Genomic DNA, 56,680 nt, shown 5'->3' with positions numbered 1-56,680 from the left:
CCACGGCGACCCACCGCCACAAAGCCGGCATCCGTTTCGCTCGCGCCGTCAACGATCAGTTCCCGCTTTTACCGAAGTTTTGGAATGGATTGACTTGCGCCGGCGTCATCAGCTTTTGCACCTGGCTCTGGCGCAACAGCCGTGTTTTCATTTCCTCGTTGAGCGCGGCGACGGCACCATTCTGCACGCCGATGAGCTCGTTGACCGCACGCGCGTTCTCGAGCTGCATGCGCGTGTTTTGATCGACCGAGCCTTTTACGTCCTCGGACTGTCCGATCTGACCGCTGGCCGACTGCAACGACTGTTCGCGTTGCGCGACCCCTTGGGACGCCTGGGAGGTCAGAGCGCTCAACAGCGACGCGACGTTGACGCTGCCGCTATAGGCTGTGTTGACGGCACTGCTGCCATTGCCGGTTATTTGCTGGAGCTGTTTGACCAGTTGCAGGCCGTTGATGACCGCTGCGGCGATTTTCTGGATTTGCGGCGACAGCCCGCCGAAAGAGAGGGCGCCGCCATTGAGGATCGCTCCGAAGCTCGGCGCTTGCGCAATCGACATATTGCCGCCCAGGCCCATTTGGCCGATCCCAAGAGAGCCGTTGCGACTTCCCGTCAGCGCTTGCAGGATCTGGTTGCTCCTCTCGAGGATGTCCTTGTTGGAGCCCATGATCGAATTGGTGTTGTCCGCATTCTTGCGGGCAATATCCAAATTCGCATTGTCGATGACGGCGATTTGCGCGTGAGCGGCGCTCGACAAGAGTGCCATCCCCGCTGCGATAGCGATTTTTCTCACTCTGAGATCCTCCTATTCCTGAATTGCTTCAACCGCCCGAGCCGCGCCGCTTGGATCGGCGTTGATTTGCACTGACGGTGCGTTCCCGGAACCGCTGTGCGCGTTCTGGCTTGCACAAGGTAGCCATTGGTTTCGATCGATCCGCAGGCGTTGAAGCTCGGCCGGGTCGCATGAAAATGGATTTGGCCCGCCATCCGGTGGTGGCGCAATGATCCGCGCGGTCTGCGAGGCTCCGACGTTGCTCAAGGAAAGATACTGACCGAGGAGGGCGGTGAAGTCCGAGGCCTGATTGATATATTGGCCGGTCACGTCGGCATTGAGACTTCGAGCGGACGAGTTGAGCTCCCAAGCGTCCTTGTATTCGCCAACTTGTCCGACGCCACCAACAAGCGCGTCGATCTGCGAGGAATTGGCCGTCATCTGTGCGGAGCTGGTGTCGAGGTCGGCCGCGGCCTTCGAGACCGAATCGAGGGCCCCGCTCTGCGCAGCCCCGCCCGGTCCGCTCGACGTCACGATGCTGATCGCTGGTGGGGCCGCCGCCGGCGCCTGTCCGCTGGATACGTAATTATTGAAGTAGCCGTGCCATCGGCCGACGCCTGAGGCCCACTGCGCCTGTTCGGCGGCATTAGAGCCGTTATAAAAGCTCGCCAGGCAGGTGTAGTTGGTAGCACCACATTGTGCGACGCCTTTGCCGAGATACTTGACACCACCCTCCACGTTTTGCTCGTTGATATCCCGATCGAAGCCGAGCTCCCTGCCCGTTCCCTTTGTCAGTTGCATCACGCCCTTGACGCCGGTGTGAGAGCCGGCACACGTATCGAAGCGGGATTCCTGGTAGGCGACCGACAATGCCAGGCCCTCCGGAACGCCATATTTTTGCGCATAGTAACGGATGAGCTTGGCGTTTTCCGCGTCGTGGTTCAGCGCCTCACCGGGAGAGCGACTAAACATTTCCGACCTGTACTTATTCGTATAGGTGCAAACGACGCTCTTTTTCTTCCCCGTCTCGTCGGATTTGGTTTCTTGCGATTTCTCGCTGTGCTGCTCGTCTTGCGCGCGATGATCCAGATTGGAATTGTCTATGACGGCGATCTGGGCCAGCGCCGGGGCAACCGCCATCTGCCCCGGCATGATCGCGGCCGCGGCGATCACGCTGCTAAGCAGCTTCTTCATGCTCGCTCTCCCATCCACACAAGTATGGCAGCCACGCTTCCGGCTCTTGCCCGTAAGTCTCCCGCAGCCGTTCGCACTCCTTGATGTTCGTCTCCGTGGTCGAGAGGACCTTGATGAGGTCGGGCATGCCCGACAGGTCTAGCTTCGCCACGATGGAATCGCTGTCGTGCTTGAGCAGGAACGTGCGTGTTTCCTTGGCTGTGCGGCGCACGAACTCGAACTCCTTCGCCGTCAGCGAGAAGCGCGCCATATACGAGTCTTTGCTCGCCTTCGGATTGGGGAAAAAGATGTTGGTTTTCGTCTGCTCGATCAGTGAGGACGAGATCGACGAGTTCACGACATCCTCGGCCGTCTGGGTGCCGAAGCCGACGACGCCGTTGCGCCGGCGGATCGTTTTCAGCGTCTCGTTGATGAAGGCGGCGAACACGTCGTCATCGAGCAGCTTCCAGCCTTCATCGAGGAACATGAGAAGCGGTGTGCCGTCGATGATCTCTTCGAGCCTGTGGAAGATGTAGAGCAGAGCGGCCGAGCGCAATTTTTTGTCGGCCAGGATCTTGGTCATGTCGAACCCGACCACCGGCTTCGAGAAATCGACGAGATCGACCGGGTTATTGAAGAGCCAGCCCCTGTCGCCAGGGTTCAGCCAGGGTTCAATTCGCGCCGCGAGATCGTTCATCCCGGGCACCAGCGAGCCGCGTAGCACTTCTGGCAGCAACTCGAACGTGCGTTGTTGGCGCGGGATCTTGTAGACCTTGTCGATGGCCGTGTTGATCACGCGCATTTCAGCCACGTCGAGCGACCCGTCGTCAGGGGTCAGGATGTAGCGCAGCAGCCCTTCCAGAAACGTGCGGTTTTCCGCCGTGTCATCGAGCTGGAGCGGTGCAAAGCCGGTGGCCTGCATCGGCTCCATGACTTCGTAGCGGCCGCCGAGCGCGCGAATGAAGAGCTCGGCGCCCCGCATATAGTCGAAATACACGCAGCGAGGTCGCGGCGAAATCCGCATCGCCTGGGCCATCAGGAATGATAGCACGACCGTCTTACCCGAACCGGTCGGACCAAAAACGGTGAAGTGACCCACGTCGTGAACATGAAAGTTGAAATAATAGGCTGTCTGGCTGGTCGTCTCGAGAAGCGCGATCGGTCGCTTCCAGTGCAGTCCTTCACGCTGGCCTGAGGGAAAATTGTGGCCTGAAAACAGCCCGGCAAAATTCAGCGACGAGATCAGGCCGCGGCGCGCAATGTAGCTGAAATTGCCGGGCAGTTGTGCCCAAAACGCAAGCTCCGTGTTGAGGGTTTCCCGCACCGGCACGATCGACATGCGCGAAAGTTCGGCAGTTATGTCGGACAAGGCGCGGTTGAGCCCTTGGACGTCGGCAGCGAGTGCCATCACCGTCATGTGGTGCTGTCCGAAAACCACCTCACCGCCGGCAAGCTTGTCCGCGCCGGCGTGCACTGAATCCTCGACGGATGTTCCGGCCTCATCCGAACCGCCGACCTGGTTTGAGATCGTGTTGATGCGTCGCATGGCCGTCACGCGATCCTCAATCGCGAACGACTGCGTCAGGATGAATTCATGCGGTAGCCGCAACAGACCATCAAGAGACCCGGGTGCCGTGAAGGGCGGGTATTCCTTGATGGACACCATGGCGCCAATCTTGCTGGCTTTCGCCCCCCTGATCTCCAGAGCGGATTTGCCGATGAAGATTTGCCGCGTCGCACACGCAGTAGCCAAACTCATGCGCGGGAGCGGCATTTCCACATCCGCGCCACCGGCAAGGATCTTGGCGATGAATTCGGCAGGTTCGGAAAACACGCTGTCGCGCCGTGTCACCACCCCCAGGAGCCGCGCGCCATAGGCCGAAAAGTCCTTCACGACGCCATTGAGGACATCGTGCAATTCGGCCATGGCCTCTTCACGTGTTTCTTCGCCGGCCGTGCTGATGCGGAACGCATTGAGTGCCTTGTCGACCCAGCCGACTCGCCCGATCATCGGGCGGCGGATGAGCGTCAAGAAAGCCTCGTTGACGAACAGGTTCTTTGAGCCCAACTCGTCCATATAGCGGGCATCGAGCTCAGCCACGAAAGGGTTGTCGAAATCCCCTTCGATCTCTGGCGTTACGTGACGCCGGATGATGGTCGAATAGGCGGCAAAACGGGACGTGGAGAGATTGCGGAATGTGGTGTTGCGGTTGAACATGCGGCTGTTGAGTTCTGCCTGATCCATGGTCTGGAAGGGCAGGCCGCTAAGCTGAACGACCCCGAGCAGAAAGCCGCTTTTCGTGACGACCAGGTTGTCGTCGACATGCCGCAGATAAGGGACATGCGCCTCGACAGGCTTTTCCCGTTTGCGCGCTTTGGCGAATTTCAGGTCGGCATTTACAGTCACGGCGAATAGCTCCTCGCGCCCCAAAAGCCTGAATTCGCGACCGCGCCCCGCTTCGACAGTCGCCGTTCGACTATGTGGAAGATGTACGGGTCGCGCTGGCACAGATAGGCGCTGATCAAATGCGTCGCACTGAACAGGCAAAGGCCGAGCGTGAAACTGCTGGTCGCGATGAATCCGAGGACCGCAGCCATGCCATTAAGCGCGAACACCTCGTAACGAACGCCCCATTTCATCGGCGGGCGCGTCAGGGGCAGGCTTACCGGCTCGACATAGACCTCTTCGTCGTCCATTGGATCACGCGCCTCCAGCGGTGGACCTGATGGAATCGACCAGAGCTGCAGCGCCAAAGACCAGAGCGATGCCGATGATGATGGAAAGCGCCATCATCCACACCAGTCTGCCGGTCATGGCAAGGAAGCCCAGAAAGCAAACTGCTATGATCCCGAAAGATCGAGCAATGCTGCCCTGCAGGACACCGACGAACCATTCCAGCACGCCCTCGACCGGGGCAGCCGACTGCGCGTATGCGCTCGCCGGCGCGAGCGACACGCCGATCGCCGCAGCGGCTATAAACTGCAGGGCGAATTTGCCCGCTTTTTTATGATCCATCGTCGTCTCACTCCTTTTCAGTTGCCAAAATCCATGACGTGACCATCTTGCCAGGCGGCGCCACCGACCGCGCCGGTCGCGGCTGCGTTATGATCGTGAACAGGGTTGGGGATGGGAGCCTTGATGAGCTTGCCGAGCTTCCAGCGATTGAGCACTTTGACCACGTATTTCGTGGTCTCGTCGTTCACGGGAATGCCGTTGGCTTTGTAGACGTTCTGCTCACCTGCGTTGTAGGCCGCCAACATCAAAAGCGGATCATGAAACTCGTCATAAAGCGCTTTCAGATAGCGCACGCCCGCGCGGATATTGGCTTTCGCATCACATCTGTCAGCCACACCAAGACGAGACGCTGTGGCCGGCATGAGCTGCATGATGCCGAGAGCTCCCGCGCGAGACGGCCCTTGATTGCCGCCCATATCGCTTTCTGCCCAGGCAACCGCCTCAGTTAGATCGGGATCGAAGCCTTCTTCTTCGGCGATCTTTCGCACCAACGACGCCGCCCGCCGGCGGTCCGTCGGCGCACACGAGCCGCCGTCCACCGAACCGTTATGATCGTCCGAAACGGTCGAAAGCGCCGCGCGTGCCGGCAGCGCAAATGCCGCCGCGACACGCTTCGAGATAGTAGCATCCGCATGTGCCCCGAATGACGCCATGACGCCACACAGCAACACCGCAAGGGCGATCCGGTTTTTACATTGCATTGCCGATTTTGACATTTTACTATGGGTACATGGTCCCAAAGTAAAGTGTCAATACGAGAAGCATGGTCGAGGCAGTTTTCCGATGAAGCAGTTTCCCTTCCTCGCGGCTTTGTTGCTGCAAAGCGCCTCTGTGGGCGCAGCCGATCTGGGCACGAACGAGCCGCATCCGTTCGAGCAGCCCTCCAGTGCGTACCTGCAGAAGTTCGCAAAGCCCGGCGAAAAGACCTTCGTCTACGAGCGCTACGACGCCCGCGGGGGCCTTTTTCAGCGCGACGTGGCGCAGCTAGCAGAGCCAGTGCAAATCAAGTCCGCGACCGAACGCGTCATCAACGGCGTCACGTATAGGCTGCGTGGCCTCGTGGCCTGCCCGAAGCCCAAGATCACCTACAAGGCTGAGGAGTGGGATTGCACGAAGGCCGTGCAAGACTACGACGACGCTGTCTACAAATCCCGCGCATTTGTCGTGTTGTGCAAGACGCTGGTTCTGAAAAGCCAATCCGGCGTACCGGACGCGGTTTCGTGCTTTGCGCTCGTCGGGGCTGGCAATGCCAACGACCCTTATTCGGTCGCTTATGACGACGATTCCATGGTCTTCTTCGAGATGGCTGCGATCGGCCGCAACGAGGACGGCAAGTCCCTGCGACCGGATCTCGAACATGCCTCCAATCTCGGCAAACAGTTCCAGGCCGATGAAGCGAACTAGCCTCGCCGCGCTGTTCGCACTCGCGGGCGCTCACGCCGTGAGCGCCCAAAGCGCCGCGCCACCAAGCGCGACAGCCACTCCCTTCTTGGTGTCGAAAAGCGCCGAACTGTTGACCGGAGATACGTGGCGCGACGATGGCAAGCTCTACCGGCTTTATGGCGTCCAATCATGCTTGCGGGGCACGATCGCCCTGAATGCGAATGGCAAAGAGCTCGATTGCGGCAACGTCTCGCTCGCCCACCTGGCCGCCTTGTTTTCGACAGCGGCCGTGACCTGTCAGCCTATTGCTTTGGCGCTCGACAAAGCGACGTTTGTCGTGTGTGGAGCGAAACTCGACGGCAACACGATCGACGTGGGGACCGCCCTCATCGCGGCCGGCTACGCGTTCGCCGCCACCGACCCGAAAGGCAACGCCGTCAGCGCCAACTATCTGGTGGCTGAGCTCAACGCGAAGATGAAAGCTGATGGTCTTTGGGCGATGAAGTTTCAACATCCGGTTGAACTTTTGCTGAAGCGGCCGAGGGAGCGCAAGCAATGAACCACGAGGATGAATCGAGCCGCTACTACTATCCTGTCGAGGGCCGCACAGACGGCGCAATTGCCGGCGCCGTCGCATTCATCGCGATCATCGCGGTGCCGGTGTTGGCCTACGCCGCATGGCACGCGCTCACGTCGTGGATTTCCGCTCTCTTTTCTTAGATCGGCAAGTTGACGAAAGATCGCAGCAGCTCATGCAGGTCGTCCACGTCCACGTCGCACCAACCGTTGTTGATGAGCCGCTCGAAATATGCGGCTTTCATTTTTAGCTCGCAAACATCTGCCACCGGCGCCATCGCTGCCTGCCGTCGAATAACCGTCTCGTTCTTCATCACAGCGTCAAGCCGCGGACCGATCAGCTCCGCCTCCGCCTCTCCGGCGTGCATGAGATGGCTTCCGAGACACTCCAGCTCTGCCATGGCATGACAATGCGCCGCGATCAGACTCACTACGCTGTCCGCCTCTTGCGCCTCTCCGTTGCTGCACGCCGGTTCAACAGCCATGGTCCTGCTCCGAGTGATTCCCCCTCGCCCTTTGCATCGAGCTGAGAAATACGTTGATTAGGAACGATGGCACGATAGGATACGAAGACTAGCGAAACGAAGCGAAACCCGAGCCTGCAAGTAATTGTTTAAGAATGGAAAGTTATTTCTCCCACCACCGAGCGACGGGAGTGATTTCAAAGAATTGTTCAAACGATTAGCCGCGGCGGGTGCGGGTCGGCCATTGGGCAAAGATGGATTTCCTGCAGGCCCATGGACGCCCGAGCTTCTTGCAGAGGCGATTTCACAGATTGATTCCAACCGGATTGGGGTCGATTTGCGAACGGTGCAGCTTTGGTTTCAAGAGAACGATAAGGGAATTGGCGCTGGCAACATCCGTTGGCTGGCGAGGGTTTTTGGCTGCGATGATCCGGTGGCTACCAGCGAATGGCAGGTCGAGCTAAGTGCGGCGCAATCGCGGCTAGCGGCCAAGAGACGAGAATCGAAGAGAGCCGGAAGCGACGTTGCGCTGGCGGTTCCGGATATGGCGCGAGCCGCGACCTTCGATGACGAGTCAGACTCCCCGGCAGAACTGGCACGGGTTACTGACGCCAAGGGGCCGAGGCAGCGTTCTAGTTTGGCGAGGAGATCGGAGGCGCTTTTTAGTCGCGGATCTCCCTTGAATTTACCGGCGTCGGTGTTTGCGGGTGCCGCCGCTCTTGGGTTTTTGTCGTATATTACGGGGATTCACGACGCTACCTATCTCCGGGCGGATGGCCTCGTTAAGCAGGTTGGGTTTCTTTGGGCGCCGAATTGGACATTCCTCTTCATGGTGCTTTTGCCACTGTTTTTTGCGTTCGTGACAGAGCTACTTGTCTTTTGGAAAAATGAGGGGCGCTTAAAGCTTGTAATGGAGGGCGACCGGATCGGAAACGACGATGCTTGGGCGGACAACGTAGAAGCTTCCTCGTATTCATATTGGGCCGTTTTTTTGATTTGTGTGGTGTTCGCCGGTCTTTTTCAGTGGATCGGCGTCTGTTTGATCCCGTTGATGAAAGGCGGTGGCAATTACGCGACGGATTGGGGCAAGTTAGCGATTGTGCGCCCTGAGGTCATATCGGTGCCGGAAGAGGTCGTGTTCACGGGGCTCGCTTACCTCTATATGTGCCTGTGCTTTTATCTTTTCTTTGTGGGTCTCATTTTGCTTTACACGGTTGTCCATGATCTTTGGACAATTGGTGAGGCATCGAAGAGTCGGCTGGAGGTGGATTATCGACATGAGGCCAATGAAGTCGGCCTCAAGGTGATGCGTGGGATTTTTCGGTGTACTGTTTTGGGGGTTCTGATCGCTATATGCATGAAGGCCCAAAGCTCTTACCTGACATCGCGTGGAGAAAATATTGTGGCTTGGTTAGTCGGCGATATGTCTTCAGCCATATATGGGGGCAATGATGCGGGCGACGGGATCGCCTATAGAATGCCGACGCATTACAGCAGCTTTCTTATCGTTATTTCGACCTGTGTTGTTTTTGCGTATGGGTCCATGCGTTTAGGTGTCGGAACTCGGTTTCAGGCGGCTTTGTGGAAGATGTCGGCGGTCGTGGCGTTACTCGTTGCTAGCTACTTCCTGATCGATGCATTTGCTGGCTTTTCGATCCTTCTGGGCGTTGGAGTGCTGCTCGCGATATACGGTCTAGTTGATCCCGGATTTGGGGATGGCGAGCGAGTGAGTTAGGAAAAAATCAGGGTGTATCATAGCTGGCTTGATCGTTGGGATGAGCGGCGGGCGCGACGCGGTGAGGAAGGGAAGAAGGCAACGGATCTCATCCTTGACGCGGACCGCGCCTTTCCGGGGCCGAGGAAGATTGCAAGCATCGAGGAGTTTTGTGTCCTTGCGGACCAGGCCGTGGCTGATCCAGCCTTTTTCGATGAGCCGAGTGAGAGCGATCAGGGTTTTGAAAGGAGGGATGGGTGGCTAATATTTCCGTCGGACATTGCGACTGATATCGCAGCGAACAATCTTGTGTGGGCGAAAATCACGGAAAGCGGGTCATTCGATCAGGCCATGGTGATCTTTCACCATTGGAATGCAGGCGCGCGGAACCGTCAGATTGCCAACTTTTTCTCGCGGCGTGGTATCACGGTTGTCGAGATTGCTATGCCTTATCACTTCGAGCGCAGCCGTCCCGGTTCCGTCCACGCCGACTATATGCTCAGCCCCAATCTCGGGCGAACGGTCCAGTCTATAAGGCAGGGAGTATTGGATGGGCGAAAGCTCATACGTTGGTTGAAGAGCGAAGGCTATAGAGACATTTCGGTTTTTGGTATGAGCTTAGGTTCCTGGGTCGCGGGGCTAATTGCTGCGCACGACCCGGCTGTATCAAAAGCCTCGCTGTTTCTGACGGCGGGGAGTCTAGCGGATATGGTTTGGACGGGTCGCGCGACACGATTGATACGTGATAGCCTTGAGCCCGAGATTGAGTTGACCGATCTCAGAAGGGCATGGGGTCCACTTAACTTGGAGAATTACGTACATAGTCTGGCGCGGCCTGATCTCGACCTTCACATTGTGTTGGCTAAGAGAGACAAAGTGGTATTGCCAGAGCTATCAGAGAGGTTCATGCAGAGGCTGAAGGGCGCCGGAGCTAGGCCAAATATTTTGGAATTAAAATGTGGTCACTATTCCCTCGCCATGCCACCTTACATTTTGTTGGCCGGTTTGAGCCTGAAGCGCTTTCTGTCGCGTGCTGACAAATCGGCCCTGCGACCCTGACCAGTGTGAACGACTATCTGTATGAGTTGGCGCGCCCACCTGCCTCGGTCCAGTGGCGACAGTATCGATTTTTCTCGATCGATCACTCTCAGTGTTTAACAACTCCTTCGCGTTCGAGGAACGCGTCGGATTTCAGCCGTTCAGCTCACCGTGCAAAGTGGACTCGCCAGCGCGATCGTGCACTGGAATTCGGTCTTGTCTATCTCAACGTAAGCGGTGTTTCCGAACCATCTTTCGGGAGTGGTCGCGATCTGTGAGGTTGCCGATCCTGTATTGGGATCGGAGATCGGGTTGTGTCTGGACTTGACCTTACACTTGACCCGGAGCGGCAGCTTCGGCGTTTCGAGGTGATCAACGGTGCCGGCGGTCGGCGTCATTGGTCGGTGGATGACAAGGCGCGGATCATCGCGGAGACGCTGGAGCCGAACGCAATCATTTCCGAGGTCGCCCGCCGGTATGGCCTCAGGCCGCAGCAGGTCTTCGCCTGGCGCCGCGAAGCGCGCAAACAGGCCGCTTCGGTGCAGCAAGATTCTCCTGCCTTTGTGCCGGCGGTTGTGGCGGCGGCGGAACCTGTAGCCAGCCGTTCACCGAAGCAGCGGAAACGGCAAGCCACCCGAGGTGCCGGCATGATCGAGCTTGAGATCGACGGCATCTCGATGCGCGTCGGCCGGGGCGCCGATACCAAGACGGTGGCGGCAGTGATCCGCGCGCTGAAGGCGACGTCGTGATCGGGCCGACGGGTGCGGTCAAGGTCATGGTGGCGACGAAGCCGGTGGACTTCCGCAAGGGTGCGGAGGGATTGGCCGCACTTGTGCGCGAGACCATGGGCGCTGACCCGTTCAATGGGGCGGTCTATGTCTTTCGGGCCAAGCGGACTGACCGGATCAAGCTGATCTTCTGGGATGGCACCGGGGTTTGCCTTTATGCCAAGCGTTTGGAGGATGGGGAGTTCCGCTGGCCGAAAGTGCATGACGGCATGATGCGGCTGACGGCCGCGCAACTGTCGGCGCTGCTCGAAGGTCTCGACTGGCGGCGAGTCCACGAGGCGCGCCGGACTCGCGTTCCAGCCCAGGCGGGCTGACCCGCGACGAAGTGAATCAGCCTGGATTCGGCTGTCGCGGACTGTCGGCGAATATGGTCTGATCCGCTCATGGCGATGACGGCTGACCAGCTTCCCGACGATCCGGATGCGCTGAAGGCGATGGTCCTGGCGCGCGACGTCGAGAATGCCCGTCTGATTCAGATCATCAAGGAATTGCAGCGTCATCGCTTCGGCCGGCGTGCCGAGACGCTCCCCGAGGACCAATTGCTGCTGGGGCTCGAAGAGGCCGAACAGATCGAGGCCGCCGGTGACGAAGAGCAGGCACAGACCGCTCTTGGCGAACGTCAGGCGCCTGTCGCCAAGCGCAGGGCGAACCGCGGCGGGCTGCCACCCCATCTGCCGCGCGTGGAGATGGTCGTCGACATCGAGGATCATGCCTGCCCGTGCTGCCGCAATGGCTTGCATCGGATCGGCGAGGACATGAGCGAGCGGCTCGACATCGTTCCGGCGCAGCTGCGTGTGATCGTCGTGCGCCGGCCCAAATATGCCTGCCGCGCCTGTGAGGACGTGATGATCCAAGCTCCCGCACCCGCCCGGCTGATCGAGGGCGGCCTGCCGACTGAAGCGACGGTCGCCCAGGTCCTGGTCTCAAAATATGCCGATCATCTGCCGCTCTATCGTCAGGCGCAGATCTACGCCCGGCAGGGCATCAATCTCGATCGCTCCACGCTCGCCGACTGGGTCGGCCGCGCCGCTTGGCATGTGCGTCCGGTGCATGAGCGGCTGCTTGGCAAGCTGAAGTCCTCGCCAAAACTCTTCGCCGACGAGACCACCGCGCCGGTGCTCGATCCCGGCCGCGGCAAGACAAAGACCGGGCAGCTCTGGGCCTATGCGCGTGATGATCGGCCATGGCAGGGAGCCGACCCGCCGGGCGTCGCCTATGTCTATGGGCCGGATCGAAAGGCCGAGCGTCCGATCGCTCATCTCGCAGGCTTCAGCGGAATCCTGCAGGTCGACGGCTATGGCGGCTATCGCGTACTGGCCGAAAAGAGTGGCGTCACGCTCGCCTTCTGCTGGGCACACGTGCGCCGACGCTTCTATGAACTGGCGGCAGCCGGCCCCGCGCCGATAGCCGGCGAGGCGCTGAGACGGATCGCCGACCTCTATAAGATCGAGGACGATATCCGCGGCCGATCGGCTGACGAACGCCGTGCGATGCGTCAGGAAAATAGCCGCGCTCTTGTCGCCGATCTTGAACCTTGGCTGCGCGAAAAGCTCGGCCTGATCAGCCAGAAGACAAAGCTCGCCGAGGCCATCCGCTACACGCTCTCGCGCTGGCAAGGCCTCTCGCGCTTCCTTGACGACGGCCGCATCGAGATCGACAGCAACACCGTCGAGCGCTCAATCCGTCCGATCGCGCTCAACCGCAAGAACGCGCTCTTCGCTGGCTCGGACGGCGGTGCCGAACACTGGGCGGTCATTGCGTCGCTGATCGAAACCTGCAAACTCAACGCTGTCGAGCCACTCGGCTATCTCGCCGACGTACTCACCAGGATCGTCAACGGCCATCCGAACAGCCAGATCGACGACCTGCTGCCCTGGGCCTACATCCGGGTGGCCGAGCTAAAGGCAGTGGCCTGAGAACACCGCTCTGATGTCCGCTGTCAAGGTTTGGAACGCAAGCGGTCGCCCGATCCGAGGAACGGCTGCTCATTCTGATGATCGCGCATGGGTGGAGGCGGAACTGAAGGACGTCGGTGATCAAGCTCTGATGCGCGGGTTGGCTACCGCATTCCCGATTGTGCGTCCGGGGCTGTTCCTATCTTACTGCGGGCGTCGGCGGTTCGCCGGCCACAAAGCGTCTGACGGGCATTCCCCTGCCGTGGTCCCGCCTCCGCCCATGCGCGAGATGTGCGCCGTCGCGGCAACCGATCAGGCGGCGGCGCGTGCCTCCCTTGCGACTGCCCACATGAAGCCGACCAGTTCACGGGCGATCGCGGTGCAGACGACCGTTGTCCGTTTGCCCCGTGCGCTCAGCATGCGGTAGCGGGCTGTCAGGCGGGACTGTGCCTTCCAGGCGATCTCACGCACCTTCGGTGGCGCCTGCTCCAATCGGTATAGCTTCGCCTTCCCGATCTTGGGCGGATGTCGATAAGTCCAGGCGCTCTCGACCAACATGTGGCGAACACGACCGTTGCCTGCCTTTGTGATGCCGCCGCGCCGGACTGTCTCCCCGGTCGAGCGCTCTCCGGGAACGAGACCGAGGTATCCCATGAGCTGGCGTGGGCTTTCGAACCGGCTGGCGTCGCCGACTTCGGTGACGAACGTCACGGCGACGATTAGGTCTACCCCACGCAACGTCTGAAGCGCCCAAACGATCGGCGCCAGCGACCAGGCCGGGACGAACTCTTCGATCACACGCTCCAGCCGCTCGACCCGTTCTTTCGAGACGCGCACCGCCTCCACCATCTCCTGGAGTGCAATCTGATGCGCGGGATGATCGAACCGCTGTTCCTGAAGCCAGCGTAGATAGCGCATCGTCCAGCTCTTCTTGCGCGGATAGCTACGGCCGTGCTTGAGCATGAATGCGCTCACCTGCTGGCGGTGAACGCGCAGCGTCTCAACTGCCGCAGCTCGGGCTCGGACGAGATCTCGTATGGACTCGTGCCCTTCATCGGGAACCCATACCGCCGTCAGCTCGCCGGCGCGCAATAGCCGGGCAAGAGAAATGGCATCTCGGCGGTTCGTCTTCACCCGATCGCCAGGCTTCCTCGGTATCAACGATGGCGCAACCACGGTGCACTCGTGCCCGAGCGACCGGATCAGGCGATAAAGGCCGTATCCGGTCGGCCCAGCCTCGTAGCAGAAATGCGTCTGATCAAAGCGGCTGGCGATCCGGCCTATGACCCGCCGCATGCTGGTGGCCGACGCGTCGACCTCACCGAAGAACCGAACCTCTCCTTCCCGGCCTGCCTCCGCAATCGCAATAGCGTTCTTCAGCTTCGCAACATCGATTCCGACAAATGCTTCTCTATAATCCGTCACGGCTCGTCCTCCTGTGGTGAGGATCGGCTCGGCCCGCCCGAGCAACCCTCGGACGCGCAGTGTAGGGCGAGCCACCTCACCGGCAGAGGCGGACATACGGTCTTACATCTCAACCGTCGCACATCTGAAAAAATAACGCAGAAACAAAGATTTTGAAAAGCTCTTGTTCGGACCCTGGTGGATTGATCGGAACAAAGGAGTCCGTTTCAGGATTCCCTTCGCCGCTGGGGCATGCGACGTTACGGGATGCGCACTGGTATCAGCATCGACATCACGGCTTCGGACAGAGCTCGGCTTGAAGCGATCGTCTCTGCACGCACAACGGGAGGCTCTTCATCGACAGCAAACCCGGGGCGGGCACTGTCATAAAGGTCCGCATTCCAATCCGTACCTGCCGATTGGCGTCTTAAGGGCGGATTCAAGCGGTCGTCGCAACACCGATTGTATTCACTCATGGCAGCAACTCGTCAAGCGCCTCTGCCGGCGTTTTCCAGTCCAGGGTCTTTCTCGGTCGGGCATTGAGAGCCGCTGCGACGGCGACGCGCGCAGGGACGGGAAGTTCAGGGTGGTGTTTCCTTCGCACCTTGAGCTTGTCAGTGGTGTGCAGCCGGCATGAGAACGCGTTCTCCATCGACGCTACGGGCATCAACTCTTCTGACCGCACTGTCCAACCGATCTGTCTTTCCCAGTCAAAGCCCTTCCGGTCGCGACGCCACCATGCACAGCACGTGAAATTCCGAGGGGTATGCCCGTACGTCCCTCATCAAGATAGTGCCGTTATCCTTGATGCGCGCGACTTGCCCGCGGCAACGCCGCGGGCCTTTTTGAGATCGCAGGCTTGATCAGAACGAGCGCTGGAAGCGGACGATGCTGCCGACGCTGTTCTTCTTGTCGGCCTTGGTGAAGTTTCCGAACGGGGTGCCGTCATCGAAGTGACCGAAATGGTCGTAGTCAATTTCGGTCGTGATCGTGTAGCCCGGAACGATGGTGTAGGCGATGTTGGCGGCCAGGGCGTAGTTCTTGTCCTGGTCAGCCGATGCCTGGAGGTTGAACGCGGTCTTGGCGTTGAACTTGTAGGTGCCGCCGCCCCAGACCGCCCAGGTGCCGCCCCACGGCTTGTAGAAGCCACGGCCGCCGGCGGGCAGGGCATTGGACGGGTCGAGAAGGTGCTTGTCGGTCCCATAACCGCCCATGACGAACAGCGACAGTTCCTTGGTGACGTTGACGTCCAAGCGAACCTTGCCAGCCACTTCCTCGTAATTGCTGTCGTAGGCGACGACGCCGGTGATCGCGCCCCAGTCCTGCTTGTACTTCACGCCGCCGACGAGATGCGGAACGTAGCTGTCGATTGTGCCGGTCGCGCCAGAGCCCTCTTCAAGCGAGGCAACGCCCGAGAAGCCGCTGCCGGCGTCGAAGTAGTAGCTGATGAGGTTGGTATTCTTGATGCCGTAAGGGACGATCGTGTCCTGGAGGACGCTGCCGGCGTAGCCGATGAACGAGTCATACACGGAATCGTCCATACCAACGCGCAGACCGCCGAGCTGAATCCAGGCAAAGTTCAACGTCGTAGCGGTGGGGCCGCCGTTCGGGAAGTTGAAGCGCGTCTCGGTATAGGTCTTCAATGTGCCGAGCTCGGTCTCCTGGCCAGTCCAGGTCTTGAGAGTGAAGCGGGCATTCTTCTTCCAGGTGTTCTGGACGTCGCCGTCCCGAACGTCGGTGGTCTTTCGGCCATCGAGGGAGCCGACATCGCCGAGGCCGGCATCGTAGCGGACATAGCCGCCGATGCGCAGGCAGGTTTCGGTGCCGGGAAGGTAGAAGTAACCCGCGCCATAGACGTCGCAGATCTTGACGTATTCGGCCGGTTCCGGCTCGGCGACAACAACCGCATCGGCGGCGCGCGCTCCGGAAACTGCGATCAGGGCCGCAGCGGAGCCGAGAAGAAGGCTCTTGATGTTCATTTTCTTGAAAGTTTCAACACAGGCCCGTGCACGCCTGCCACTGGGTGCAACCCCCATCACCGTGCTCGGAAATGCGACCCGCGTTTCACTCGGATGCGGCCCCGACATCGCCCCATTTTTCTGACTGTGAGCAATATTGATCGTACCCTCCTCAGAAATTAAATCAGGCTTTAGCCCATCAAGACTTGCGATCAGAAACTTCATACTGGCTCCGTGTAAAAATGGTTGCTTTCCGCACGAGGCCGATAAGGCTGCAACGCAACAAAAATGTAACAGACATCGCAAAATACAATGTATTACGTCGACTTTAGCGATGTCGCGCGGGCTAGACTTTCGGACCGGAAATCGCCGCAGTGAGCCGTACAGTCTCTTCTTCCTGTTACCGCGTTGGCCGCTAAACAACCCGGCTTTTATCGTTAAGGGCGTGTCGCCACGGCCCTTGTCTCGGCTATCGCGGCGGCGATGCGGTTCTTCGTTCGCTCGCAGATCAGACGCCGCTCGAAATGAGCGATGGCGCCGAAGACATGGAAACGAGTTCGCCGGCGGCCGAGGAAGTGTCGATTTTTCCCCTACAGACCGAGAAGGGATATCTGTCCCTCCGTAGCCTGTTCACCATTGCCGGCAGCGCCGCCAGGATCGGACGAGGTGGTCGAGACAGACGATAGCAATCGTGTCCCCAGCACGCACGGGCGTGGGCGAGGAGATCGGCGAGGCCCGGCCGGTTCATGCTCTTTCCGGATTTTGACGTGGGTGAACACTTGAAAGCGCCGGCCTGCTTGAGGCGTTGCGTCTGGCCTGCGACATTCTGATCGTCGGGCGCAACCCAGGCTACTGCCTTGTCAATGAACCCCAAACCTCATTCACAGCTGAACGCCATCATTGCGCGGGACTTGCACCATCTATGGCCCCAAGAACCTTTTAGAATTCAGTCCCAAGGCTAAGCCAGAAATCTCTTCTCGTCCGCCTTCACTTGATCCATCTTCTGCAGACGGAAGATTTCTTCGACGGGGACGATGTCTTTGTTGACATTGTGAATGCCGCGATCCCTGAGGACACGCGCGAAAACATCCTGCATCGCCGTCACCGCGGCGCGGATCGCATGGTTGCCGTAAATAACGATGGCGATCTTGATGAGCGCCTTGATCCGCGCTTCGTTCATCTCGGGATAGGCGGTCGGCACGATCACGACGGGTGCCTTGCCCTCCCAGGCCCGCACGAAGCTTTCCACTTCATCCGGTGTTTTCTGCTTGGAGTGGATAAGGATCATATCCGCCCCGGCAGCCTCGTAGGATGCAGCCCGCTTCAGCGCCTCCGCCTCACCCAGACCTGCGATCAGTGCCTCAGTGCGGGCAATCACGAGGAAATCCGGATCGGATTTGGCTGCGATCGCAGCACGAATCTTGCCTTGGAATTCTTCGATCCGAAGAAGTTCCTGCCGCCCGCCGGCGACAAGGCTGGTGACTTTCGGATAGGTTTTGTCTTCGATGACAACGGCGGCCGCGCCGGCGCGCCCATACTGCTTTACGGCATGGATTACGTTGATGGCGTTACCAAAGCCAGTGTCGATATCGGCGATGATCGGAAGGGACGATTGCTCGCCCATGGCACGCACCATGTCGAGATGCTGGGTCATCGAGATCAGGCTGACATCGGGCAGCCCATAGAGAGCGGAAAGTTCGAAACCAGACGCCCAAAGGCCATCGAAGCCAGCTTCTTCGGCGAGAATTGCCGAGAGCGGGCTATGGGCCGCCATGATGTGGACGAGGCCCCGCTCGGCCACTCGGTCACGCAGTTGCTTTGCTTTGCTCATAGGTCTTCTCACTTTCGCAAACGGCTTCGCAGGCTGCAAGGATGCGGCCGCAGGCACGCTGCAGCTCTTCAATCGTAGCGGCGTAGGAGATGCGGACATAGGGCGAAGCCATGAAGCCGCTGCCGGGCACAACGGCGACGCCGAATTGCTCGAGAAGAAACATGGCGAAATCCACGTCCGTCTCGATCACCTTGCCTTGGGGGGTGACTTTGCCGATTACGCCAGCGCAGTTGACAAAAACATAGAAGGCGCCGTCCGGTGTGCGGCATCTGAGGCCCTGCGCCTCGTTGATCTTCTCAACCACGAGATCGCGTCGCTTCTCGAAGTCGGCCACGAAATCGCCGATATAGTTCTGGTTGCCGCCGATCGCCTCGATTGCCGCATATTGCGAGATCGAACTGGTATGGGACGAGGTCTGTCCCTGGATCGTGTTCATCGCCTTGATCAGTTCTATCGGCCCGGCGCCGTAGCCGAGCCGCCATCCGGTCATAGCGCTGGATTTGGAAACACCGTTGATGGTCAGGGTCCGGTCGATGAGATCGGGCGCGGCCTCTACCATCGTCGCGAAACGTACGCCGTAAACGAGCTTCTCGTAGATGTCGTCGGCAAGCACATGCACCCGGTCGTGCCGGCGAAGCACTGCGGCGAGTGCGGCGAGCTCGGCCTTGGAATAGACTGCCCCGGTCGGGTTGTTGGGCGAGTTCAGCATCAGCCACTTGGTACGTGAGGTGATCGCCGCCTCCAGATCTGCGGGCTTCAGCTTGAACCCGAAATGCTCATGGCACTCGACAAGAACCGGTTCACCGCCGGCAAGTCGCACCATGTCGGGATAAGACACCCAGCATGGGGTCGGAACGATCACCTCGTCACCTGGATCGAGACTGGCGAACAAAGCATTGAACACCACCTGCTTGGCGCCGCAGCCGACCGTGATCTGGTCGATGTCATAGTCGAGACTGTTATCGCGGATCAGCTTCTGACGAATCGCTTCGCGGAGCGGCTTGACGCCGGCGACCGGGGTGTAGCGCGTCTTGCCTTCACGAATTGCGGCGATCCCGGCATTTTGGACCGGCTCGGGGGTATCGAAATCCGGTTCGCCCTGACTGAGCGCAATGACATCGATACCCTTCTCCTTAAGGGCGGCGGCCGCAGCCGTCATGGCCTTGGTCTGGGAAGGCCGCACGGCCTGTAGCCTCTTGGCGATGAGTGGCAACAATGCACCTCTCCTCAAAAACTGAATCTGACCCAGACCTAACCGGGGAGTATTGCGCTGGCCAGTTTAGCCATCGCGCAAACAGAGCCGAATGATCGTATTTCGCGATATGATCAACCCCGCCCCCTATTGGGCTGGCACGTCTATTTCTGTCATTTTCTTGCAAAGCCGAGTCAACCAGCGGCAGAAGCCGCGCGCCACATCCAAGTTGGAACCCCGATCAATCGCATAGGCGCGGTACTGCATGCCGCTCGGCGCGCGGGAGCGGGCAACCACCTCCAGGAGGCCTTGCCGGATCAGTTCCGCTACGACGATATGAGGCGTCACCAGCAGGCTGTTGCCGGTCGTCACTGCCGGCAAGGCCAGATAATGGTGGTCGTAGCGTGCACCCGAGATGATGTCCGAAGTCTTCAAATCCATGCCGCGAAGCCAGGTCGGGAGGATGTCTGGCCGCGAGGTGACGGCGATCACCGGGGTGGTGCGCAACGCCTCTAAGCCGCGACCGGCGGCACAGTCCGGCGCACCGACGCAAACGAGCTGCTCGTCATAGAAGTCCCAGCGATCTCCAGGTTCGGTCAGCGTCAGATCCCGGGTCAAAAGCACGTCGAAGCTGTCGGTTGAGGCGGGGCCAGACAGGGCGCTGATGACGTCGACCGTGACGCCACCCATTTCCTTAGAGAAGTCGCGCAGATTGGGGATGAGCACCGTATAGGCGAAGGTCGAGAGCGACGTCCTCACGACAAGTCGGTTGGCATCCTTCCCGTCACCGCGGCGCATCCGCTTTGCCGTAAAGAAAATCGTGTCCAGCGGCTCGGCAACGGCATCGGCGAAAAGCCGCCCGAAATCGGTCAATTGACTCTGGCGTCCGTACCGTTCGAGCAGCTTGGCCCCGAGATACACTTCCAACACTGCGAGGTGGCGGCTCACCGAGCTCTGGGTAATGCCGAGTGTCTTCGAGGCTCGGGTGACGCTGCCGTCGCGTGCCACCTGCACGAACGCGCGAACGGCGTTGAGAGACAGATCCTGTTGCTCCCTCACAGACTGTACTCCGCAGACATTGCAGCCATCCATCCAGAGGCGAGCCGTTCCCATCGGTTTATTCGATGTATGTCATCCATATGTAACACAACGGCGCCAAAGGTCACGGCGATCCAGACATCAAGCGGTTCATGTTTTGGCCGGCTGAAAGCGAGGTACTGCAAAATGGCGGCCATAACCATCGAAAAAATAGAAAAGACTTTTGGCGCGACGGTCGTCCTGCGCGATGTCTCACTCGAAATCGCCAATGGTGAATTTCTGACGTTGTTGGGTCCGTCGGGCTGCGGCAAGTCGACACTCTTGCGGATCCTGGCGGGGTTAGAGGTGCAGACGGATGGTTCCGTAGCGATCGGCGAGCGTGTCGTCGACGGCGTGCGGCCGAAGCGGCGCGATGTGGCCATGGTGTTCCAGTCCTATGCCCTCTATCCACATATGACGGTGCAGGAGAACATGAGCGTTCCGCTGAGGATGCGTCGATTGTCGGCCTGGCAGAGGCTGCCGCTGGCCGGCCGGTTCCTGCCGGGGACGAAGGCAGCAGTCGCGGAAATCGAGAAGGACGTGATGCGCACCGCCAAGGCGCTCGGTATCGGTCACCTGCTTGCCCGCAAGCCCGGTCAACTGTCCGGCGGCCAGCGACAGCGCGTTGCGGTGGGGCGCGCGATGGTGCGCCAGCCCGCCGTGTTCCTGATGGACGAGCCGCTCTCCAATCTCGATGCCAAACTGCGCGTCCAGATGCGCGCCGAGATCAAGGAACTGCACAAGCGTTTAGGCGTCACCTTCGTCTACGTCACCCACGACCAATCCGAAGCCATGACCATGTCGGACCGGGTGGCGGTGATGCTCGATGGCGAGTTGTTGCAAGTGGCGCCGCCGCAGGAGATTTATGCCGATCCCGACGACCGGCGCGTGGCCGAATTCATTGGATCTCCCAAGATCAACATGCTGGAAGCCAGACCGCGCGAAACCGGGCGTGTCGATACGGCTGGCACGAGCTTTGTCATTCCAGCCGATGTCGCGTCGGGCACCGCCATCACCTTGGGCATCCGCCCGGAGGCGTTCCACCTCGTGGATGTTGCGGGTCCGAATGTGTTGACCGGTGCGGTGCGGCTGGTCGAGCACATGGGTTCCGACCTCTATGTTCATCTGGATGTTCCCGGAACCGAACATCCGGTTGTTGCCCGGCTACTGGCAGAGCGCGCCCCGCAGATTGTTTCAGGCCAGACGCTGCATCTCGGCATCAGGCCGGAACGTCTGTTGCTGTTTGCCGCCGACGGCAGGCGCTTGCGACAGGAGCATCAGGATCGTCATCGCAGTGGCACCGTGCTGCGGATGAAGGAGCTCGCGTTATGAGCGTCGCAGCTTCCCATCCGGCGAAACAGGCCGCTTCTTCGACCATTTCATCCGCAGCCCGAAGGGCGCTGCACCAACAACGCATCGCCGAAACCTTCGCCGCCTGGTTGCTGGCCGGACCGGCGCTTATCCTGCTCATTGTTCTGTTCTTCCTGCCGGTTTTCGGCATCTTCGCCATTGCGCTGACCGACTGGCAGTTCGGCGCAAATTCGCTCTCCTTCGTCGGCTTCCGCAACTTCCGGGAAGTCCTCTCTGATGAGGGCTTCCGCACCTCACTGGTCAACACCATCGTGTATGTGGTGATCGTCGTACCGGGCACGATCGTGATGGGGCTTGTGATCGCGCTTTTGATCGAAAGCGGCAAGTCATGCCGCAATTTCTATCGCGCCATTCACTTCCTGCCGTTTATGGCGGCGCTGACGGCCATGGCGATCGCCTGGGAAGCGCTGCTTCACCCGACCATCGGCCTCGTCAACCAGACGCTTTCCGGCCTCGGCATCCCGACCGCCAGCTGGCTGCGCGACGAGAACACCGTGCTTCCCGTTCTTGCCGTGATCGGCATCTGGCAGAACCTCGGCTATGCCATGGTGCTCTTCCTCGCGGGGCTGAAGTCGATCCCGCAGGACCTCTATGACGCCGCTCACATCGATGGTGCCGACCTCTGGCTCGACCGGCTGCGCACCGTCACGCTGCCGATGCTCGGTCCCGTCACCATGTTTATCTTCATTGTCGTCGCGCTGAAAGCGTTCGAGACCTTCGACACCGTGCAGGTGCTGACGCAAGGCGGACCGGGGCATTCATCCGAGATGCTGCTCTACACGCTTTATCGCGAGAGCTTCGAATATCTCAGAACCGGGTATGGCGCGTCGATTGCCGTCGTCTTCCTCTTCATAGTCGTCACGCTGACGCTCATCCAGGTCCACGTCATGGACAAAAGGGTTCACTACCAATGACGCACCCATTGCCCACCTTGCCGGCGGTGCTGCGCTTTTCAGAGCGAGATAAGGGCATAGGCGCGACAGCGCGCCCTAGTGAGTGTCTACCTGATATCACTAGATCAGCTCAGCAAGATCGGAGATAAAATGAGCGACATAAACACTAGCGTTATGACGGTAACACCGGCATCGCCATTTTTGGGAGCGGACGTAACGGGAATCTCCGTAACGGCTCTGATCAGGTCACCCGACGCAGCCGTCGTACAGACTCTGAAGCAAGCGTTGGACCAGTTCCTCGTACTGCGATTCCAGCAGCCAGCCCTCACCGACGATGAAATCGTGGGATTCGCAAACTTATTTGGAACGATACTGTCGGATCGCAAGAATACGGAGGAGATGGATTCGGTTCAGCCCAGCGGACGCGCGGAGCTTAAAGTCTTGTCTAACGCTACGGCGTCGGATGGTCGACCGGTCGGTGACAAAGGTGCCGCGGCACAGATTTGGCATACTGATGGATGCCACCGCGAGACGCCGAACGCATACTCTGTCCTCTACGCACGCAAGGCTCCCGACAATCCACCGCGTACAGGGTTCATGAGCTCATACACGCTTTACGAGAAGCTGCCTTCGGATCTAAAGAAGGAAATTTCGACTCTTAGAGCCGTGTTCAGCGTTCACAACCGATCCCAAGATTTCAACACCTTTATGGCTGGAGCGTCGGTAGAAGACGAAAAGCGGGCGGAAGGGCCAAGGCACCCTCTTGTTCGACTGCACCCATCGACAAATCGGCCATTCCTTTACCTGCCGAGACGGCGCGACGCATTGATCGAAGGCTATTCCTCCGAACAGAGCAGGAACTTGCTCGAGCGCTTGTGGGCTGCGGTGTTTTCGCTATCGGATCAATGGCGCGTAGCATTACAAGCCAACGATTTTGTAATTTTTGACAACCGGGCGGTCCTTCACAACCGTGAAGGTTGGGAGTCTACGCAGGACCGGACAGTGTTCCATCTTGCTCTGGAAGGGGAAACTCCCATCGCCGCGTTTGCACCGAAGACCGTCGCCAAAAGGGGACGCGGACGGGGCGTAAGGCCACCGTCGAAGTCATCCGGCATTTAGCGAAGCCAGTTCGCCACAATTCTACTTCTAGAATTCGTTGCTCGCGACGGCGTATTCATGGACAAAAGAGTTCACTACCAATGAGCACTCGTCTCCTCTTGCCGACGTCGGCAATTTTGCGCCATTCCGCGCTTCTGATTACCGGAGCCCTGATCCTGGTCCCCTTCGTGTGGATGGTGTCGCTGTCGATCAAGCCGCCGGGCGAGATCTTCCGCGCCTCCTTCTCCTTCTGGCCGCAGCAGTTCTACGGCATCGAGAACTATACGAGAGCACTGACCGAGGCCCCATTGCCGCGCTACATGCTGAACGGCCTCTTCGTCTGCACGATGATCGTTATCCTACAGGTCCTCGTCTGCGCGCCAGCAGCCTATGCGCTCGCCAAGCTCGATTTTCCCGGCAAGAGCCTGCTCTTCGCCATGGTGCTGATCGCGCTGATCCTGCCTCATGAGGTGCTCTCGCTGCCGCTGTTCATCCTCGGCTACCAGATCGGCATCCTCAACACCTATGCCGCGCTGATCTTCCCTTACGTCGTCTCACCCTTCGGCATCTTCCTGTTCCGGCAGTTCTTCAAGACCATTCCAGACGATGTTATTCACGCCGCAAGGCTCGATGGGTCCTCCGAACTTGCCATCGTCTGGCGGATCATGGTGCCTATGGCGCTTCCGGCAATTATCGCCTTCGGTATCTTCTCTGTGATTGGTCACTGGAACAGCTTGTTCTGGCCGTTGATCGCGGTTCGCGACCAGTCCCTGATGCCGCCGCCACTCGGCATCATGGCTTTCAAGAACGAAGAGGCAGGCAACGACTACGGCCCGCTCATGGCGGCATCTACCATCATCGTCGCTCCCCTCATCATTGCATTCCTCTCCGCTCAACGCTGGTTCGTCGAGGGAATAACCGGGGGGGCGGTGAAGTGAAACTTAGCCTAATCCTAGAAAGCCAAAGCCAATGCGATTTCCTGGGCGCCGTAGCAGGGACTTTACAGTGTCATCTCCAAGGTCTGCCCGTCTGGCACGACGTCGGACCTCATTGCAAGCCGGATTGAACGGATCTGCGAGCAGGACCGGCGCTATGGGGATTGTGGCCTGGCGTTCATTGGGGGATCAACTTCGCCAGGCTGATAAAGGGCGCGTGTGCGGCGTCGGCGAAGGATGCCATGGTGGAAGGCAGAACCTTGATTGCGCGTGCCGTATCGGACAGGCGTCAATGCCTCGCGTTCACGCGAGATGCGGCGACGGTCTTCCTCTTCAGGCGTCGGGCACTCGGAGCATCGAGCAACGCCCGGATCCCGGATCAGTGCCCTCGCCGTCGATCTTGTCGGTCTTTGCACGGCGCCGTCGACGCGAGGTCGCGATCAAGGCCGGATCGACGACGTGGCTTTCGATATCTTCGGCCTGCAGCACGCGACGGATCCAGAAGCCCTCAAACCCGACCTCCTGGATGACGACGATCGGAAAGCATGTCCCGGTCCGCGCTTGCGCCTTCCGCCCGAGTTCAGCAAACCGCGCCAGCATTTCGGCGGCGTTGTCCGCCGCCACCATGTGATTTGACATCTTCTCGCCGCCACAGGGCGACAGGGCGGTGATCAACCATTTTGAGCGAGACAGTTCCAGCGAGACGAAAATTGCGCCAAGATCAGTCCGGATAGCGGTTGCGCGCCGTGAGGCCGATCGACCCGATATTGATCACAACGTAGACGCGTTCCGGCGACGGGTAGACGATATTTTCCCGGAAACCGGGGAAACTCGCTTCTCCCGCCGAGCCGTTGTCGAGCATTGTGGTGACGCCATAGCCAAGGACGCAATCGCGGGGGCGAAGAGAGATGTCGCGGACGCTGTGTTAGATACATGCACATGCAGGTCCATCCAGCCGGAACTGACGAAGGCGCCAGCGCAATCGACGATTTCGGCGCCGGGAGGCGCTTCCACCTGTCCCCGCCCAGCAATCCTGCCGTCCTCGATCAGGATGTCGATCGGCGCGTTGTCATGACCGGGACTGGCCATTGGACGAAGGTCGCGCAAGAGCGTCTTCGTCATGCCCTGCGCTCATGCCGCCTTGAGGACGGTCACTACGCCTTCCAGAGCCTGCCTCAGTTCCTCGCGATCGCGCGGACTGCCGAGGACGATGCGGATCGCCGGAGACGCCTGTTCCTTGGACACGGCGAACATTTCGCCGCTGCGCAGGACGACGCCCTGCTTGTCGCAGGCGGCGATGAAGTCTTCCTGTGTATAACGCTTCGGCAGGTCGAGCCAAAGGTGCAGTGCTTCCGGCTTCGCTGTGTAGCTCGCGCCGTCGAGGATCGAACGGGCAATCCCCTGGCGGGCGGCGGCCTCGTCGCGAACCGCTTCCAGGATGCGGGCGCCGACGCCGTTGTCGACCCAGTTCTCGGCGATCGCCGCCGAGATCGGCGAGACGAACCAGGTGGAGGTGGTGCTGACCGGCTGGAAGGCCTTGGCGGCAGCCGCCGCATCTGGTGCCACGAGATAACCGAGGCGCAAGCCTGGCGAGACGCATTTCGCCAATCCCGTCGCGTGCCAGGTGACGTCGGGGGCAAGCACTGCAATCGGCGGCGGTGCCTGGCGCGGCAGCAGACCGTAGACGTCATCCTCGACGATGACCACGCCGTATTTGCGGGCGATTTCGGCAAGCGCCAGGCGGCGTTCGCGCGACATGATGATTGTCGTCGGATTGTGGAGCGTCGGCGATAGGAATAGCGCCTTCGGTTTGTCAGTCTTGCACACCCGTTCGAACGCATCCGGCAGCGCACCGTCTCCGTCCATTTCGATCGCGCGGATTTCGACGCCGAGGAAGTTGGCGAGACGGCGGAAACCGTAATAGCTCAACCGCTCGGTCAGAAGCAGGCCGCCGCGGCCGACCATGGTCGCGAGCGTGATGAAAAGGGCATTCTGCGTGCCGTTGGTGACGATGATGCGGTCTGGATCCGGCGCCTGACCGAATCGCTGCTTCAGCCATTCGCTCCCCACGCGCCGGTCTTCTGGCGTGCCGTTGAACTTGTGCATTCGGAGCAAAGTCGGAAGATCGCTGCGCTTCGAAAGCTCGATGAGGACTTTCGAGAATTCGTCGCCGAGCCAGTCGGGGCTCGGAGGCGTGGTGCGGATGAGGCTGATAGGTTCGCGGGACATGAGAAATGACCTTGATATGATGGAGGAAACCGCGGCCGGTGACCCGGCCGCAGCCGGTTCGGCAACAATCAGTTCTGGGGCAGCAGGGCTTCGACTTCGCTCACCATCTGCTTCAGGGAGTCTTCCGGCGAACGCTGCAGGGTGACGACCGCCTGCAGCTGATCCTGGATCACCTTTGTGATCTTTGTGGAGTTCTCACCGGGGAAGGAGAAGAAGCCATTGAGCTGGGTAAGCTGGGTGACAGGAACACGCAGGTTCGGGTTCTTGGCGTAATAGTCGCCGAGCAGTTTCGGATCCTGCACCGCCTTTTCATTGATCGGGATATAGGAGGTCGCGGTCGCCATCGCGGTTTGGGACTGGGCGTTCGTGGCGTATTTGATGAATTCCCAGGCAAGCTTCTGCTTGGCGGCGTCCTTAGTGTGGATCACCAGGGCATTGCCGCCGGCCGGCAACAGGCCCTTGTCCGAAGGAACCGGGAATTGCGAAACGATGATCGGGAAACGGCCGGCCGCCTGCTTCGTATAGAGCGCGATATCGGAGCTCGAAGTGACCAGAATGCCTATGGAGCCGGCGGCAAACGCCTGCTTGGCCTGGTCGCGGCTCATGTCCTTCATGCCGGCCTCGCCGATCGCCTTCAGGAGCTTCAGGGCGTCTATTCCCTCTTTGCCGCTAAAGGCGATCTTCTTCATGTCCGGCGTCATCATCTGACCGCCGGCGGCCTGCACCAGCGCGACGAAGGTCCAGTTGCCAGTCGGCGTGTAGTCGAAATAAATGCCGCCGCTCGGCGCCTTGATCTTACTGGCTAACTCGATAATGCCGTCCCAGGTCTTCGGAGGGTTGTTGGGATCGCCGCCGGCTGCCTTCACCAGGTCAGCGTTGAAATAGACGGTCGGGATGGAGATCGCGAAGGGAATGCCATAGGTCTTGCCGTTGATCTCACCGATCTCGGTGATCGACTTGGAATAGCCGAAACTCTTCCAATCCGGCTCGGCCTTGATGAAATCGTCGAGCGGAACAGCAAGGTTGCGGTCGACGAAAAGATGCAGGAAGCTCGTGCCTTGGAAGGCGACGTCAGGAATGTCGCCGGTGATCGCGGCGCGCAGCATCAGCTGCGCCATCTCCGTATAGCCCTTGACGTCCGACAGGTTGATCTTGGTGCCCGGATGGCTCGCCTCGAAGCCCTTGGCGATCGCCTCTATGGGCGTCTTGAGGACATAGGCGTTGGAATAGAGGACATTGAGATCCTCTGCCGCTGCACAGGTCGAGAACAGGGCTGTGAGTGAAATTGCAACGGCTCTGAAGATATTCCTGGACATTGTTGTCTCCACTGGAGTTGCGGGTGCAGCCAAGACGTCTCGGCCGCGTTAGAAAAAAAGCGGTCAGGCGCGTTCCATGCTTGCTCCGGCGGGGGAAACCGCCTCGGAATTGGCCCATCCGCCATCGAGATAGATTGTGCGGTTGACGCTGGTTCGCTGGAGACGCTGGCGGTAGCTGTTGAGGCCAGTCTCCAAGACATGCGGGGTGCCGACCATGGGAAGCTCGACGTCGGCGGCGCCGGCAATGACTTCGGTCAACACCCGTCCGGTCATGCTGTCGGGAATGGCCATGCCGTTGAGCGAGAGGATGGTCGGGACGATGTCGCAAATGCCAGAGGGTATGGCGGAGACATGGCCGCCGCCGCGGAAGGCGGATCCGGCGACGATGCCGACCGAGGCGAGCTCCTTCGGATGCAGCCCGCCATGCAGGCCGAGTCCCGGCCGCCTGGGATTGTCATAGAACGTGCCGCCGACGAGCCCGAATTCGTCGACACCGTCATCGGCCCTGAAGGCGAAATAGACGTCCGGCGCGCGGATATGATCGGTGAACACGAGATGGCTGGCGAAACTGCCCGGCGCAATCCCCTCGACCTCGTTCCTGGCCGCCGTGAAGATCGGTCCGATCCATGGCTCTTCGACCAGCGCCTCGACAAGCCGGATCATCTGGGTGACAGACCGGTCGGCGAGATAGAGCGCGCCGACCTGGCCCGGCACGACCACGACATCGACGCCGTCTCCCGGTGCAATATCCGGGACAAAACCGGTCGCCTTCAGGCTGTCGATGACGGAAACTCTTGTATGGGCGGTGATATGGCCATGGTCGGAAAGGGCGATGATCTGCACGCCGGCCTGCCGGCCCTCGGCCTCCCACCAGTCGAGCAGTCGGCCGAACTCGGCATCGCAATGGGCGATCGCCTGGCGGGTCTTGGCTCCGCCGGTGCCGTTGAAATGCGAGGCTGTATCCGGCTCGCCATAGGAGAGAACCGTCACGTCGGGCGCATGCTTCGGCCAGAGATGGTCGAGGAAGATTGACGTGATCAGCGTCTGCGCCTCGATATCCGGCTCGCCCTGCGGCGGTACCGGCGGCAGGGAGCCGAAACGTTGCTCGATCTCCAAAAGCACATCGGCAGGCGTACAGGCTTCAGGGAAATGGCCTGACAGGCGGATATGGCCGAACTGCTCGGCCTTGTGATGGAAGAAGCGCGTCGTACCGGGCGTGTTGGTAGCGAGAACCGCCATGCTCCGGCCGGCCCGGCCGAGGAGCTCGCCGAGCGTGGGTGCGCTCATCAGCATGCCGCTGCTTTCCCGGTTGATGCGATCCAGAAGAACGGCATCGGCGGTGTCGACATAGCGCTGCGGCATGGCCAGCCGATCGACATATTTGTTGCCAACCATGCCGTGTCGGCTGGCGGTGGCGCCGGTGACGAGGCTCGGGAAAGCGACCCGTGTTTCGCTGGGATAGACGGTACGTTGTGCAGCAAGGGTTGCGCCAAGTCGCTGCAATCGGGCAATATTGGGCGTCTGAACGGAATCAATGAGATCGGGCCGCAGCCCGTCAAAACTGACGATAAGGAATTTGTGGTCAAAAGAAGTCAATTTGAGCCTCGATATTGCGCCCGATGTAGTCTAGACTACTAGTTGTCTAATGTGAAGCTTGTGTGACAAGCAAAATCCGGATGTCGTAAAAGCCATTTTATGAGGATTGCGATGCAGAAAGAGGGAATCAATCTTTGGCGGCAGATCGGCGAAACGCTGGCGGACGAGATCACCAAGGGGGTTTTGGCGCCTGGCTCACGCGTGCCGGCGGCACCGGACCTTGCTTTGCGCTTCGGGGTCAACCGCCACACGGTGCTCCGCGCGCTTTCCCGCCTGCAGGACGAAGGCTTGGTGCGTATCGAGCGCGGCCGCGGTGCCTTCGTCGTAGAAAATCCCATCCTCTACCGAATGGGCGTGCGCACCCGTTTCGAGGAAAATCTGGCCGGCCTCAACAAGGTGCCGGGCCGCAAACTGACCGCGCTCGTGAACCTGCCGGCGCCCAAGCTGGTGGCTGAAAGCCTCGCCATTCCGCTCGGCGATACCGTGACCCTAGTCAGCCTGCTCGGCGACGCGGACGGCGTTCCCCTAAGCTACAGCCGCAATTATTTCCCGACCTCCCGGCTGCCGGGCATTCGGGAAGCATTCCAGAATGCGGTGGAACAGAAGGAGAAACGGCTTTCGATCACCGCCTGCTTGCAGGAAGTGGGCATCAACGATTTCCGCCGCAAGGCAGTGCGGGTCCGCTCACGCCAGCCGACCGCCGACGAAGCCCGATATCTGCAGATGTCGCAGGCCGAAAGCGTCCTGGAGCTGATCGCGACCAATGTCGACCAGAACGACATGCCGCTCATATTCGCCGAGACCTGCTTCTGCTCCAGCCGCGTCGAATTCGTGCTGGACATGTGAAGGATCTACAACAGCATAATCACGCAGAGGGCCTTCGCCCGATGGCTTTCCAAAACTATTGGTGGCGGGCCAAAATTGCCCTTGCCGAGCGCGCAGCGACGCTTCTTGCCCGACAGGCGGCGTGCGAGCTTATAAGACTGTTCACGAAAACACGTACCGCCGCTTCTGACGAATAAACCGACGGCGGAGAATATTTTCTCAGCTGTCCCCATCATTGATCTACCGCGTGGCGACTTCCGCTAAGCGCGCTGCGTAGTGAGCTGATGGAATTTGCGGTTTTGGGCTCGGCCTGGAGCGGCAATTTTCTCTATTTCGCCTACCGGGAACTTGTCCGTCTCGAGAAGGAGTTCAACTGGCAAAGGTGCGGAAAGTAACCCAGTGCACATCGCTGATGCGATGCGGGGCACCTTTGGGCGCACCGTCGCTGATGGTGGGCCAGGACGCAAGTAAGGACCTTGTCTTTGTCGAAGAGATTTCCGTCTCCAGGACATGGAAGTAGCAAAAACAGCGAAAAGCGGTTCCTGAGATGACCGGTCACGACGGACGGGCGGCGACCACTGTGATTTCGACCAACGTCCCGGCCGACAGGACCGCCTGAATGCAGCAGCGCTGGGGCCAATGGTCCGGATCATCGCCGACCCACGCCCTCCACTCGGCATCGAACTCTTTCTTCTGCTCGAGGTTCGACAGTAAGACATTGACGGAAATCAGGTAGCGCCTGTCGCTTCGAAAATGCGCGAGAACACGCTCGATCTTGCTGAAGCTCGCCTCGATCTGCCCTTTGAGGCCGAGGCTCTTGTCATCAGAAGTTGCAACAGCCCACACGAGGTTGCCGAATGCGGATCCCGAGCTGCGTCCGGGAGCGACCCCCGGCGCACGCTCGATTGGAAACGAACTGTTCATCCCACGCTCCCTTTCGATGTTCGAAAGATGACAATCAAAGAAATCTGGCAACGGTGATTGACTATCGAAACAGCGTTGATCAACCTGATATCAGCCGTCGACGGCCAAGCAACATCATGCCGCTCGTGTCGTTCACTTCAAGAACTATGCCAGAGTGGAGATTGGACATAATTGGGTATTTTAACGGGGTTGACGGCGGACAACTGCAAGCCGATCCTCGTCACACATGCAACGGTGAGACAATATTTTCCGTAGTCACGGAGCCGCCATATGGACACGAGCCGACCGAAAAGCTCCCGAACCTACGATGTCGTCATCGTAGGGGGTGGTATTGTCGGTCTTTGCATTGGATATGGCCTCGTCAAATGCCAACTAAGTGTCGCAATAGTTGACGGGAACGATTCCGATTTTAGCGCCTCGCGCGGAAATTTCGGAATGATCTCCATCTCGAACAAGGGGTTCAACAATATCCCCTATTTCCGCCTTTCGCTGATGTCTGGGAAACTATGGCCCTTGTTTGCGGAGGAGATTCGTGAGTGTTCCGGCATCGATCCGCATTTCGACCCGCGGGGCAAGATCTATTTGTCTGTGGGAGACCGGGAGATCGACGAACAAAGGAGACACATTGAAGAGTTTTCGCGGCGCGCGGGAGCCGAATACCGGAACGAGATTCTCGACAGGGACGACGTCGACGAGTTGTTGGACAATGTCGGTCTGGGAGAGACTGTAAGTGGAGGATCCTTCAGTCAGCTGGACGGATCCGTCGACCCCCTGAAATTCTATTCCAGCCTCCTCCGGGCCTACCGAGTTAGCGGTGGGCACTTTTTCTCCGGTCACATCGTCGAGCGTATTGTTCGCGACACCACTACCTTTCTCGTGACAACATCAGCGGGCCAGTTCTCAGCTCCGAAAGTGGTAATCGCAGCCGGCCTAGGCATCCCGTCCCTGGCCGAACAGGTCGGGCTCCAGGTGAAGGTGCGTCCGGAACGCGGCCAGATCATCGTGACCGAACCGATCGACCAGGTTTTCAAGTACCCGATCAGCGGCTTCTTGCGACAGAACGTCGAAGGGACGGTGATGATCGGCAGCTCTAGCGAATATGCCGGCTGCGATGATCGCACCACGGTGCAAATCCTGAAGGAGCTTGCGAAAGGCGCGGTTGACAGACTGCCCTTGCTGCGATCCGTGCAAATCAACCGGTGCTGGGCGGCACTCAGGCCACGGACGCAGGATGGCTATCCGATCTATCAGGAATCGGGCGGGCAGCCGGGGGCATTTGTCGTCTCATGCCACAGCGGGATCACACTGTCGGCTTTGCATGCGCGTCTCCTGCCGCAGTGGATCATGGAGAGTACAAGGGACTGCCTTCTCGACCCGTTCGGAATGGAAAGGTTGCGTGATGAACAACCGGTATGATGCAATCAATCAGGCCTCCTCCATAAGCTTGGACTTCGAAGGCAAGGCCATTGCCGCCCGGCAAGGAGAGACCGTCGCCACAGCCCTTCTCGCCGCCAATCCGGGCTACACGGGCACCAACCCGGTGAGTGGACGCCGTCGGAGCCCGTATTGCCTGATGGGCGTCTGTTTCGAGTGTCTCGTGGAAATAGACGGCCGTCCGAATCAACGCGCCTGCATGGTACCGGTGCGGGAAAGCATGATCGTTCGCAGGCAAAGCGGACTTCGGCCGCTTGCGCTGAAGGGGCTGCAGAAATGAGTTCGAATCTGGTCATCATCGGCGCCGGTCCTGCCGGCATGGCCGCGGCAATCCAGGCCGCCGAGTTCGGGCTTTCCGTGCTGGTCCTCGATGAACAATTTGCTCCCGGTGGCCAGAGGTTTCGCGCCATCGAAAGGGCGGAGCGACGGGCAGTGAGAAATGGCGGAGCCTTGGATAAGGATGATGCCCACGGAGCATCCATTGCAAGGCGATTTCAGGAAAGTGGCGTCGCCTATTTGGCGCAGGCGTCGGTCTGGGACGTGGCAGCCGACCCATTCGAGGTCAGCTATCTGCACCAAGGCAACAGTGTTTCTGTGCGGTCTGAAGCCGTCGTCATTGCAACGGGCGCCCTTGAAAGGCCCATGCCGATCCCCGGTTGGACCTTGCCTGGCGTGATGACGGCGGGCGCCGCTCAGCTGATGTTGAAGACATCTGGACGTATCCTCGAGGGGCGTATTGCGCTATTGGGGTGCGGTCCGCTCCTCCTTCTTGCGGCAAAGCAGCTTTTGGACGCAGGCGCCGACATTGTCGCGCTGCTCCAGGCGACGGCCTTCGTCGATTTTTTGCGAGCGACGCCGTATCTTCCGAGCGCATTTTTGGCACCGAAGGTTCTGCTGAAGGGATTGAAGCTCCTCGGCCGCACGATCGGAATCAACGCCGCCGCCTCGCTGCAAGATGCAAAGATTCTCGGAGAAGACCGCGTAACCGGCGTTGAATATACGGTCGGCGGGCGTACCACGGCCCTGGAGTGCGATGTCGTTCTCATGCATTTTGGCGTCATCCCCAATACCCAGATCACGCGATTGGTAAGGGCCGACCATATGTGGAACGACCGCCAACTATGCTGGCAGCCGGTGACCAATGCCTGGCGGGAAACATCGATCCCGAACTTGATGGTGGCCGGCGATGGAGGTGGCATCTTTGGCGCGGACGCAGCCGAGCTGTCGGGTAGGCTGAGTGTCTTGAACATCGCCTCTCGGCACGGGGCGATATCAGAAGCTACGAGAGACAGGATTGCTTACGATCTCAGGAAGGAACATGAGCGGCTTGCCCGCGCGAGGGCATTCGTGGACGTAGTTTATCGGCCACCCGCGAGTTTCCTGCGACCGAGCGCCGACGCTATGGTCTGCCGTTGTGAGGAGGTCCTGGGAAGTGACATCGAAGCCGCAATCGCAAATGGTGCTTCTGGTATGCGGCGGCTTAAGGCGCACACGCGCGCGGGGATGGGGCCCTGCCGTGGCCAGATGTGCTCAATGGCAACATCCGCGATCTTGAACGGGCAACTGGGTGCCGAATTGCGCGGCACCGTTGAACCTGCGAGCGTGCGACCGCCGCTTCGCCCTTTAACAATCGGACAACTCGCGTCGACGAAGCAAGGCCGCGATTAAAAACGCGATGTTCCGCTATACACCCCCGGGAAAATGATGCCCTGATCGACAAGGACATCGAACTTTTAGAGCGGTCTTGGCTTAGCCATGGGTTTGCGTTGAACGGTTTTCTGATTCCCTTATCGAAGCGACTTGTGGAAGGAGCGACGGCAGGGCGAGGCTACAGGCCTGGATTTGCGAAAGCGTGTGATCGAAGCAGGTTTGTCGACCGGGGAAGCCACACGCCGCGGCTGGACGCACGATGCGCGGGACATCACGCTGGCCGAGATCGCCAGCCTTCCTTTCCAGCTTCGTGTTGACCAGCCTCGGAAGCGAGAAGCGTCGCATCTCTAACTGGGGCAACTGTCGCATTACTAAATGGCTGCTACAATTTATGTCAAACCTGTTTAGAGACGCGACAACGCCAGCAAGTTATACCAGTCATGGGGTTTGACCGACATGTGCCTTGGTAACCGCTGACAGGGGCTTCACCCCGGTTCCTCGGTTCCAGGGCCAGTGAATACTGGGTCTTCTGCCGCTTTCCACTCATGAGTTGCCAGTCCTACTTGCCACTTCCACTCGTTCGGACCTTCGGTCATCGTTCCCGGCTCGGCCTATCCGTTGCTCCGCCTTTCGGCCTTGGAGTGCCTCACTAGCCTCGCCGACAGCATCACCTACTACGCCGTCTGCGGACTCCTGTGTCACGGTCAGGTCACCTTGCGGTTCCCTCAGTTCCAACTTTCGGAACATGTAAGCTCAATCGCCTTCCCCGCACACCTGCCAGATCTACAGCCCTGCCCTTGATGGATATGGACTTCGCGACTCGTTGCCCGCTCGTCCGGCCAGGGATGCCTCATATCCGGTTTCTGTTCGTCAGATCGCGGTTTTGCTCCACGCTTCCTTCAGACACCACCTCGCGGTAATGCCCTTGCGCTTTGCTAAGCCTTCACCTCCCATCAGGTTGGCTAGGGGACTTTCACCCCAAGCGGCTGAACATGCTGGGCACACAACGAAGCCGCTAACGCGGCATTTGGCGGGTCGGTTGCGGATGAGGCTTCTGTTTTGAAGGATTGCGGCTGTTGAAGCGCAATCTTGAGAACAGGAGCAATGACATGGTCGAGTTGAGCCCTCTTCGCCGGAGCATGATCGAAGACATGACGATCCGCAATCTGTCGCCGGCCACGCAACGATCCTACGTGGATGCGGAGGCGAAGTTTTCGCGCTACTTTGACCGCTCCCCTGACCGGCTTGGCCTTAAGGACGTGCGCGCCTTCCAGGTGCATTTGGTCTCAACGGGGATCTCGTGGCCGGCGCTGAACCAGGCGGTGTGCGCACTGCGGTTCTTCTACGGCGTGACGTTGGGCCATGCCGAGATCCCGGAGCGCATTGCCTACGCCCGCTCGCCACGCACGCTGCCAGTGGTGTCGAGCGCCGACGAGGTGGTCAGGTCCTGGAAACGGTCCCGGGCCTGAAGACGCGCACGACCCTAACGACAGCCTACACCGCGGGGCTTCGAGCCTCGGAGACCGTCGGGTTGAAGATCGGCGACATTGATAGCGGGCGCGGCGTCATCCGGGTCGAGCATGGAAAATGTGATGCTGTCCGCGCCACTGCTGCGGATTCGGGCGGGTCTACTGGCTGATGGATCAGGGTCTGCAGCCATGCGCCGGCCTCGTCGGGGATGGCGCATGCGAGGAACAGATCGTCCAGCACGAGGAGATCGCAGTCGATGATTGTTCGCATCCGGGCTTCGCGTTGCGCCGGGGCGTTCAGAGCGTGGCGGTGGAAGAAGTCATCGGTCTCGAGATACTGGACCTTGTGGCTGTGCAGGATCGCCTGATAGGCAATCGCCTTGGCGCGTGGATTTCCCGGTGCCCGGTTTGCCGACGAGCAGCGCGTTCTCGCCGGCGGCAATGAACGCCAGTGTTTGGAGCTGGAAGCAAGTTTGGCGCGGCAATTTGGGATTGAAGAACCAGTCGAACTCGGCGAGCGTCAGTTTTTTCATCGAGCCCGGATTGCTGATATCGCCGCTCGATAAGGCGGGACTGGCGACGGTCCAAATAGGGACTAGATCCGCACCGTCTGTCGGCTTTGTCGGGTTCGTGACACAGCCATTGTTTTAGCCGATCCTTCTTTCCCCGGTTAAATAGCTGAAAGGCAATCACAAAGTTCTTTCTTCAGCTCGACCAGCCAAATTGGCACGAGTTTTGTTCCCTTCGTTGAATGGCGGCAGCAACTGTCGACCGGCATTCATGGCGCGGGTAGCGGCGATGGATGAAAGGAACGAAACGACATGTCAGATCTGCATCAGATGGCGCCAAGCAGGCTCTCTCCAATGTGGCCATGACGCTGATCAATCCCGACGAGCAGGTCATCATTCCCACGTCCTACTGGACGAGATTCTCGGCGCAGGTCCAGATCGCCGGCGGCACGCCGGTCCATATCGACACGCGAGGAAACGGCTACGTCCCGCGGATCGACGATATCCGACAAGTCATCACGCCGCTGATCCGGCCATTGTCATCAACACGAGACATCAGCTCAATGCGTGAGCAGATCGGAAGGGTAGTGCGTCGGATCGGCGTGTTCGACATTCTCGTGAATTGTATAGGGCTCCACATCGAAGAGCCGGTACTCGAAGCATCAGAGACTGCTTTCTACGAAGTCTTCCACGGTAAAGCGCCTGCGGCTCAATTTATCGGTCAGGAAATCGCGTGTCACCAAGTTTCTTCGGGTCGCGGTAGGCGACATGTCCACCGGCTATCTCTACGATCACAGTTCGCCTATCGCGGGCGCGGATACTCAGCCTTTTGCGCGGCCAAGGGTGCCATGTCCATGCATTGCGCCAGTATGCCATCGAGCTCGCTGAACGCAAAATTACGGTCAGCGGCGTAGCCCTTGGACCGGTTCGTATCAGAAAAAATGATAGGCTGCTAGAATATCCCGGGCGCTACGCGGACGCCGGTGCCAAGATTCCACTGGCTCTAATGGCAATGCCCGTCGATGTCGCCGCGGCGGTAATGTTCCTTTCGACCCGAGCGGCGGGATTAATAACTGATGAAATCATACGTGTTGCGGCGGAATTAGTACGCACGTCTGGTGCCAAGAGGAGATAGATGAGGTGCATGTCGCTGTTATTGGTCGTGGAATTCTTGGAGCGTCAATTGCGTACCATCTCGCCCTCAAAGATGTTAATGTGACGGTTATAGATGTACATAACAATAATTCGAACGCAACAAGCAATAATTTTGGATGCTTAAATGTATACAATTACGAACCGGATCACTACTTCTTCCTTCGCCAAAGCGGAATCGAATACCAAGTGCGCCTTGCCTCGGAGATCAACGCCATCGATTTCGTTCATCAGGTCGGCACACTGCGTTGGGCCCAAGGTGCCGGAACGCATGCAAGACTCGTTGAGGGAATTTGTCGCCTGGAAAAGCACGGCGTTCCTTTTGAGTTGTTCGAGCCAGGTGATGTTGCGAAATATCTGGAGCCCGGTTTAAACCCTGGAAGAGTTGTCGGGCCGGTGGTTCGAGTTCCTCTTGAAGGGTGGAGTGACGGCTCGAGATTCTCACGGTGCCTCCTCGACGCCGGTGGATCACATATTGCGAATGTTTCAGCAGAAGTTCTCAGGTATGCGACTACGCGTCGTGGCGTGAGTATCGACCTTAAGTCAGCTACAATCCAAGCTGACAAACTAATATTGGCAGCGGGCATTGGGATTCCCGCGCTCATGCAACATCATGGGGTGAAGATTCCGGTAAATGCCGAACCAGGCGTGATGTTCATCTCAACGTCAGCTGCGCAAGGCCCACTGTCCCATGTCATCTACGCGGAATCTCTGCATTTCCGGAGTCATAGTCCCACTCAGGTGATTGGGGGGCACCACGGTGCGTTTGTCCCAAACGGCTACAACGCAGAGCAGGAAGCGGCGCTAACGGCGCAGCTTGTTTTTGAACTGTACCCGAGCATCAAGGCTGGGACCGCCGAGCCTGTTCTTGGGATCCGCCCGGTTCCCGAGGATGGCTTTCCCGTCTTGGGGTGGCTCGACGAACGTCGTCGCACCTATGTCGCCACAACCCACAGCGGCATAACGCTAGGCGCCCTTCTTGGTCGGCTCTGCGCTTCGGAAATATTGGGCGCGGAAGACGAGTTGTTAAAACACTACCGTCCGTCGCGTTTTAACAAAGTGTGAAAGTAGCGCCCGCTTCAAATCTGAATGCCACACCCGGGCGAACGATGTACGCCAGAAGTGGAAGGAGAACGTCTATGTTATACGAATTTCGAATATATAAGTGTGTACCAGGGAAGTTGCAACTGTTGCTCGCGAGATTTGAAAACGTCACCCTTCACTTATGGCGGCAGCACGGCATTCGGCCGGTTGGATTCTGGACGACCGTTATTGGAAGCTCGAATCAACAGCTTATGTATTTGCTGCGCTGGGAAACGCTCGCCGAGCGTGAGAAGAAGTGGGCACTTTTCCAGAATGATCCCAAGTGGATCGCGGCTCGACAAGAATCCGAACGTGAGGGTGCTTTTGTACTGTCGGTTGCGAACTCCATTCTGAAGCCGACCTCCTTCTCACCGGAGAGGTAATTCACGCAGCATTTTTCAACGTAGCCTGAAAAATCCACGGAGGTTGGCGGATGTGGTGCAAGCGATTGAAAGACGTAGGATTTGGCGTCGAAGCCGATCTGAGTCATTTCCGGACACCACACCCGCGATGAATGATCCTACGCTCCCGCTGGCCGGTTGGTCATCTGTCGGCGGCAAGTCTCATCGCCCGTTTCGACGGCGGCATGTTGTCGTCCAACAGTGGCGTTCTTGCTCTAGCCGAACAAGGACAAGGGCAAACCGGCGGCACTCGGCTTCAAGGCTCATGTGCTCATGTCGGCGCCGACGCCGACAAAGCGATTGTGGAACAAATCGCCATCACACCGGCCGATATCAATGACGACGAGGCCGGCCCTGATGCCTTGCCGGACAACCCAGGGCAGGGTGGACAGTTCGAAATACCTAGTCTTACTGAGTCAGAAAGTCGCGGATGAGCGGGATTCGAGCTGGTCGCAGATTTATTAGCGTGCTGATTCGTGATCAGGGAAGCGCGCCATGCCCGACTGGACTACCGAGAGTGAAGCCGCATGTGAGGATCGGAACCATGATGCAGTCATACGCATCGGCGGCGAAGCTCCGGGGCGGCGGGGCCTATTCTCAGCAACGGCTGGAAGCCAGGGGGGGAATTCGGGTTACCGCCACCTCGGATCGTCATCGGCAGAGCCCGTTGGGGTCCGCCAATTGGTTATGCGTTGTTCTCCTGTTTACCCCCACAAGGCGCATCATACCGGACGCAGGACGACCCTCGCCCGCGGTGACGAGCCGCCACAGCGCGATCAACAGCTTGCGGGCGAGCGCCACGACCATCGTCTTGCGCGTGGTCTTGCGGCCCGTCATCACGATTCCCGAGCCTTGCAATCGAGCCGCGAGCGTCAGGCAGGATCTCTGCGTTCGTAGAGTGCTCCCGGCTTGTTTAAAACCACCCAGACAATACGTGCCATCTTGGCGGCAAGTGCGACGACGGCCTTGTTCGGATGCATGCGAGACTGAAGGCCGTTGAGCCAGCTTCCCAAGCGATCGCGCGTTTGGTCCAGATGCCGAAAGCAAGATCGCGCTCCATGCACCAGGAGCTTTCTCACATAGCGGTTGCCGCGTTTGCTGATGGCCAACAACGTCTGTTTTCCTCCCGTCGAGTATTGTCTGGGCACCAAGCCCCGCCATGCCGCTAGATCACGGGCCTTTGCGGAACTGCTGCCCGTTGCCGATAGCGGCGAGCAATGCAGTCGCACCTAATGCGCCTAGTCCCACGTCATAATGCCCATCTCGCTACATTATTGAAAGACAAGGATCTTTTGATTCGGATTTGATGATGACGGGGCCTTGGAGCACGCCCTGACGCGCTCGATCAGATGCGGATCTTCGATATCCCGTCGTTTGATGACCCAAGGTGCGCCCTTGCAATATTGCTCGGCGGGATGATGCCGGCGCGAATCTGGCGAAGTACCGTCATGGGGCTCAGATTGAGCATCCCGACGGCGGTGGGCGGACATGGGCCACCATCGCAACGCTGCTGGCCACCGCCAAGATGAATCAGGTCGATCCGCACGCCTGGCTTACCCAGACCCTCGATCGCATCGCCAACGGCTGGCCCAACAGCGACATCGACGCCCTCATGCCATGGAACTACCAGAGCTGAACGGCCCCAGCTTGGCGCTTACCCTGGAACGGATGTTGGGCCGCAAGACCATGGAGAACGAGATCCTCAAGGAAGCGATCGAGGTCGCTCGCCCAAAAAAACACAGCTTGCCCTTGGTGTCCTGGAACGATGCCGAGGACGGTTCCCGGTGAGCGCGATCGCTAAAACCTTGGGCATAGCACGCTCCAATCTCATCGAACGCGCCGCCTCTCCAGTTGTCCGGCGCGGACCCTATCGCAAACCCGAAGATGCCAATCCCCTGGCCGAGATCAGGCCGATCATCGACAGACGGGCCGACCGACCTACGGCTATCGACGTGTCACCGCGCAGATCAACCGGCAACGGCAGCTCGAGGGCAAGCCGACCGTCAATGCCAAGCGGCTGTTGCGGGTCATGCCAGCATCATCTGAGGCTGCAACGGCACACGGCCCAACGTCCTGAGCCCATCGCTTACCTAAAACCAACACCTCTTCGCCAATCAACGGCAACGATGGTACGAATGTACCCGCCGAACGCTCCGACGGTCGACAGTAGCGTAGCAAGATACACTGAGATGCCAGCCGAGCGCTGGCCGTTCAGCTCTCCGCAGGCAATGTTAGGTCCATCACTCATGGATGCGGCGCAGGTATGATGCTTCAGCGCAACATCCCATGCTCACGACGCCTCGCTCATCGCAAAAATGACCAAAGATATCACCGACCATTGCAGCTAATTTGTGCTCCTGGACCACTCGCAGCGCCCGTTGATAGACAGTAGACGCCGCAAGATATGAAAACAGTTGGTCTCGGCTGAGATAAAGTGGCCAGAAATATTCGTCGCTCCTAATCAATTCAAAATGTGTGGATTGTATGGCTTCGCCGCAGACATCCACCTCAATGTAAGTACCGTGGCCACTAGCATGTGCATGCCGGGTGTACCCGGGAAGCACCTTCTCTAGCAGATTGCAGTAGCCGTCCGAAAAGGTGCCGTCTTTTCGTCGAGCATGGGAGTAGTTCGTCAGAACGAGTACGCCTTTTGGCACGAGCACGCGCTTGCATTCTGCAAAAAAGCGCGGGCGGTCGAAGCGATGAGCGGCACTCGCAGCCGCGACGAGATCGGCTACGGATGTATCGAACGGCAATTCTTCTGCAATCCCGGATCGGTATTCTAGTCGCGGAAATTCCTTGCTCGCTTCTCCAGCAACAAGCCGCATTTCGTCCGATGGCTCCAACGCAATGACCCGAAAGTTATCCGGAAGGTATCGCGCAAGCGAGCGAGAAAAGATCCCAGTTCCAGCCCCAACCTCCAACGCTAGTTTACCATTCGGAATGTTCGATGCCAGAATTTCGTTGAGCCGAACGAATATCTCGTCCGGATAGTTCGGTCTAGAGTTGTAGGTGGTCGCAATATTTCCGAATTCCTTCCACTCGCTGTTCGCCTGCCTAGAAACACTCACATTTTCTGTCATGGGATTTTCCTCCTGCCAAAAACAGGTCAACCGCAAGCCGAGGACGACGCGAAATCGCGCTGGCTCACTGTCTGCCGGATGCAAAACATCTCACCAGAGAACAGTACGACGCCGCGCTCGCGTGCCACGCTCAGCGTATCTTACAAGCTCGCTCCCGTTGGGATCTTCACCCATTGGAAGATAGATTCAGGATGTGGTGACTGGACGAGACCGCCAATGATTTCGTCCGCCAATAGCTGGCGACGGGTCACCTTAGATCGTACAGCGTCCAAGGGTTTTCCGATACCCCCTCTGTCAATCCAATCCGTCATTAGGGCGGCAGAAATTGGAGTGCTACGGACAAGATCAATTGTGTTAGGCTCCGAGTTGGCTGCCGAGTTGTCCTTCAAGTTACGATTCATGATATCACCCAAGACGTATTTACCGGGCACCAAGCTGAGAGCGACCGTTGGACATGTCTTGCCGGAATCACCAAGCACTTAGCTACGAACTGATGGTAAGCCCGCCATCAACAAATAGAATTTGTCCCGTAACAAAGCTGGCCAAGGGCGATGTCAAAAACAGTACAGCACCTCCAACATCGGCCGGCGTCGCTAGGCGCCCGAAGGGAATATTTGCAACCGCTCGCTGCAAGGCTGCTAAATCCTGAAGCGCTTCGTCGTTCTTTCGCGTCCGCACTGCCCCAGGAGCAACGCCATTCACCGTGATGCCATGCGGGGCGAGCTCCGTGGCCTGCTGTTTCATTAGAATAGCGAGCCCACCCTTTGCGGCACACATTGCGCTGTAGCCGCGGCCGCGGAAGCCGAGCGAGGACCGGACCGAGAGGAGATGAACCTGGCTGCCTCCCGTCGCAGCGGAGACTTGGTGTTTGGCAACGGCTTGCGAGAGAAACATCCCGACTCTCAAGGTCTTCGCGTAGACCTCGTCAAACGCTTCCTCCGTCACGTCGAGCAGCTTCTGTTCCTTGTGGAACCCGACACAGTTGACGAGAATATCAATTGAACCATGCCGCCCTGCCAAGTCGCCGGCGAAGTCACGGACTGCCTGGACATCGCAGGCATCGAGCTCGATCCCTGCGGCATCGTAGTGCTGGGCGCTTAGCGTATCGGCCAGACATCTTGCGAGACCTCCGTTCCGGCCGGCGATAATGCATTTGGCACCTGCCGCCGCCAACATCTCGGATATGGTCGATCCGATCGCCCCGTAACCTCCGACAACAAGCGCCACCTTACCGGTGAGATCGAATATTGGCAGCCTGGAGGTGTAGGTAATGCATCTAGTCATCGAATTGGCGCTCCGATCTGCAACGCAGTGTTTGCAGCCATGGCTTCCCTGATTTTTGACAGCTCGAGTTTGCTCACTGTCGTTGTTTCCGCTCGACGCGCAGTCCAGGTTGCGGTCCCGAACTGCCGCCGAAAGACGGGGCCATCGTTTTCTTCGCTTGCCGCGCCGAGCCGCACGATCCCCTCGCCATCTCTGGAAAGAAGCTTGCCCTCGAACGTGTAGTAGATCGCCATGGGAGTGGCTTCGTGGCGCGCCTGAAGCATTATGGTGTCGCCAACCATCTGCCCAGTGGCATGGCCGACGGATCGCTCGGTGCGATGGGTCGCGTAGACCGTGTGCCCATCCTGCACTAGCTCCAGTGACTGTTCCGAGAGGTGCCGCGGATACTTGATCGTTAAGAGCCAGGATCCCGTTCGCTCGTAGTGCGGCGGCGTTTGGGACAGGTTCGGAGCCGAACGCGGAGAAAGAAGCTCGCTCCGAATGACCTCTCCAACGATTGCAGCCTCTTCCTCTGTGAGATTGAACGGGTCAACCACAATCGTGTTGTTCGTTGCCCAAAAATCATGGATGAGTATTCGAGGTTTGCGCGACAGCAGCGCCTCGATCAACGTTTGCGAATTGATTCCCAGTCTATTTGCGTCCCACGCCAAGCGGACCCTCAGCGCTGTGACAGAGTCAGAAGGAAGCAAGAATGTCGCGCTAAGGAACGGTATATTCCCAATGCTGTCCAGCATCCGGTCCAAGCGTTGGCGCCACGCCTCGCGCTCGCGTTCCTCAGATCCCTCCTTGAACCACCGCTCAAGCGCGGTGACCGCGCCGACGATCTCCTCTTTTCCGACCTTGAGCGCGCGGCAAGCGCCCTGATGCGGCGGGCCATTGAACCACGCGGCAGAACAAAGCGCCTTGTTGCCCAGTAGCAAGCCTGTCGATTGCGGCCCACGGAGATATTTTCCAGCTGAGTAAACAACCAGGTCGGCACCGCTCGACAACCACGGATCGGGGTTGCCGGGGCGTAGTCCAGCTGCATCGACGAAGATCGGCACTTGCGCTTGCGAGGCCAGGGCGACAAGCGAGGCGAGGGGTATCGCGGTCCCTCCGCGCGCCTTGCGACCGAGGACGACAATTAGTGCCACTTGACCGGTTCCGATCGCCTGTTTCGCGTGGTCGAGGGTGCTGACGATCAATGGTTTTCCGCCGGCGATGCGAACGGCCTGGTCGTAAGGAATTCTTTGATCCGAGATCAGAAGAACCCTGTTCGGCAAGCCTTCCGCGTCCGGCAGCTGCAACATCCGCTCGGGGTCATTGCCCGCTAGGCAGGCAGCGGTTGCAAGCGCCAGGCCGCCGGCGGAGCCGGACGTGACAATCCCCCACTCGGCTCCAGTTAAGGCTGCCAAGCGCGATCCGACTGCCTCAGCCAATTCATCGAGATCCACGAAGGCATCGGCGGCCGCGTTCATCGCATCGATGACGTCATCGGCCGGGTTGCTCCCACCGTAGTTCGTCCGGACGCCAGCGCAATTGATCACCGGTTCGACGCCAAATGACCGGTAGATCCACCCGGCCGACCTGAGCTCGGGCGGAGCCAGGATGGAAGTGTAGGGCGAGACGGGCAAAGGGCGCATCAAATCATTCCCCGTTGAACGAGGATCGTCGACGCGGTTACTGCGAAGAGCGTGATCGCCAGATACATGGCCCTGTTCGGCGATGGCACACGAACCGACGCAACGTGAGCAACACACAAAAGAGCGAAGACGGTGTTCACGGCCAGCAGGAACGTTCCCGAAGGCATGAGCGGCTGAACGAGGATCAAGGCGGCCATCAAGGGAATGTCGTAGGACAGCGGTACGCCGAAAAACCGGCCATCATCTGACTTTCCGAAGTTCGCGAAGTAGCTCAGGCGGATGGCACCGGCGAGCAGCAACGCCGTGGCGACGAAGAAGGAGACGACCGACGCGCCATTCAGCTGCACGAGAATAATCGCAGGGAGGACGGCGCCGTAGATGATGTCAGCGAAACCGTCGAGGCTCTTGCCCATCTTCGCCATGTCGGGCGGGCGGTTTCGGGCCCTCCTCGCGACCGCTCCATCCAGGTGGTCCGCGAGAACGGCCCACAGGGCAGCGCCGACCGCCAGCTCGATGTGTCCCGCCAATGCGAAATAGAGAGCAATCGAGGAGCACAGCAGTCCGACCATCGTGATGGCATTGGCGAGATCAATGAGGTAGCGAAGCATCTTCCACTCTCCGATACTTGGTCGTCAGCAGACGATTTCCGGTGCAGTCATGAACATCGCTTCCGCGATGCGCAGATCCGCCTCGTTGTCGATTTCGTACCATTTGAGACCGTCACACCTGGCAGCCGCGATCTGCAGCCCTTCTTGCCGCACGAGGTTCGACAGGATTTCTTCGGTGTATGATTTGACGGCGCCGGTGGCGACGACGGCGTTGAGATACGGAACGATCGTCCGGCGCAGATCTTCCCCGGAAAAGCGGATCAGATTCATCATTTTAAAGAGAGCGGGCGAACCATCGTTGAGATTCGCTGCCGTCTGCTTCATCCGTACCTCGGCAATATAACCATTGTTCTTCAGGACGACAGCGGAACCTTCCATATCCGCGCTGAACGGCGCGACGGCTGCGACATTGTCTGCATCGCTCAGTGTCAGGGAGCGCAGCGCATCCGGTTCGAAAAACACGTCGCCTTCGAGCAGATAGGTGTCCCCGGCCAAAAGCGCATCGCGCGCCAGCCACAGCGAGTAAGCGCTGCCCGTCCGATCGAAAACGTCGGACTCAACATAATCGATGTCGAGATCGCCAAAGCGCCGGCCGCAGGAATATCGGATCGCGTCTTGTCGATAACCGACGACGATCGTCACCTCCCGCACGCCGACGGCCTCGAGGTTCCGCAACGCGTTGTGCAGGATCGGCGTGGCATTGACCTCAACCAGCGGCTTCGGCCGCAAATCGGTAAGCGGACGCAGACGCGAGCCAGACCCAGCGGCAAGAATGACCGCCTTTCTCGGAGCAATTGCATTCATTTGTCTAAACCCCTCCATGTGGTTCCTGCGACGATTCCGTCAAATCCAGGCATTAAGGACCCGGACCACCCGTTCGAGGCCCGCTTCGAGTAGCTCCGGCGGAATTCCATATGAGAACCGGAGCCCTACGGCATCGCCGAATGCTGTGCCTGACACGCCGGCTACGCCGGCCTGCGCTAGGAGCGCGGATACGATGTCGTCGGACGTCTCGGCATGATCGTCGTCGAGGGTCGGCCGCAAAACGCTGGAGAGATCGAGGTAGAAATAAAACCCACCCTGTGCTTCGGGTATCGGTACGCGCTGCAGTTGGGAGAGGGCAGCAAGCCCCGCTTGCCGCGCCGCCTTCAGCTGCCCCCTGAGCCGGGCTTCAAAGGTGCCATCTCCGTCACGGAGGTGGTGCTGCACGGCGTGCTGGGCGACGACATTCGGGTTCGATGTCGTGTGCGACTGCAGCCCTTTGACAGCCGAGATCAGTTCCTTCGGCGCCGCGAGATACCCAACGCGCCAGCCGGTGAGGGCCAGGCTCTTGGAAAAGGAATTGACGATCACCATCCGGGCCCTGACCTCCGGCACCAGTGACACGACCGGATGATGCCGATGACCATCATAGGTGAAGGGAGCGTAGCATTCGTCGAAGATGATCCAGAGGTCCTGCTCCACCGCCAACCGACCGATGGCCACAAGGGTCTCTGCGTCATAGACGGCGCCGGTGGGATTGCCGGGCGTGTTGACGACGATGGCCCGGGTCAGCGGCGTGACGACTCGTCGGATATCGTCGATCCGCGGAACGTAGCCGTTTCCTCGCGTGTCGATATGGACCGGCGTACCGCCGGCGATCTGGACCTGCGCCGGGAATGTCGTCCAGTAGGGTGCGGGAATGATGACCTGGTCGCCGGGATTGATCAGCGCCATGGCCACATTGAAGAGAGCCTGCTTGGCGCCACTCGTCACGGCGATCTCTTCGGCCAGCCAGAGCTGCCCGGTCTCGACCGATACCTTCCGAGCAAGCGCTTCGCGCAATTCCATCGAGCCGATCGTGTCGGTATAGCGGTTAAGGCCTTGTCGAATGGCCTCGATCGCTCCGTCCCGGATGGTCGGTGCCAGATCGCTCCAGATCTCGCCGGCTGTGAGATCAACAATTTCCATGCCGGCATCGGCGGCGGCCTTCGCCGCCGCGCGGGCGGCGGCGGTTCCCGAGGATTTGAACAACTTTGTCCGTTGCGCCAACATGCGCGTCTCCATCCATCTTTTTCGAGAGAACCGCTTGCCGCGACTATCCTTGACCGTTCGCTGTCCGCGGAAGGTATTTCTCCTCTGCCGCCGAGAGTTCGCCGTAGTTCATTAGCTCGAACAGTTCATCGAGCGTTGCGATTTCGTCTTGGATACCGGCGATGCTCTCTTCCTGAATGATGCGATCGCACACGTGACGCATCGCTGAGATCGCGGCACGCATGTTATGGTTGGCCCAAATGACTGTGGAAATACCGACCGCCCGGTAGTCGGCCACGGGCGTGCGGTAGTATTTCGTCGGTACGATCATGACCGGCAGCTTGTTGTTCCATTCTTTCGCGAAAGCGAGAATTTCGTCCGGAACGCTCAGGCGGGAATGGATAAGGATCGCGTCGGCGCCGGCTTTCGCATATGCGTGCGCCCGCGCCAGCGCCTCATCGAGACCGCGGCCAGCGATCAAGGCTTCAATGCGGGCGACCAAGACGAAATCGGGACCGGTCGTATCCTTGACTGCCTTGAGGCGACCGGAGAATTCGTCGATATCAGCCAGCGGCTGCCTGTCGCCAATGAACGAGTTCATTTTCGGGAAACCCTTGTCCTCCAGGCAGATGCCGGAGGCTCCACGCTGCTTCAGCTTCCTCGCGATGATGCGGGCATTGTTGAAGTTGCCGAAGCCGCTGTCGCCGTCGACGAGGACGGGAACATTGGTGGCCTCGACCATTCGCTCGACGACATCGCCGACTTGCGTCCAGCTCGCCTCATTGGCATCGCGGTAGCCGAGCGCCGAGGAGATCGAAAGACCGGACGCCCAAAGTGCCTTGAAGCCCGCCCGCTCGGCGATAGCGGCCGAAAGGCCATCATGCGCTTCCATTAGAAATGTTAGATCATGGGAAAGAATGAGCTCGCGAAGCGTCGGCGATGATGTCGTCACCGACAAGACTTCGGCGCTCATCGGAAATGAAATCGCCTTGTTCATTTGTCATGCGTCCTTAACAAAATCACGTCGGGTGGCCTCGCGAGGTGCGAGCGCACTTTGGGAGGTGGTGGACTTGCCGCCGCCGCCTTCCCATTCGAGTGCGATCTGATGCGGATCCGACATGTCGTTTCCTTCCTTTGTTTCTTCCATCGCCGCTACCCGCGCCATCAATGCCGGTCGGTCGGCGTTGCTGTCGCCACTCAACGAAGGGAACAAAACTCGTGCCAATTTGGCTGATCGGGCTGAAGAAAAACTTTGTGATTGTCTTTCAGCTATTTAGCCGGGGAAAAAAAGGTCGGCTAAACAATGGCTGTGTCGCGGAGCCGACAAAGCCGACAGACGGTGCAGATCTGAAGCAACGAAGAATATGTCAATCTGAGAAAATCTGAAGGAAACGGCCGAACCGACAAATCATCCGCCGAATGCTCGAGATCATCGACCAGCATGCTTCCCGTGGGGACAGTTCTATGGGAAGCCAAAGGTCGCTTGGTCCGAGATAGGCACTCGACCTGAACTGCGGTTGTTCGACGCCGCTATGCGTAGTCATTTCTTCACGCCGTGTGGAAGACGAAACGAACCCTTCCGCCGCCTCGTACTGCAGCTTGATCCAAAGTCCAAACACCCGAAGCCTTCCAGCGATGCGTTCTTGCCAGGACGCCTGTGCGGATGGGATGAGATCGCTCCCTCGCATGTGGTCCTATGGAACCGCGAACACCACTTCGACGACCCAGCCGTTCCAACAAACATGCGTCAATCCTTGCGGCTACGGAGAGAACCTCAAGTCCGGCAAGCGCTGGGGCTCACTGATCGACCGTCTCGACCAAAACTCTTCGATCGCCGGCGCGAAAGAGGCCCGTTACATCTAGTTCGGTTACAGGGTCAGCACGATGCCCGAAAGCCGTCCGAGTTCAACGAGGCGGTCGAGCAGATCTGGCGTGCTGGCGAAATCATCGGAACTAAGGACGTCGATCGAGGATTCATCGACACGTGTCCCGAATAGGATCAAGCATTTTTCTTCGTCGAAGCGTCGCGATGTCCAGATCATGCCGTCAAATGCCGGATCGGAATCGTGGATCGCTTGTGCCTAGGCCCTGGTCGAGAGGTATGACGAGGGCGGGGTATCGATCAATGACTGGCGCGTGATGCCCCATTTGTTGAGATCGGGTTGGAAGAGGCGCGCCACCTTCAAGTCACGGTCGATCGCGATGCGCGAGCCAGCGAGTTCCCCGACCTTGCTCATTGGGACGGTCTTGAAGTCTGCGGAGGGGTCGATATCGTGGAACACCGACTCCTACGCGGCGCATCCGAAAGCAGTCGCCGCGTACATTGCGGGAACCTGTTTGCCCGCACTCGTGAAGGGAGCGAACCTTGAGGAGCCGAAGCCAGGATTGAACTCGTGCGCACGTCGGCCCTTTTGCAATCCGTCCCGTCGGGAAGCACCACGACGCAATCCGGGGATGAAAGCGGGGCGGGGAAGACGAAGGCGCCGCATCGACGATCAAGGCCACCCGGTCGAGGTTTTCTTGGTTCGTTTCGTCGAACCCGTGGTTGGACGGAAGAGTTCCTTCATGAAAAGCGATCTGCCACCGGCTCATTTGTAGCGGCAGCGCCTGAAGCACCTGCGCGACCGCCGGGTCAAGCTTGCCGTCCTTGAACTGGAAGGCTGACAACAATTCGCGGCCGCCCTGTTGCACGTAGAGTACCTTCTTCTCGATTCCATCTTGATCCTGTCGCGCTCTTGTTGCGGGCGCTATGGCCCGCAAGTTCAGCCAGGTCGGCGCTCGTGAAGCAAGGGACATTCTCAACGAACCTCACGCGCGCCCGGGCATTGTCAGCCTAGATCTTCGACCAGACTGCCGACATCGTATCAGTGAATGGGGTCCCTCCATAGCACCTCCTCCGGCGGTTCCACTGGATCGATATCTAGATTGACCACCACCGGGTCTTGGCCCGACCGCATCAGAGCCGTGAAATGGCGGCTGTGGCATGGACGTGTCGATCGCGCGATCCGCGACCTGGAGAGGCTTCTCGCCAGACTGAAGCAGCCGCAGGGAGAAGCCGAGTTCTCGATCGCACTGTCTGTTGTCCGCCTCTGCTAGGGCTCAGCCTGCAGAGCCCGCTACCAGGGGCTGCGCGGCCGTCACGCCCTCTGTTGCAAAGACCCTTTCAGCGATCAGAAGATCCTCCTCGCTGTTGATCTCGTCCCATTTGAGATCATCGCACCTGACTGCCGCGATCTGCAGTTCCTTCTGCTGAACCAGCTGAGACAGCAGCTCCTCGCAGTAGGACTTGACGGCACCAGCACCCATGAGATCGTCGAGATGGGGGACAATTGTGGTGCGCAGGTCCTCGCCGGAAAAGCGGATCAGGTTCATGGTCTTGAACAGCTGCGGTGAACCGTCCGTCAGGTTTTCAGCGGTCTGTCCCATCCTCAATTCCGCGATATGGCCGTGATCATTCAAAATGACGGCCGAGCCTTCCATCGACGCTTCGAAGGGAGCGACGGGCGGCGACAAGGCGAGCGTTGTTGAAATTACCGAAGCCGCTGTCAGCGTCGACGAGAATAGGAATGTTGGCAGCACGAGCCATACGTTCCACGACATCGGCCACTTCGCTCCAAGAGGCTTCGTTCGCATCGCGGTAGCCGAGGCTGGAGGAAATCGAAAGGCTGGACGCCCAAAGCGCCTTGAAACCTGCCCGCTGGGCGATCGCCGCGGAGAGCGCATCATGGGCTTCCATTAGGAATGATGGTTCGTCATGTATGCAAATGAGGTCACGGAGCGTAGGTATACCTTCGCTTGCACAGCCGCCCGAATCCGCAGGTGATGCTTCTTTTCCGATATGTGGATCCGACGCAGACCTGACATGTCCTTTCATCCCTTCAATCAATCCCTATATTGTCCGCGACATGAATGTCGCTCGGCAGCTTCTGTCACCGCGCTACAAGGGAGTTTCAAAAGTTGTGCCAACTGCGCACAAGGAGCCTACAAGAATTTTCTACGTAGTTTTCAGTGACTTAGATGAATGCGCGTCAGGGAGCCGCGCCAACGGTTCGTGTCACTCACGTGACAAACCCGGCAGTAGTGTCGATTTCCAGGCATTCTCCAAGGAATAGGGGACGGAATTCCTCCGTCCGGGAGCGGAATTCCCGCGCCCCATTCAACCGGCCCGCGCTGTCCGATGTCCGACGATGTCGTGGCTTCTTCCAAATTGCTGCGAACAGCCCGGTTGCAGGAGATTACCTGCGCAACCGGGCTGTTCTTCGGCGCCGACGACGTTCTGACTCAAGTGTATTGGTTTCGCTTGTGATCGGGAGAAGTCCGACGTTGCGCATGCACTAAAATGTTCCAACGACCAGATGAATATCCTGCGCTCAGGATTCTTATAATTAAATGATCAGTGGCAACGAAACAGCCGCCGCACCAAGATCCGCGCTTTCGCCGAGCACGTCTTCGCGCAGCAGAAATCCCGCACGGCCTGACCGCACGATCGGCATCGCAGGGTAGGACGAAGATTGGCATTGACCAACTTCGCCTGCAATCTTGCCCGTCATTTCCTGGCATCAGGGTCCAACTATGCTCGCATAACGGCCAGGTGGCGCAAAATGCCGCCGCCACGCCGATTTCCAAGATCCGGCATCAAGCTCAACGACCATAACCGAGGTGATCACCACGCGTCAGGTCACGCCCAACCTCATCTGCGTCCTATCACGCTCCGAATTCCGGTAGTTCGACTGGCCAGCTCATCATATCCTTCGCAGGGTTGCGTAAAGCGTGCAACGATCATGGCGCTGATCATCAAGGCGAGGCACCAGAGCCTCACCTACGATGTGGATCGTTCATCCAGCTTGGCTTGCCGGTGATAACCTTCGGTGCGTCGATGATGGATGCCGGGTTGTAGTGGGAGTCCATCGGGAAGGTATAATCCGCATGATTGCCACCGGTGATAAAGTCGGCGGCATAGAGTGTCTCCAGATAAGGATTGTCGGACACCAGCACGTCGGCATAGGGCAGCAGCGCGCCGAAAGTGGCGCGAAAATCCATGTCCAGACGGCCCGTTAGGGCGATCGGCACGCCCTCAGCGCTATAGTAAAACTTCTGGCCGTTAACGGAGAACGCTTCTGAGATATATGACATTGTGAGAGGTGTGCTGACGAACTTCTCGCCTGCTGCCTGGAAAGTCGCGGCCACCCGGTTCATCTCGTCGAAGGTGTCGGTTCCCTTGTAGCGGCAGATTTCGACCATGGTGAGGTCGCCCAGCCTATCGAAGGAGATCAGCCAATCGCCGGCCTGGGTCACCGAATCATTGTCGATATGAGAAGACTGCACGTCTTCCGCCTTGATGAGGACCGGGATCAGGTTGAGTCTGTTGTCCGGCTGGACCGTGACATTAGCCTGCTCCAACACGTCAAGTACACGGGTTTTCTTTTTGACCAGATGTGCAACAACGCGGTCGGTAGTCGGCACATAGGTCGAATAGATCTTTATGCCGAGATGGCTGCGTACGTCAGAATTCTCGGGCGCCGAGAGCGACTTGACTGCCGCGATCGTCGATACCTCGTCCTTGGGATCGATGATCACGTTGAATTCATCGCCGTTGCTATTCTTCTCACGAACGTAATCGATAATATTCTGCAGATCTTCCATCTTTTGTGGATTGCCGTCGCGATCAAGCGCCGGCATACGCCGATTAGTGATAGGATTCCATATCGAGAGGTTCATGCTCTTGATTCCCTCGGTGGAGACATCGGAAATCAGGCAATTTTTCTCATCTCCGGTGGTTCGCCCCAGTGTAGTGTCATGCGTCATCCAGGCATGGCCGTTTTTATCGGCGCGAAGATCGAGTTCAATGGCATGGAAACCATGCTTGAGCGCGTTGTCAGCGGCTGAAATGGTGTTTTCGAGAATGCCCTTGGAATTGTCGAACAAGCCGCGGTGCGGCAGTATCTGCTTCCTATGCGGATCGATGCCACGGCCGTCGGTCTCGGCTCCGGTTAGGAAAAGATCCTTCCCATAGCTGGAGCTGCCGATTTCGTACTCTGCGTCCCCGAGAGCAGGACTGTCCAGACCAAAGTTGGGTTTCCAATCGGCCTTGTTGCCGGCGGCTAACCACTCGGTGATGGACTGGTTGACGGTGCCGTCGACTGGATCGTCCGGATCATTGGAGCGAAATTTTCGGGTCGTCTCGCCGCATGCAGGAACCGATGGAGTGATGGGCTTGCCGCCCCGCTGCACCCGGGTTTGCATGCTAGCCTTCGTCTTGTCCCCTGCGAGAGCATTGGTGGCACGGTCGACAAGCATAGAAGGGTCAGCCACCGCGCCAGCCATGGTTGCGGCGACAACCATGGTCCCAATGAAACCTAAGCGGACCAGATGCTTGCACCAGCGGCGCGCAGCCAGGGGGAAAATGTTGCGAGAGTTGAGATGAACTGTCGATCGCGCTAACATGAGCTTTCGCAGTCGGTTCAGAATGTCGCTTCCAGCTCTCGTCGCTGACTGGACATTGACGGCGGCAACGGCATTGTCCGTGAGCCTGATCATGGGCGATTCTCCTCGGGCCGGGCGTCTGCGGAGAGCCAAGCACGTGCCGTGCCAAACCAGAGAGTCGCCTTAGAACAACAACATAACGACGCCAATGCTGATACGCCATGTCGCATATCCGACATCGTTTGATGCCAGACGACGGAACGTGGTCGAATTCCGCTTTCTCGGGGCTCCGAGTTGGAGGTCAATGGTCAAGCAATCGGCCGACAACCCTGCGGTCCCTTCAAGGACCGATCTGAGCTCAGGTGGTAGCGCTCGTAGTCGCCGCTGCGAGCGCCGGCGTCCGCCAGTACCCCGGTCGGATGGCGATCAGGGGTTCGAACAAGGTCGTCTGCGCTGCAAGGCAGCCGCAAGCGTGAAAGTGTCAGGACGGCCCCAGCCCAGTGCCGATCAATGCACCCTTCCAGCCATTATCCTCCAGCGCCTTCGCATGGCTCGCCAATGTCTGCAGGCTATTGTGATCTTCGACGACGCAATCGCCGCGATGGCCGGACCTGACCTCGTTGGGGATGTACCAAAGAAACTCGGATTTGCTGCTCATGCGATTTGTTGGCGCGGAATGCTTCCGAAGTCTGAGGGCCGCCACTGATGTTGGCCCAATTGACCTCCAAGGTCAGTTCCTTGTCGAGCCCGACAATTCCAACGCTTTCTGTGTCTCCGGATCACCGATCGTCAGGACGGTTCCTGGCGGCACTTTCGAAAGAAGAGGAGCGTCTGCCTGGGCAATCCCGTGCCGCTGACCGCGTCCGAGCGCAAGCAGACTGAACAGCGCAGCCTTCAAAGTGTTTGCGAATTTCATCGTTATTTCCTCTTCGGGTTTGACCGCGGGAACCGGTCGGACTGCTGTCCAGCCTTGCTCATGCATTCGATATCGTCATTGCGAGGCACTCGTGAGCGGCTACTCGGCTGCAATCGCGGCCGGCGCTCTCGCCGCGCCGACAATGGGAGCCAGCTCCGCGACTGCCTGTTGTGCACGCTGTCGGATCGGTTCGGCCGTGAGACGGTAGTCGACGAAGTCTCGATCGGCGGCGTAGACTGCCGTCGGCAAAGCGTGCGCCTTAAAAAACTGAACAGCGGCCGAAGCTGATGCTCGACGATCAGCGCATGGCGATCACCGCCGCCGGTCGCGGTGAGGATGACCGGCTTGCCCAATAAGGCGCCGGGATCGATCAGGTCGATCGCATGCTTGAACAGCCCGGTGTAGCTGCCCTTGTAGGTCGGCGTGCCGACGACCAGAACGTCGGCTTCTATGATTTTGTAGAAATACATCCGCAATAGCCTCGGTTGTTCTGAAACAGCCGCTCCCTCGAAAAATCAGCGATCGTACCGAGTTGAGCCCATCTCGAAGCATGTTCCGATGATGCGGGGCCATCATGCAGCGATCTCAAGGCAACTGAAATGCCCACCTCATCAGACCGTTACATAACAGTCCGCTACAGAACTGCCGGGGGCTGGGTAGGGAAAACAATTCGGAATGATCCCATTGACCCGCTTCTTAAGGGCGGCGCTCCCGAAGGAGCATTGCCTGAAACCGCCCTGCCGCTCGTCCGAAGGTCCGCCGCAATTTGCCGATCGCACTCACCGGGTCGGCAGGCCAATGACAATTTGCAACTGCCTGTCACGGTTGCGGTGGCCATTGGACTTCTCGCGAGGCCAGCCCGTCATTGACGCTGTGAACAACTTGCATGGCCTGATTGCGCTGGCTGCGGCTTCGCGCACAATTTGCGCATGGCGGCAGACGGTGACCTCGATGCTCTGTTGTTCGAAATGGCGGCCGCAAGCGTTCGGATGCTGCCCCTGAGCTTTGGCGATAAGGCAGCCAGGCTAGCCCGCCAGACTTCGGGGCGGTTCCTCTTTGAGATCCGGGTCGACGGTGATCCCCAATTCAGCGCATTGCGGCCATCCGCTATGCGACCGGCACAACCGGAATCCTCGCCTTGAGCAAGGACGGGCTGGCGGTCGTGTCCTTCACGGCCAATGGTGAACTCGCCAGCTTAGTCGATCCATTGGAAAGCTGGGATCGTCTGCCGCTGCGCGAACAGGCGCGCAATGACATCCAGGGGCACATCGACCTGCTCCTCGCCGCGCTTCGAAACGCCGGCTGCACGCCATACCGCTAGACTTTGAATTAAAGGCCGCTGTGGATATTTCCGTTTCGTTTTGTCGGCGCATGGCACGGCTCCCTTGGGGAGCGCCACGATGGAGGCATCATTGACAACAGATTTCGCGGCTGCCTGGTTGCATCTTGATCGAGCCTATCACTATCTCGGCGGCGACGATGACACGAGCCGCAAATCCCGTGCGGCCCTGGATTTGTTGATCGAGGCCATTGCGACGGCACAATATTCGCGCCCACGTGGCAAGGTG

At 59.0% G+C, this 56,680-nt stretch carries 51 protein-coding genes and 12 pseudogenes; 24 read left to right on the top strand and 39 right to left on the bottom strand.

Annotated features, from left to right (window positions below):
• Window positions 1-55: 55 nt before the first annotated feature.
• The 6 genes from M727_RS37405 to M727_RS39275 are packed head-to-tail and all read right to left on the bottom strand — an operon-like array spanning window position 56 to window position 5,674.
• Complete coding sequence (locus M727_RS37405; protein ID WP_156941624.1) at window positions 56-790, bottom strand: type IV secretion system protein; 735 nt, start codon at window positions 788-790, stop codon at window positions 56-58.
• Window positions 791-802: 12 nt separating this feature from the next.
• A complete protein-coding gene (locus M727_RS39280; protein ID WP_027154951.1) occupies window positions 803-1,963 on the bottom strand; it encodes a transglycosylase SLT domain-containing protein in 1,161 nt (386 codons plus the stop codon).
• Window positions 1,947-4,349, bottom strand: a complete 2,403-nt coding sequence (locus M727_RS0125115) for a VirB4 family type IV secretion system protein (protein WP_027154950.1) — start codon at window positions 4,347-4,349, stop codon at window positions 1,947-1,949. Before M727_RS0125115 ends, M727_RS39280 begins: the two co-directional genes overlap by 17 nt.
• Window positions 4,346-4,639: a VirB3 family type IV secretion system protein gene (locus M727_RS0125110; protein WP_027154949.1), complete on the bottom strand. Its 294-nt coding sequence runs from the start codon at window positions 4,637-4,639 to the stop codon at window positions 4,346-4,348. Before M727_RS0125110 ends, M727_RS0125115 begins: the two co-directional genes overlap by 4 nt.
• A gap of 4 nt (window positions 4,640-4,643) precedes the next feature.
• A complete protein-coding gene (locus M727_RS0125105; protein ID WP_036263286.1) occupies window positions 4,644-4,958 on the bottom strand; it encodes a TrbC/VirB2 family protein in 315 nt (104 codons plus the stop codon).
• A gap of 17 nt (window positions 4,959-4,975) precedes the next feature.
• Complete coding sequence (locus M727_RS39275; RefSeq protein ID WP_084646878.1) at window positions 4,976-5,674, bottom strand: lytic transglycosylase domain-containing protein; 699 nt, start codon at window positions 5,672-5,674, stop codon at window positions 4,976-4,978.
• Between the two features lie 67 nt (window positions 5,675-5,741).
• On the opposite strand from M727_RS39275, the gene M727_RS0125095 reads away from it, so the two are divergent.
• Genes M727_RS0125095 through M727_RS41755 form a run of 3 tightly spaced genes read left to right on the top strand, consistent with a single transcriptional unit; the run spans window position 5,742 to window position 7,061 of the window.
• A complete protein-coding gene (locus M727_RS0125095) occupies window positions 5,742-6,362 on the top strand; it encodes a hypothetical protein (protein WP_027154947.1) in 621 nt (206 codons plus the stop codon).
• 37 nt (window positions 6,363-6,399) lie between these two features.
• On the top strand, window positions 6,400-6,900 hold the full coding sequence (locus M727_RS37390) for a thermonuclease family protein (protein WP_156941623.1): 501 nt from the start codon (window positions 6,400-6,402) through the stop codon (window positions 6,898-6,900).
• Entirely contained in the window at window positions 6,897-7,061 is a 165-nt protein-coding gene (locus M727_RS41755; RefSeq protein WP_156941622.1) for a hypothetical protein, read from the top strand. The genes M727_RS37390 and M727_RS41755 overlap by 4 nt, the downstream gene beginning before the upstream one ends.
• On the opposite strand, the gene M727_RS37385 is transcribed toward M727_RS41755, so the two are convergent.
• Window positions 7,058-7,402: a hypothetical protein gene (locus tag M727_RS37385; protein WP_027154946.1), complete on the bottom strand. Its 345-nt coding sequence runs from the start codon at window positions 7,400-7,402 to the stop codon at window positions 7,058-7,060. The two genes, M727_RS41755 and M727_RS37385, sit on opposite strands and share 4 nt — an antisense overlap.
• A 124-nt stretch (window positions 7,403-7,526) precedes the next feature.
• Between M727_RS37385 and M727_RS37380 the strand changes: the two are divergent.
• The 5 genes and pseudogenes from M727_RS37380 to M727_RS0125055 all read left to right on the top strand — a co-directional run bounded on the left by M727_RS37380 (window position 7,527) and on the right by M727_RS0125055 (window position 12,837).
• Window positions 7,527-9,139 (top strand): annotated as a pseudogene (locus M727_RS37380) (hypothetical protein).
• Window positions 9,129-10,154: an alpha/beta hydrolase gene (locus M727_RS0125070; RefSeq protein ID WP_027154945.1), complete on the top strand. Its 1,026-nt coding sequence runs from the start codon at window positions 9,129-9,131 to the stop codon at window positions 10,152-10,154. The pseudogene M727_RS37380 and the gene M727_RS0125070 overlap by 11 nt, the downstream one beginning before the upstream one ends.
• Before the next feature lie 293 nt (window positions 10,155-10,447).
• Window positions 10,448-10,882 carry a transposase gene (locus M727_RS0125065; RefSeq protein WP_027154944.1) on the top strand — a complete coding sequence of 145 codons (435 nt, stop codon included), beginning with the start codon at window positions 10,448-10,450 and terminating at the stop codon, window positions 10,880-10,882.
• A complete protein-coding gene (gene tnpB, locus M727_RS0125060; protein ID WP_027154943.1) occupies window positions 10,879-11,235 on the top strand; it encodes an IS66 family insertion sequence element accessory protein TnpB in 357 nt (118 codons plus the stop codon). The genes M727_RS0125065 and tnpB overlap by 4 nt, the downstream gene beginning before the upstream one ends.
• Window positions 11,236-11,304: 69 nt before the next feature.
• Window positions 11,305-12,837 (top strand): IS66 family transposase, encoded by a 1,533-nt coding sequence (locus tag M727_RS0125055; protein WP_027154942.1) that lies wholly within the window; start codon window positions 11,305-11,307, stop codon window positions 12,835-12,837.
• Window positions 12,838-13,128: 291 nt separating this feature from the next.
• Here the strand turns inward: M727_RS0125055 and M727_RS0125050 are convergent, their stop codons facing one another.
• The 5 genes from M727_RS0125050 to M727_RS0125030 all read right to left on the bottom strand — a co-directional run bounded on the left by M727_RS0125050 (window position 13,129) and on the right by M727_RS0125030 (window position 20,314).
• Window positions 13,129-14,337, bottom strand: coding sequence for an IS110 family transposase (locus tag M727_RS0125050; protein WP_027154941.1), 1,209 nt, complete (start codon window positions 14,335-14,337; stop codon window positions 13,129-13,131).
• A 746-nt stretch (window positions 14,338-15,083) separates the two neighbouring features.
• Window positions 15,084-16,199: a porin gene (locus M727_RS0125045; protein WP_027154940.1), complete on the bottom strand. Its 1,116-nt coding sequence runs from the start codon at window positions 16,197-16,199 to the stop codon at window positions 15,084-15,086.
• Window positions 16,200-17,136: 937 nt separating this feature from the next.
• Window positions 17,137-17,979: a phosphonopyruvate hydrolase gene (locus M727_RS0125040; protein ID WP_245268998.1), complete on the bottom strand. Its 843-nt coding sequence runs from the start codon at window positions 17,977-17,979 to the stop codon at window positions 17,137-17,139.
• Between the two features lie 4 nt (window positions 17,980-17,983).
• Window positions 17,984-19,168, bottom strand: coding sequence for a pyridoxal phosphate-dependent aminotransferase (locus tag M727_RS0125035; protein WP_051505736.1), 1,185 nt, complete (start codon window positions 19,166-19,168; stop codon window positions 17,984-17,986).
• Between the two features lie 180 nt (window positions 19,169-19,348).
• The gene (locus M727_RS0125030) at window positions 19,349-20,314 is read right to left on the bottom strand and encodes a LysR family transcriptional regulator (RefSeq protein WP_245268997.1); all 966 of its coding nucleotides are present in this window, start codon (window positions 20,312-20,314) and stop codon (window positions 19,349-19,351) included.
• A 111-nt stretch (window positions 20,315-20,425) separates the two neighbouring features.
• On the opposite strand from M727_RS0125030, the gene M727_RS0125025 reads away from it, so the two are divergent.
• From M727_RS0125025 to M727_RS0125010, 4 genes are all read left to right on the top strand, one after another.
• Window positions 20,426-21,610: an ABC transporter ATP-binding protein gene (locus tag M727_RS0125025; protein ID WP_027154936.1), complete on the top strand. Its 1,185-nt coding sequence runs from the start codon at window positions 20,426-20,428 to the stop codon at window positions 21,608-21,610.
• A complete protein-coding gene (locus M727_RS0125020) occupies window positions 21,607-22,563 on the top strand; it encodes a sugar ABC transporter permease (RefSeq protein ID WP_027154935.1) in 957 nt (318 codons plus the stop codon). Before M727_RS0125025 ends, M727_RS0125020 begins: the two co-directional genes overlap by 4 nt.
• Before the next feature lie 129 nt (window positions 22,564-22,692).
• Entirely contained in the window at window positions 22,693-23,661 is a 969-nt protein-coding gene (locus tag M727_RS37375; RefSeq protein ID WP_051505726.1) for a TauD/TfdA family dioxygenase, read from the top strand.
• Between the two features lie 80 nt (window positions 23,662-23,741).
• Window positions 23,742-24,578, top strand: a complete 837-nt coding sequence (locus M727_RS0125010; protein WP_027154934.1) for a carbohydrate ABC transporter permease — start codon at window positions 23,742-23,744, stop codon at window positions 24,576-24,578.
• 287 nt (window positions 24,579-24,865) lie between these two features.
• Here M727_RS0125010 and M727_RS43210 read toward each other — a convergent pair.
• From M727_RS43210 to M727_RS37365, 5 genes and pseudogenes are all read right to left on the bottom strand, one after another.
• Window positions 24,866-25,175 (bottom strand): annotated as a pseudogene (locus M727_RS43210) (IS110 family transposase); the annotation flags it as partial.
• Between the two features lie 121 nt (window positions 25,176-25,296).
• Complete coding sequence (locus tag M727_RS41745; RefSeq protein WP_156941619.1) at window positions 25,297-25,437, bottom strand: hypothetical protein; 141 nt, start codon at window positions 25,435-25,437, stop codon at window positions 25,297-25,299.
• Window positions 25,438-25,706: 269 nt separating this feature from the next.
• Complete coding sequence (locus M727_RS0124995) at window positions 25,707-26,804, bottom strand: PLP-dependent aminotransferase family protein (RefSeq protein ID WP_036263281.1); 1,098 nt, start codon at window positions 26,802-26,804, stop codon at window positions 25,707-25,709.
• Window positions 26,805-26,872: 68 nt separating this feature from the next.
• Window positions 26,873-28,120: an ABC transporter substrate-binding protein gene (locus M727_RS0124990; protein ID WP_027154931.1), complete on the bottom strand. Its 1,248-nt coding sequence runs from the start codon at window positions 28,118-28,120 to the stop codon at window positions 26,873-26,875.
• Between the two features lie 63 nt (window positions 28,121-28,183).
• Window positions 28,184-29,716 (bottom strand): alkaline phosphatase family protein, encoded by a 1,533-nt coding sequence (locus tag M727_RS37365; protein ID WP_051505725.1) that lies wholly within the window; start codon window positions 29,714-29,716, stop codon window positions 28,184-28,186.
• Between the two features lie 111 nt (window positions 29,717-29,827).
• On the opposite strand from M727_RS37365, the gene phnF reads away from it, so the two are divergent.
• Window positions 29,828-30,562 carry a phosphonate metabolism transcriptional regulator PhnF gene (gene phnF / locus M727_RS0124980; RefSeq protein ID WP_051505724.1) on the top strand — a complete coding sequence of 245 codons (735 nt, stop codon included), beginning with the start codon at window positions 29,828-29,830 and terminating at the stop codon, window positions 30,560-30,562.
• Window positions 30,563-31,096: 534 nt separating this feature from the next.
• Here phnF and M727_RS0124965 read toward each other — a convergent pair.
• On the bottom strand, window positions 31,097-31,465 hold the full coding sequence (locus tag M727_RS0124965) for a Rid family hydrolase (protein ID WP_027154928.1): 369 nt from the start codon (window positions 31,463-31,465) through the stop codon (window positions 31,097-31,099).
• A 270-nt stretch (window positions 31,466-31,735) separates the two neighbouring features.
• Between M727_RS0124965 and M727_RS37360 the strand changes: the two genes are divergently transcribed.
• The 4 genes and pseudogenes from M727_RS37360 to M727_RS37355 form a co-directional block, all read left to right on the top strand.
• Window positions 31,736-32,881, top strand: coding sequence for an FAD-dependent oxidoreductase (locus tag M727_RS37360; protein ID WP_051505723.1), 1,146 nt, complete (start codon window positions 31,736-31,738; stop codon window positions 32,879-32,881).
• Window positions 32,865-33,179, top strand: coding sequence for a (2Fe-2S)-binding protein (locus M727_RS0124955; protein ID WP_036263279.1), 315 nt, complete (start codon window positions 32,865-32,867; stop codon window positions 33,177-33,179). The genes M727_RS37360 and M727_RS0124955 overlap by 17 nt, the downstream gene beginning before the upstream one ends.
• On the top strand, window positions 33,176-34,567 hold the full coding sequence (locus M727_RS0124950) for an FAD-dependent oxidoreductase (protein WP_027154926.1): 1,392 nt from the start codon (window positions 33,176-33,178) through the stop codon (window positions 34,565-34,567). Before M727_RS0124955 ends, M727_RS0124950 begins: the two co-directional genes overlap by 4 nt.
• A 1,091-nt stretch (window positions 34,568-35,658) precedes the next feature.
• Window positions 35,659-36,168: pseudogene (locus M727_RS37355) on the top strand (site-specific integrase); the annotation flags it as partial.
• A 16-nt stretch (window positions 36,169-36,184) separates the two neighbouring features.
• Here M727_RS37355 and M727_RS37350 read toward each other — a convergent pair.
• Window positions 36,185-36,606, bottom strand: a pseudogene (locus M727_RS37350) (ATP-binding protein); the annotation flags it as partial.
• A gap of 214 nt (window positions 36,607-36,820) precedes the next feature.
• On the opposite strand from M727_RS37350, the gene M727_RS41740 reads away from it, so the two are divergent.
• The 4 genes from M727_RS41740 to M727_RS0124910 all read left to right on the top strand — a co-directional run bounded on the left by M727_RS41740 (window position 36,821) and on the right by M727_RS0124910 (window position 39,597).
• Entirely contained in the window at window positions 36,821-37,441 is a 621-nt protein-coding gene (locus tag M727_RS41740) for an aminotransferase class I/II-fold pyridoxal phosphate-dependent enzyme (RefSeq protein WP_027154923.1), read from the top strand.
• A 226-nt stretch (window positions 37,442-37,667) separates the two neighbouring features.
• Window positions 37,668-38,744: an FAD-binding oxidoreductase gene (locus tag M727_RS40435; protein WP_198032691.1), complete on the top strand. Its 1,077-nt coding sequence runs from the start codon at window positions 37,668-37,670 to the stop codon at window positions 38,742-38,744.
• Between the two features lie 74 nt (window positions 38,745-38,818).
• Window positions 38,819-39,145, top strand: coding sequence for an NIPSNAP family protein (locus tag M727_RS0124915; protein WP_027154921.1), 327 nt, complete (start codon window positions 38,819-38,821; stop codon window positions 39,143-39,145).
• Window positions 39,146-39,276: 131 nt separating this feature from the next.
• Entirely contained in the window at window positions 39,277-39,597 is a 321-nt protein-coding gene (locus tag M727_RS0124910) for a hypothetical protein (RefSeq protein WP_027154920.1), read from the top strand.
• A 217-nt stretch (window positions 39,598-39,814) separates the two neighbouring features.
• On the opposite strand, the gene M727_RS0124905 is transcribed toward M727_RS0124910, so the two are convergent.
• Entirely contained in the window at window positions 39,815-40,000 is a 186-nt protein-coding gene (locus tag M727_RS0124905; RefSeq protein WP_027154919.1) for a hypothetical protein, read from the bottom strand.
• Between the two features lie 35 nt (window positions 40,001-40,035).
• Window positions 40,036-40,408, bottom strand: a pseudogene (locus M727_RS40430) (transposase); the annotation flags it as partial.
• Between the two features lie 226 nt (window positions 40,409-40,634).
• On the opposite strand from M727_RS40430, the pseudogene M727_RS0124895 reads away from it, so the two are divergent.
• Together M727_RS0124895 and M727_RS43205 are read left to right on the top strand one after the other, a co-directional pair.
• A pseudogene (locus M727_RS0124895) lies at window positions 40,635-40,799 on the top strand (transposase domain-containing protein); the annotation flags it as partial.
• 297 nt (window positions 40,800-41,096) lie between these two features.
• A pseudogene (locus M727_RS43205) lies at window positions 41,097-41,195 on the top strand (IS3 family transposase); the annotation flags it as partial.
• Window positions 41,196-41,403: 208 nt separating this feature from the next.
• Here the strand turns inward: M727_RS43205 and M727_RS0124885 are convergent.
• The 18 genes and pseudogenes from M727_RS0124885 to M727_RS37315 all read right to left on the bottom strand — a co-directional run.
• Entirely contained in the window at window positions 41,404-42,246 is an 843-nt protein-coding gene (locus M727_RS0124885; RefSeq protein WP_027154916.1) for a class I SAM-dependent methyltransferase, read from the bottom strand.
• Between the two features lie 483 nt (window positions 42,247-42,729).
• Window positions 42,730-43,530, bottom strand: a complete 801-nt coding sequence (locus tag M727_RS0124880; protein ID WP_051505720.1) for an SDR family NAD(P)-dependent oxidoreductase — start codon at window positions 43,528-43,530, stop codon at window positions 42,730-42,732.
• Window positions 43,527-45,152, bottom strand: coding sequence for an aminotransferase class V-fold PLP-dependent enzyme (locus M727_RS37335; RefSeq protein WP_051505719.1), 1,626 nt, complete (start codon window positions 45,150-45,152; stop codon window positions 43,527-43,529). The genes M727_RS0124880 and M727_RS37335 overlap by 4 nt, the downstream gene beginning before the upstream one ends.
• Entirely contained in the window at window positions 45,152-45,760 is a 609-nt protein-coding gene (locus M727_RS0124870) for a CDP-alcohol phosphatidyltransferase family protein (protein WP_027154914.1), read from the bottom strand. Before M727_RS0124870 ends, M727_RS37335 begins: the two co-directional genes overlap by 1 nt.
• Window positions 45,761-45,784: 24 nt before the next feature.
• On the bottom strand, window positions 45,785-46,564 hold the full coding sequence (locus M727_RS0124865; RefSeq protein ID WP_027154913.1) for a phosphocholine cytidylyltransferase family protein: 780 nt from the start codon (window positions 46,562-46,564) through the stop codon (window positions 45,785-45,787).
• Window positions 46,565-46,603: 39 nt separating this feature from the next.
• Window positions 46,604-47,794: an aminotransferase class I/II-fold pyridoxal phosphate-dependent enzyme gene (locus tag M727_RS0124860; RefSeq protein ID WP_027154912.1), complete on the bottom strand. Its 1,191-nt coding sequence runs from the start codon at window positions 47,792-47,794 to the stop codon at window positions 46,604-46,606.
• A gap of 43 nt (window positions 47,795-47,837) precedes the next feature.
• On the bottom strand, window positions 47,838-48,746 hold the full coding sequence (aepX, locus tag M727_RS0124855; RefSeq protein ID WP_051505733.1) for a phosphoenolpyruvate mutase: 909 nt from the start codon (window positions 48,744-48,746) through the stop codon (window positions 47,838-47,840).
• 27 nt (window positions 48,747-48,773) lie between these two features.
• Window positions 48,774-48,974 carry a hypothetical protein gene (locus tag M727_RS41735; protein ID WP_156941618.1) on the bottom strand — a complete coding sequence of 67 codons (201 nt, stop codon included), beginning with the start codon at window positions 48,972-48,974 and terminating at the stop codon, window positions 48,774-48,776.
• A 667-nt stretch (window positions 48,975-49,641) separates the two neighbouring features.
• Window positions 49,642-49,776 carry a hypothetical protein gene (locus tag M727_RS43835; RefSeq protein ID WP_280944176.1) on the bottom strand — a complete coding sequence of 45 codons (135 nt, stop codon included), beginning with the start codon at window positions 49,774-49,776 and terminating at the stop codon, window positions 49,642-49,644.
• A 78-nt stretch (window positions 49,777-49,854) separates the two neighbouring features.
• Window positions 49,855-50,010, bottom strand: a complete 156-nt coding sequence (locus M727_RS39270; protein WP_156941617.1) for a hypothetical protein — start codon at window positions 50,008-50,010, stop codon at window positions 49,855-49,857.
• Between the two features lie 627 nt (window positions 50,011-50,637).
• A pseudogene (locus tag M727_RS40415) lies at window positions 50,638-50,733 on the bottom strand (mannose-6-phosphate isomerase); the annotation flags it as partial.
• A gap of 139 nt (window positions 50,734-50,872) precedes the next feature.
• Entirely contained in the window at window positions 50,873-51,253 is a 381-nt protein-coding gene (locus tag M727_RS37325; protein ID WP_198032690.1) for a hypothetical protein, read from the bottom strand.
• A gap of 19 nt (window positions 51,254-51,272) precedes the next feature.
• Window positions 51,273-51,560, bottom strand: a pseudogene (locus tag M727_RS43200) (isocitrate lyase/phosphoenolpyruvate mutase family protein); the annotation flags it as partial.
• A gap of 598 nt (window positions 51,561-52,158) precedes the next feature.
• Window positions 52,159-52,323, bottom strand: coding sequence for a hypothetical protein (locus M727_RS41730; protein ID WP_156941616.1), 165 nt, complete (start codon window positions 52,321-52,323; stop codon window positions 52,159-52,161).
• A 265-nt stretch (window positions 52,324-52,588) separates the two neighbouring features.
• Window positions 52,589-54,310, bottom strand: coding sequence for a glycerophosphodiester phosphodiesterase family protein (locus M727_RS0124810; RefSeq protein ID WP_027154910.1), 1,722 nt, complete (start codon window positions 54,308-54,310; stop codon window positions 52,589-52,591).
• Window positions 54,311-54,596: 286 nt separating this feature from the next.
• Window positions 54,597-54,854 (bottom strand): annotated as a pseudogene (locus tag M727_RS40405) (LLM class flavin-dependent oxidoreductase); the annotation flags it as partial.
• Window positions 54,855-54,861: 7 nt separating this feature from the next.
• Window positions 54,862-55,112, bottom strand: a pseudogene (locus M727_RS0124800) (ABC transporter); the annotation flags it as partial.
• Window positions 55,113-55,211: 99 nt separating this feature from the next.
• Window positions 55,212-55,567 (bottom strand): annotated as a pseudogene (locus tag M727_RS37315) (NAD(P)H-dependent oxidoreductase); the annotation flags it as partial.
• A 683-nt stretch (window positions 55,568-56,250) separates the two neighbouring features.
• On the opposite strand from M727_RS37315, the gene M727_RS39260 reads away from it, so the two are divergent.
• Window positions 56,251-56,433 (top strand): hypothetical protein, encoded by a 183-nt coding sequence (locus M727_RS39260; RefSeq protein WP_051505716.1) that lies wholly within the window; start codon window positions 56,251-56,253, stop codon window positions 56,431-56,433.
• The last annotated feature ends 247 nt before the right edge of the window (window positions 56,434-56,680 follow it).

Origin of the sequence: Mesorhizobium sp. WSM2561, from assembly GCF_000513915.1 — a bacterium.
Classification (GTDB): Bacteria; Pseudomonadota; Alphaproteobacteria; order Rhizobiales; family Rhizobiaceae; genus Mesorhizobium; species Mesorhizobium muleiense.
The sequence above is the reverse complement of the archived record's forward strand: the minus strand, read 5'-3'. Positions and strand labels throughout refer to the sequence as shown.

Excerpts from the sequence above, each read along its gene's own strand:
- M727_RS0124990 (WP_027154931.1), bottom strand. The coding sequence starts at position 28,120 with ATGTCCAGGAATATCTTCAGAGCCGTTGCAATTTCACTCACAGCCCTG.
- M727_RS0124950 (WP_027154926.1), top strand. The coding sequence starts at position 33,176 with ATGAGTTCGAATCTGGTCATCATCGGCGCCGGTCCTGCCGGCATGGCC.
- M727_RS41740 (WP_027154923.1), top strand. The coding sequence starts at position 36,821 with ATGAAAGGAACGAAACGACATGTCAGATCTGCATCAGATGGCGCCAAG.
- M727_RS0125050 (WP_027154941.1), bottom strand. The coding sequence starts at position 14,337 with ATGTCCGCCTCTGCCGGTGAGGTGGCTCGCCCTACACTGCGCGTCCGA.
- M727_RS0125095 (WP_027154947.1), top strand. The coding sequence starts at position 5,742 with ATGAAGCAGTTTCCCTTCCTCGCGGCTTTGTTGCTGCAAAGCGCCTCT.
- M727_RS37335 (WP_051505719.1), bottom strand. The coding sequence starts at position 45,152 with ATGCGCCCTTTGCCCGTCTCGCCCTACACTTCCATCCTGGCTCCGCCC.
- M727_RS0124910 (WP_027154920.1), top strand. The coding sequence starts at position 39,277 with ATGATCCTACGCTCCCGCTGGCCGGTTGGTCATCTGTCGGCGGCAAGT.
- M727_RS0124810 (WP_027154910.1), bottom strand. The coding sequence starts at position 54,310 with ATGATCAGGCTCACGGACAATGCCGTTGCCGCCGTCAATGTCCAGTCA.
- M727_RS0124915 (WP_027154921.1), top strand. The coding sequence starts at position 38,819 with ATGTTATACGAATTTCGAATATATAAGTGTGTACCAGGGAAGTTGCAA.
- M727_RS0125010 (WP_027154934.1), top strand. The coding sequence starts at position 23,742 with ATGAGCACTCGTCTCCTCTTGCCGACGTCGGCAATTTTGCGCCATTCC.
- M727_RS0124905 (WP_027154919.1), bottom strand. The coding sequence starts at position 40,000 with ATGACGGGCCGCAAGACCACGCGCAAGACGATGGTCGTGGCGCTCGCC.
- M727_RS41745 (WP_156941619.1), bottom strand. The coding sequence starts at position 25,437 with ATGCTCGACAACGGCTCGGCGGGAGAAGCGAGTTTCCCCGGTTTCCGG.
- M727_RS0125045 (WP_027154940.1), bottom strand. The coding sequence starts at position 16,199 with ATGAACATCAAGAGCCTTCTTCTCGGCTCCGCTGCGGCCCTGATCGCA.
- M727_RS0125030 (WP_245268997.1), bottom strand. The coding sequence starts at position 20,314 with ATGGGAACGGCTCGCCTCTGGATGGATGGCTGCAATGTCTGCGGAGTA.
- M727_RS37325 (WP_198032690.1), bottom strand. The coding sequence starts at position 51,253 with ATGGAAGGCTCGGCCGTCATTTTGAATGATCACGGCCATATCGCGGAA.
- M727_RS0124955 (WP_036263279.1), top strand. The coding sequence starts at position 32,865 with ATGAACAACCGGTATGATGCAATCAATCAGGCCTCCTCCATAAGCTTG.
- M727_RS39280 (WP_027154951.1), bottom strand. The coding sequence starts at position 1,963 with ATGAAGAAGCTGCTTAGCAGCGTGATCGCCGCGGCCGCGATCATGCCG.
- M727_RS0125055 (WP_027154942.1), top strand. The coding sequence starts at position 11,305 with ATGGCGATGACGGCTGACCAGCTTCCCGACGATCCGGATGCGCTGAAG.
- M727_RS0125025 (WP_027154936.1), top strand. The coding sequence starts at position 20,426 with ATGGCGGCCATAACCATCGAAAAAATAGAAAAGACTTTTGGCGCGACG.
- M727_RS41755 (WP_156941622.1), top strand. The coding sequence starts at position 6,897 with ATGAACCACGAGGATGAATCGAGCCGCTACTACTATCCTGTCGAGGGC.
- M727_RS0124865 (WP_027154913.1), bottom strand. The coding sequence starts at position 46,564 with ATGAATGCAATTGCTCCGAGAAAGGCGGTCATTCTTGCCGCTGGGTCT.
- M727_RS37385 (WP_027154946.1), bottom strand. The coding sequence starts at position 7,402 with ATGGCTGTTGAACCGGCGTGCAGCAACGGAGAGGCGCAAGAGGCGGAC.
- M727_RS0125020 (WP_027154935.1), top strand. The coding sequence starts at position 21,607 with ATGAGCGTCGCAGCTTCCCATCCGGCGAAACAGGCCGCTTCTTCGACC.
- M727_RS0124880 (WP_051505720.1), bottom strand. The coding sequence starts at position 43,530 with ATGACTAGATGCATTACCTACACCTCCAGGCTGCCAATATTCGATCTC.
- aepX (WP_051505733.1), bottom strand. The coding sequence starts at position 48,746 with ATGAGCGCCGAAGTCTTGTCGGTGACGACATCATCGCCGACGCTTCGC.
- phnF (WP_051505724.1), top strand. The coding sequence starts at position 29,828 with ATGCAGAAAGAGGGAATCAATCTTTGGCGGCAGATCGGCGAAACGCTG.
- M727_RS0124860 (WP_027154912.1), bottom strand. The coding sequence starts at position 47,794 with ATGTTGGCGCAACGGACAAAGTTGTTCAAATCCTCGGGAACCGCCGCC.
- M727_RS0124870 (WP_027154914.1), bottom strand. The coding sequence starts at position 45,760 with ATGCTTCGCTACCTCATTGATCTCGCCAATGCCATCACGATGGTCGGA.
- M727_RS39270 (WP_156941617.1), bottom strand. The coding sequence starts at position 50,010 with ATGAGCAAGGTCGGGGAACTCGCTGGCTCGCGCATCGCGATCGACCGT.
- M727_RS39275 (WP_084646878.1), bottom strand. The coding sequence starts at position 5,674 with ATGTCAAAATCGGCAATGCAATGTAAAAACCGGATCGCCCTTGCGGTG.
- M727_RS37360 (WP_051505723.1), top strand. The coding sequence starts at position 31,736 with ATGGACACGAGCCGACCGAAAAGCTCCCGAACCTACGATGTCGTCATC.
- M727_RS0124995 (WP_036263281.1), bottom strand. The coding sequence starts at position 26,804 with ATGTCCCGCGAACCTATCAGCCTCATCCGCACCACGCCTCCGAGCCCC.
- M727_RS0124885 (WP_027154916.1), bottom strand. The coding sequence starts at position 42,246 with ATGACAGAAAATGTGAGTGTTTCTAGGCAGGCGAACAGCGAGTGGAAG.
- M727_RS0125110 (WP_027154949.1), bottom strand. The coding sequence starts at position 4,639 with ATGGACGACGAAGAGGTCTATGTCGAGCCGGTAAGCCTGCCCCTGACG.
- M727_RS0125035 (WP_051505736.1), bottom strand. The coding sequence starts at position 19,168 with ATGACGGCTGCGGCCGCCGCCCTTAAGGAGAAGGGTATCGATGTCATT.
- M727_RS0125105 (WP_036263286.1), bottom strand. The coding sequence starts at position 4,958 with ATGGATCATAAAAAAGCGGGCAAATTCGCCCTGCAGTTTATAGCCGCT.
- M727_RS41730 (WP_156941616.1), bottom strand. The coding sequence starts at position 52,323 with ATGACGGGCAAGATTGCAGGCGAAGTTGGTCAATGCCAATCTTCGTCC.
- M727_RS0124965 (WP_027154928.1), bottom strand. The coding sequence starts at position 31,465 with ATGAACAGTTCGTTTCCAATCGAGCGTGCGCCGGGGGTCGCTCCCGGA.
- M727_RS37375 (WP_051505726.1), top strand. The coding sequence starts at position 22,693 with ATGAGCGACATAAACACTAGCGTTATGACGGTAACACCGGCATCGCCA.